Raw genomic sequence first — 57671 nt, 5'->3', positions numbered from 1 at the left:
TTTAGCAGACGGTGTTTTATTGAAAACTAAGTAGTTTGCAACGTAAAATAATTACCACCGCAGATGGCTCGAAAACCATTCAAATAGAAGATTGGAATGAGCAGTACCATTCTGTTCATGGTGCGATACAGGAAGCAAATCATGTGTATATTAAACATGGTTTGCTTTTTTTATATTCTAAAAATAAATCATTTCCTAAAACCAATATTTCAGTATTAGAAATTGGTTTTGGTACTGGTTTAAATGCACTGTTAACATTGCTTAAGGCGAATGAATTAAAACAAAGTATTAATTATGTTGGTATTGAAGCCTATCCAGTGACGTTGGATGAATTGAAACAACTTAATTATGCTTCAGAATTACAAACCGATAAGCATAACTTTGAAATCTTACATAACTGTTCATGGGAATCTCCACATAGAATTTCGGAAGTATTTACTTTGACAAAACAGCAAATGTTCTTTAAAGATATTTCAGAAGAAAACGCATTTGATGTGATTTATTTCGATGCCTTTGGAGCCCGTGTACAACCAGAACTTTGGACAGAGTCCATTTTTAAACTTATGTATCGCGCTTTAAAACCTAATGGCGTACTAACTACATATGCTGCTATTGGTCATGTAAGACGAACAATGGAGTCATTGGGATTTGAGGTAGAAAAACTTCAAGGACCACCTGGTAAGCGACATATGCTCAGAGCAGTGAAACGTTAAACCCTTACTAAAATAGCTGGGCATGGTTCTGGATTTCTGTAAATTTGCTTAGCTATGAGAAAGGTCTTAATTACAGGAGCAACAGGTTTAATTGGTAGGGAAATTGTTAAAGTTTGCCACGACCAAAATCTTGTCGTTCATTATTTAACAACCTCCAAAACTAAACTTAGCACACAAGAAAACTATAAAGGATTCTATTGGAATCCTGTTAAAAATGAAATTGATGAACGTTGTTTTGATGGGATTGATGTCATAATTAATTTAGCTGGAGCAACCATATCAAAACGATGGACAGATAGCTATAAGGCTGAAATTATTTCCAGTAGGATCATGGCGGCTAGATTACTAAAGCAGACCATTATAGAACATCAGTTTCCTGTTAAACACATTGTCTCAGCTAGTGCAATTGGAATATATCCTGATTCCATAACCAATTATTACGAAGAAGATGAATCAGATCTATCCAAATCGTTTTTAGGAGAAGTAGTTCAAAAATGGGAAACATCTTTAGATGAGTTTTCTGCCCTAGGAATTAGTGTGGCTAAGATTAGAATTGGTTTAGTTCTTTCTAAAAAAGGTGGAGCTTTGCCCGAAATTGCAAAACCAATACGTTTTGGTGCTGGAGCAGCTTTTGGTAGTGGCGACCAGTGGCAATCGTGGATTCATATTGAAGATCTCGCTCAATTATTTGTTTTCACCGTTACCAATAACTTAGAAGGTATTTATAACGCCGTAGCCCCAAACCCAGTATCAAACACAGAATTAACCAAGGCGGTCGCAAAAATATTGCACAAACCTTTGGTGCTACCAAATATTCCAAAGTTTGCGATGAAATTAGCCTTAGGTGATATGCATATACTCTTATTTGAAAGTCAGCGCGTTAGTGCTTCTAAAATTGAAAATGCAGGTTTCTTATTCACTTACCATCATCTAGAACCAGCTCTGTTGGAAATCTTTAGTTGAGGGTACAATTTTAGTTGAAAACGTTAAACCAGTCAGGATTTAAACGCAATCGGTTGTTTTATATATAAAATCAATACGTAGTTCTTCGTATATTTTTTTGAATCCTTATATTTATAAAAAATCCAACTCGTGAATAAAACAATACCTTTTTTCTTTCTTAAAAGGAGCTTTGCTTTTTTTATTTTAGTATGTACTGCATTGCTCAATGCTCAACAGTTTGAGCAGGCACAAGTTATTTCGGGATTAGGCAGCTTGGCTAATAATAATGGCGTTGCTGTAGCCGATTATGATAATGATCTCGACCTTGATATCTATGTTGTGACCCTTACCAAAGATATATTGGGAGATGAAACGACTATTTCTAAATTATTTAGAAATAATAACGATGGTACTTTTACAGATGTTACTGGTCAGGCTGGTTTAAGCAATCTATTATCTTTAGATGAAGATATTGAACCGTTTTTTGGTTTGAAAGGGTTTAAGCATGGGGCATCTTGGGGAGATTATAATAATGATGGTTATCCAGATTTACTACTTACGCATTCTGAACGATTACAACTTCTTATTAATCAGGAAGGCGATTTCACCGAGGTAACTGAAGGTGCGGGGTTGGATGCTGTTAGTGAATGTAGACATACAGGTGCAACCTGGTTTGATTATGATAATGACGGATTTTTAGATATTTATGTGAACGACTGGGATGCTTGTGGAACCAATTCATTATACCGAAATAACGGCAATGGTACATTTACCAATGTTACGGTTGAGACTAATATGGAAGATAATGGCGTTTACGCAAGTTATACAGCTGTTCCTTTTGATATTGATAAAGATGGCTGGATGGATTTGTATGTTTCTAATGATTTTAACGAGCCTAATAGCTTATTTATGAATCAAAATGGAACGACATTCGTTGAAGATGCTCAAAGTTACGGACTTGATAATACTATTGATGACATGGGAGTTGCTTTTGGAGATTTTAATCTCGATGGTGCTTTTGATGTGTTTATTACTGGAATAGATGAGAATAGTTTGTTGCAAAATGACGGAGCTAATAATTTTACAGATGTTACAGCTATTAATAATATTACAGGAACAGGATGGGCTTGGGGAACAAGATTTGCAGATTTTGATTTAGATGGTGATGAAGATTTAATTATTGTTAATGGTTACGAATTTGAAGAACGAACCACAGAGGCTAATGTCTATTATACAAATTTGGCTTCAGAAGGAATGTCTGGTTTTGAAGACGCTTCAGATAACGTCAATTTTAATGCCGCCACAGTTAGCGTGGAAGCTATCGATTTTGATTATGATAATGACGGTGATTTAGATATTTATGTTACTAATGCCGATCAGCAATCTATTTTATACGAAAACAAACTTCTTAGCTTTGATGAAGAAAGTTCCTTACATTGGTTTAAGGTCATGTTGCAAGGGACAGTATCCAACCGTGATGCCATTGGTACAATTCTAAAACTTACCACAAACTCTGGTATTTATAGCAGATATTATACAGGTGTTGGGTTTTTATCTCAAAGTTTACAAGCAGTTCATTTTGGCTTAGCAGAAGAGACTCAAATCGTAGAATTAGAAATTAAATGGCCATCTGGCCTGATAGAGGTTTTTCAAGACTTGGATGTAGATACTACAGTTAGAGTCATAGAAGGTGAAGGTTTAGAGGTTCTAGATATTGCTCCAAGTCAGAAAATTTATGGGTGTACAGATCCATTTTCCTGTACATATAATCCAGAAGCTACATTAGATGATGGTACTTGTACTTATTTGAGTCCAAACGCAATTTCAGGAAATACAACCGCTGGTTTTTTAGCAGAGGAGATTTATACATATCCTATAGAACCTAATTCTACGGCTAGTTGGACAGTTATTGGAGGAGAGCTTTTAGATGGACAGAATACTGACACAGTAATTGTAAAATGGAATCTAAATGAAACAGGAAGTTTAAGTGTTAGAGAGAATGATGGTAACTGTTTTAGTGAAGAACAACATTTAGAAGTTACGCTAAATGCAAATGATCTTCCTGAGGATGTTTCTATTGCTAGACTATGGAATGAAGTTTTACTAGAAGCAATTAGGAATGACTTTGCAAGACCAACTATTCATGCGCGTAATTTGTTTCACTCTAGCGTTGCCATGTATGATATATGGGCAATTTATGATGATGAAGCGCGACCATATCTTATAGGAAATACTGTAAATAACTTTACGACAGAATTGCTAGATTTTATTCCGTTAGAATCTATTGAAGAATCCCGTAAAAAGGCCATAAGTTATGCCATGTATCGTTTATTGAGTTATAGGTTTCAAAATGCACCAAATTCGTCACGACTACAGGAATTGTTTGATTTAGTTATGGAACAGTTGGGATATGAAACGACCTTTGCAGTGTCTACGCTTTATGAGTTTGGAAATGCAGCGGCTTTAGGAAATTATGTGGCGGAAGTGATAATTAACTACGGAAATGGAGATGGCTCTCAAGAGTTGAATTTTTTTAATAATCAGTACTATTTTTCAGTTAACCAGCCTTTGGCGCCAAATGTTCCAACAACAGAGTTCATGTTTGATCCAAATCGTTGGCAGCCTTTAAGTTTGAATACGTTTATAGATCAGAGTGGAAATTTAATAGAGGGTTCAACCGTCGAATTTTTAAGCCCGGAATGGGGAAATGTACACCCTTTTGCCATGCCTCAAGATGATAGTACAATTTTTCAGCGCGAGGGTGATTCTTATCGTGTTTATAATGATCCTAGTGATCCGCCATATCTTAATCTAACAACAAACGACGCATCTAGTGATGCTTATAAACTTGGGTTTTCTATGGTATCTATTTGGGGGGCTCACCTTGATCCAGGAGATGGCGTTCTTTGGGATATTTCTCCTGGTGCTATTGGAAACACTGATATTTCAACGTTTCCAACAAACTATGCTAATTATCCCAACTTTTACAATATTCTAGAAGGTGGTGATATAGGTACAGGCCATAATATAAATCCGGTAACTGGAGAGCCTTATGACCCACAATTGGTTCCAAGAGGTGATTACGCAAGAGTATTAGCAGAATTTTGGGCAGACGGACCAGATTCTGAGACACCGCCAGGACATTGGTTTACTATTTTAAATTATGTGAGCGAACATCCACTTCTTGAGAAAAAATTTGAAGGGGAAGGGGATGTGCTTTCCGATTTAGAATGGGATGTAAAAACCTATTTTATATTGGGAGGAGCTATGCATGATTCTGCTATTTCAGCTTGGAGTATAAAAGGATGGTATGATTATGTTAGGCCGATTTCAGCAATACGAAATATGGCGTTGCTTGGTCAAAGCTCGGACGAGACTCAGGATAATTATAATGTTGCTGGATTGCCATTGATGGAAGGCTATATTGAGGTGGTCGGACCATCAGATCCTTTGAGAGGAGAAGATAACGAGCATGTTGGTAAGATAAAGTTATTTACTTGGAAAGGACCAGATTTTATTGATGACGAAACGACAGATATAGCAGGAGTTGATTGGATTCTTGCCGAAAATTGGTGGCCTTATCAGCGTCCTACTTTTGTAACACCTCCTTTTGCAGGTTATGTATCTGGTCATTCTACGTATTCTAGAGCAGCTTCTGAAGTACTAACGAAGGTAACTGGAAGTCCATTTTTTCCAGGAGGACTTGGAGAATTTGTAGCGAGGCAAAATGATTTTTTAGTATTTGAACAAGGGCCTTCTGTTGATATAAAATTACAATGGGCCACTTATAGAGATGCGTCGGACCAAACGAGTTTGTCAAGAATTTGGGGAGGTATTCACCCTCCAGCCGATGACATCCCTGGACGATTAATTGGAGAGAAAGTTGGTAATGATGCTTTTGCTTTCGCCGTACCTTATTTTAGTGGAGAAGACGTAGTAATTGAACCTACCGAGCAAATTATATATCCTAACCCAGTAACAAATGGTGAGATTTTTATAACCAACACTGCGGTTGAGGATGTGATAACTATATTCGACATAAGAGGAAGACAAGTTAATATTCTTAAAACAGAATTTAACGAGTTTGGTAGTGTTACAAAACTTACGATTCCTAAAGGAACATCTGCGGGCTTATATTTTCTAAATATTAATGATGAGTCTAAAATGTTGATTATTAAGCGTTAATTTGGTTATGCAGCATACACTTAAAACGTATATTCCGGAGCAAGCTATTCCTAAAATCATTGCCCTTTTAGATCATGATAATTTAACTGTTAAAGTTAAATCAGAACGGAAAACAAAGCATGGTGACTATCAACGGTTACCTAACGGAAAGCATCAAATTTCTGTAAATTCTAACTTAAATTGTTATCGGTTTTTAATTACTTTAATTCATGAGATTGCTCATTTTGAAGCATATAAAACTTACGGAAAGTCTATAAAACCGCATGGAATAGAATGGAAACGAACATTTCAGCATTTAATGTTACCATTTTTAAACCCTGAGGTTTTTCCGCTAGACCTGTTACCTTTGCTAGCAAATCACTTTAAAAACCCAAAAGCAAGTAGCGATACAGATGTAAAAATGGCCTTAGCTTTAAAACAATTTGATGAACCTAACGATAAAACTTATATTTTTGAAGTACCTTTTGGAAGCACTTTTAAGTTATATAATGGCAGAGTGTTTAAAATGGGACATAAACGGGTTAAGCGGTTTGAAAGTGTTGAGTTAAACACAGGACGTACGTATTTGTTCAACCCTAATGCTGAGGTAGAATTATTAAAAGAAGTAAATGAATAAAAATTATTATGCCATTTTAATGGCTGGAGGAGTAGGTTCGAGATTTTGGCCAGTGAGTACACAAGGTTTTCCAAAGCAATTTCATGATATGTTAGGAACGGGAGATACCTTAATTCAAAAAACGTTTAATAGGCTGTCGAAGTTAATTCCGAAGGAGAATATATTCATTCTTACTAACGAACGTTACAATGATTTGGTACTTGAGCAGCTTCCTGAAGTAACGAAGCGCCAAGTGGTTTTAGAACCTGCAATGCGAAATACAGCACCTTGTATTTTATATGCAGCATTGAAGATTCAAAAAGAAAACGAAGATGCCGTAATGATTGTAGCACCAAGCGACCATTGGATTGAGGACGAGCAGGCATTTACTGAGAATGTAAAGGAGGCGTTTGATTTTTGTTCTCAAAACAATGCTTTGATGACTTTAGGTATTGAGCCAACATTTCCAAATACAGGTTATGGTTATATCGAATTCGATAAATCTAACGTTGCAAATATCAAGGCCGTTAATCAATTTAGAGAGAAGCCAAATTATGAAACGGCAAAAGCGTTCATTACTCAAGGAAATTTTCTTTGGAATGCAGGAATTTTTATGTGGAGCGTAAAAAGTGTTGTTGAAGCGTTTAAAAATAATCAGCCAACACTTTACGCGTTATTTGAATCGGGCTATGATGTTTATAATACCGATTTTGAAGATGATTTCGTACGAGATAATTATGGTAAGGCCGAAAATATTTCGGTAGATTATGCCATTATGGAGCATTCAAAAAACGTATTTGTTATACCAGCAACTTTTGATTGGAACGATCTAGGTACTTGGGGTAGTCTATACGATAAATTAGATAAAGATGAAAATGAAAATGCCGTGGTTAATGCCCAAACATTAACAGAGGATGCTTCGGGAAATATGATACGTACTAAAACCGACAAAGTGGTTGTAGTAGACGGATTGAAAGATTATATTATTGTAGATAAAGATGAAGTTTTGCTTATCTTTCCTAAGACTAAAGAACAAGATATTAAAAAAGTACTCCAAAAAGTTAAGGATAAATTTGGAGAACATTACGGATAATTATGAGTGACGAAAATAAATTTAATTTTTCTGAGGAAGATTCAAAAGCCAATAAAGAACAGGCCGTAGAAGAGTCTAAAGAAGCCGTTATAAAAGATGCCGAAGGACTATGGCAAAGCACTAAGCGATTTTTAAATGAGTTACTGGATTTTAGAGATGATACAGATCGTGATGCTACAATTGAAGCGATAAAGAATGATATTCCTTTTAAGGGAGCTACAGCATGGATTTTAGTATGTTCGATTATGGTGGCTTCGGTTGGATTGAATGCAGATTCTACAGCTGTAGTGATTGGAGCCATGTTAATTTCTCCGCTTATGGGACCTATTTTAGGAATAGGTTTTTCTATTGCAGTAAATGATATTGATACCTTAAAAAAGTCGCTTATAAATTTGGCAACGATGATCGTACTGAGTTTATTAACGGCCTATTTGTTTTTTAAATTTTTCCCCACTGCTGAAATTGAAACAAATGAGATTTTTGGTCGAACAAAACCAGATGTGAGAGATGTACTTATAGCCTTTTTTGGTGGAGCGGCTTTAATAATTGCACGAACCAAAAAAGGAACGATTGCCTCTGTGATTTTTGGTGTTGCAATTGCCACAGCCTTAATGCCGCCATTATGTACGGCAGGTTATGGTTTAGCACATAACTGGGACTTTTTCGTTGGGGCGATGTATTTATTTACAATTAACACCATCTTTATCGCATTAGCAACGTTTTTAGTGTTGAAAATTTTGCGTTTTCCGATGCTCAAATATGCCAATTCAAAAAAACGTAAACGTATTGCCCAATTAGCCTCTTTGGTTGCTTTACTAGTTATGGCCCCAGCTATTTGGACCTTTGTGAATTTTATAAAACAAAGCGGATTAGAAAGTGATTATAAGAAATTTTTAAAAGAAGAAGTGACTTCCAACAATGAACTTTGGTTGCAAAATCAAGATGATATGCCTGTTTGGAAGGATAAAGAAATTACACTTTATTTTAATGGAGAAGTTTCTGATCAAATGGTTAGAAATTTAGAAAATAAAATAAAAAACTATGATAAGATAAAGGACTTTAAATTAAACATTGAAGGAAATAAGAATAGAAGTTTTGATAAAATCGTTGATGCTTATGATAGGGCTATTGATGAGCTTGATGAGAAGAAAATCATTATCGATGGTCTTAATGAAAAAATCAAAAATTTGGAAGAGAGTATTACTAACTTAAATAGGCAAGTGGAGTCAAGCAACTCTCAGACGTCAGTATCATTTACCGATTTATCTAGAGATGCTAAGGTTCGATTTAATGATTTGGAGTATTTTGGATATTCTAAGATGTTAGAGTCTAAAGATTTTATCAATATTGATACAGTAACAATGGCCAATGTGAGATGGAAGGTTTCTCTAAATGATAGTTTAGTACTGGTTCAGGAAAAAGCGCTACAGGAGTGGTTGCAAAAAGAACTGAAAACGGATACTGTTGTGATTAAAAGAAACTAACCTAATCGTTTTCGTCTAAGTACATACGACGTACTTTTTTAAATAAATTGGACGAGTATACAAAATCTGTCACAACCTCATTGTCGGTCTTAAAAATAGTCTCTTTTGAGCCTTCCCATGCTTTAAGTCCGTCTTTTAAGAACACTATTTTTTCTCCAATTTCCATAACAGAGTTCATATCATGTGAGTTAATAACGGTTGTAATATTATACTCATCTGTAATTTCCTGAATAAGATTATCGATAACGATAGCAGTTTTTGGATCAAGACCAGAGTTAGGTTCGTCACAAAATAGATATTTTGGATTATTAACAATTGCTCTTGCAATAGCAACACGTTTTTGCATACCTCCAGAGGCCTCGCTTGGCATTTTGTGGTGTGCACCTTCTAGATTCACGCGTTTTAATACAAAATCTGCTCGATCCTCCATTTCACTTTTACTTTGTTTAGTAAACATACGTAGAGGAAACATAACATTTTCTTGAATGGTCATGGAATCAAAAAGTGCACTACCTTGAAACACCATACCCATTTTTGCTCTTAAATTTCGTTTTTCATCATCAGAAAGTTCCGAATATATTTTTTCGTCATAGGCTATGCTTCCTTGTTCCGGAGAGAATAAACCTAATAAGCATTTTAAAAATACGGTTTTACCAGATCCACTTTGTCCAATGACTAAACTTGTCTTTCCTTTTTCAAAAGTTGCTGAAATACCTTTTAATATATGAGCATCACCAAACGATTTCTGTATGTTTTTAACTTCTATCATCAGCTTAAGAGTAATTGGGTTAGTACATAATTCAACAGAATAATAACAACACTAGTCCATACAAATGAAGTTGTACTAGCCTTACCAACTTCTAAAGCACCACCTTTCATATAATAGCCATAAAATGATGGAATTGTTGCTAAAATGAAAGCAAATACAAATGTTTTAATAAAAGCGTAGATAATATGAAATGGAATAAAGTCTGTTTGAACTCCTAAAACGAAATCTTCTAATGTTCCAAATCCGCCATAAACCGCAGCTACCAGTCCTCCTAAAACACCTAAAAACATTGCAATAGAAATGACAAAAGGATATAACATTAAAGCGATAAACTTTGGAAATACTAAATAATTTAAAGAATTAATTCCCATAACCTCCAAGGCATCAATTTGTTCCGTAACCCGCATTGTACCAATGCTTGATGTAATAAAAGAGCCTACTTTACCAGCCATAATTATAGAAATGAATGTGGGAGCAAACTCTAGAATTACCGATTGTCTTGTGGCAAATCCAACCAAATACTTCGGAATTAAAGGGTTACTAATATTTAAAGCTGTTTGAATCGTAACTACGCCTCCTACGAAAAACGAAATAAAAGCCACAATTCCTAAAGAGCCAATGATTAAATCATCAATATCTTTTAAGATAAGTGTACGCATAACCGACCATTTTGTGGGTTTGCGAAACATTTCGGCAATCATTAAAAAATAAGCGCCAATATTGTGAAGGTATTGCATAGTGAAATTTGTTACCGCTAAAGTAAAAAATTACATAGACTTATTTAACCTTAAGTTTAAAAGATGATAAACTAAAATCTGTATTTTTGAAGTTCAAAACTCTATGACCATGATAAAACGCATTTTTCTTTTGTTTTTCGGATTACTTTTTATGATGTCCTGTGCAGCTCAAATGCCGAAGGAAGATTCTAATGATAGTAACGAAACCCAAGATGTTATTGACAATAATAGTAGACCTAAATTGGTTGTAGGTATTGTCGTTGATCAAATGAGATATGACTATCTAACACGATTTTATGATAAGTTTGGACAGGGCGGATTTAAACGTATGATTAATGAAGGATTTAACTGCAAGAATAATCATTTTAATTATATACCAACATATACAGGGCCAGGTCATGCTTCAGTCCATACAGGAACAACCCCTAAGTACCATGGTGTTATTAGCAACTATTGGTATGATAAAGAATTAAAGACATCTGTTTATTGTGCAGGAGATGATAATGTGGCACCAGTGGGAACAACAAATAATGCAGGTAAAATGTCTCCTCATAGAATGCAAACGACAACATTTGCAGACGAAAATAGATTATTTAGTCAGATGAGAGGAAAGACCATAGGTGTATCGTTAAAAGATAGAGGTGCAATTTTACCAGCAGGTCATACTGCTAATGCCGCATATTGGTTTCACGGAAAAGATGAAGGTGCTTGGATTACGAGTACATTTTATATGAATGCTTTGCCGCAATGGGTAACAGATTTTAATACATCTAATAAAGCCGAATCTTATTTTAAAGAATGGAATACTTTATATGATATATCGACATATGTTGAAAGCGGAAGCGATGAAAACACCTTCGAAAGAGGATTTAAAGGAAAAGATAAAGCCGTGTTTCCATATGATTTGGCTGCATTAAAAGTGGATAATAGTGGCTTCGATATTTTAAAAGAAACCCCCTACGGAAATAGTCTAACAACAGACTTCGCCATAGCAGCTATTGAAGGAGAGGGGTTAGGTAAAGATCAATTTACAGATGTATTAGCACTAAGTTTTTCAAGTACCGATTATGTTGGTCATAACTTTGGTGTAAATTCTAAAGAGGTAGAGGATACCTATATTAGATTAGATAAGGATTTAGAACGATTATTTAATTATTTAGACACACAAGTTGGTGCTGGGGAGTATACCGTTTTTTTAACTGCTGATCATGGAGCTGTAAACGTACCTTCATATTTAAGTTCGGTTAATATTCCTGCTGGTTACGTTAGCAATAGTGACAGAAAAGAAAAATTCCAAGCCTTTTTAAAAGCGACTTATGGAACTGCAGATATTTTAGAGAATATTAGTAACAATCAAATTTTTCTCAATAGAGCTAAAATAATGGAACTAGGTTTAGATTTGAGCGATGTACAACAGGCTATTGTTAATGAACAAATAACATACGATAATGTAGCTAAAGCATATTCGGCAACAACAATGAATGCTGCTAATTTTACAGAAGGGATTGAATCTTTGTTACAAAATGGATATAATCAAAAGCGCTCTGGCGATGTTATTGTTGTTAATGATGTAGCCTTTATTTCATACAGCAGAACAGGGTCTACTCATGGAAGCGGATTAAATTATGATACGCATGTGCCTTTGTTGTTCTTCGGAAAAGGAATTAAGCAAGGAAGTACTTACCAGAAAACAATAATTCCAGATATTGCGCCTACGCTATCAGCTCTTTTGGGAATTAGCTTTCCAAATGCCGCTACTGGTCAACCACTTGAATTCGTTATTGATTAAAAATGATAAAATAAAAAAGCCTTAAATATTGATGTATTTAAGGCTTTTTGTTTAGCAACTGAGAAAATTATTCAACAATGATTTTCTTAAGTTTGACACCATCTTTAGTGTCAAATTTTATGACATACATGCCTGGTGCTAAGTTTTTTAAACGTAATGTATTAGTCGACGGATTCGTTTTCGATTTAGAATTTCCGCGTAAATCTAAAACCTCTATAGAATTTATGTCGTTAAGATCAATACCTTCAAATTTAATATCAGACTTTGAATTTGTTGGATTAGGGTAAACCTTAATTCCATCTTCCGAATGATCTCTTTGCTGTCCAATGGAATCACAAGGATCAGTAATAAGTGGATTTAACGTTACATAACATTCAGCTCCAGTTACATTATCTACATATTTAACTTCCATTGGTACATAGAATCCAGATGGCCAGTTTGTTGTTTGAGTAGAAATATTCACATAAAATTGAGATGGGAATAGAAGATTTTGGGCACCAACAGCCAAGTTTCCAAAAACACCACCAGCAGCCTGTTGTCCATTTAGATAGGCGTCATTCCAGCGCACATAACCAGAAGCTGGATTTGAAAATGGATTTGTGAGTAATACTTCACTATTTATTAGTGTTGGGTAAGTTGCAGAATTTGGTCCGTTATTGACATTACACCAAATGTCATCAACTGAGGCTTCGCAACCTTCAACAGTTATATCTTCACATGCATCTCCTATACCATCATTATCGCTATCTGTTTGACTAGGATTGTAGTCATCTGGGCAATTGTCGCATTCATTTGGTATATTATCACCATCATCATCTTGTAGTGTAAATGTTGTACAAACAGTTTCTTGACAAGGCGTTCTAGACCCATTTGGGACAGAAAGTGTTAGACATACTTGATATGTTCCTCCAGCATAATTACTATAGTCGAATGACGTACTAAAGATATTATTGCCAGAACCAAATGCTAATATTTCGGTTTGATTGTTGGATAAATTCTTTACTGTAAATTGATAGTTAAGTGTATTACCAGAATCTTCTTTTACATGCCAACTAAATGTGCAGTTGAATAAACTAGGATTATTTAAGGGTTGATGAATATCAATTAAGTTGCAATCATCTATCGGTCTAATTCCTTTTTGACCGTAACTCAGGTTTAAACTTAAAAGTAAAACCAATACTGAGAATGACAGTTTTGTAATAGTTTTCATTATTTTCATTATTTTATGATACTTACTCTTACGCTTTTCAGTTTCCGCGACCCACAATTATGTGTTTGTAGATAGACACAGGATATAATGCATTGATATCTTAAACAAAATCTTGTTAAACAGTTGTTACTATTAGAAACCTATTTTTTTTAGGCTTAACCTAGCGCATATCACTATGAATGAATATGACATTGAAGTGTCATTTAATAATCAACTTTTCAATTGAAATTGTTTGTTAAGAGTTCTTGGCTTATTTGCTTTGTTACCCTCTTGAAGTATTTTTAACATTTGGGAAGCATGTTGTAGAATAGAGAAGTGAGGGCAGGAGTTTTTAACGACTTTAAAGTGAAAGAAGTATTTATTATTAAAGGGAAAGCTTTCGCTTTCCCAATAATAGAGATCAGAAAAAAATTAATAGAACCAAAATTGATCTCCAATTCCAGTACAAGCCACTAAGTAAGCGTTAATTGTACATTTACCTTTATAACTAATACGTGCGCTAGAGTGACTAACAATACTAGCACTGGCAGTACCTGTCCCAACCCATAATTGTATTGGTGTCATACCTCCATTAATTTCTTTTTTGCTCTTTCTTGTTTAGTGTTTTTTGCACCTTTTAAGCGTTTTAAATATTTCATAATTAAAAGTTTAAATTAAAATGTGCTATGGTTCATTAGAGACGTGCATAGCTCTCGTCTGTTCTTCGCGAGAATGTTATTGTTATTTAAATACGTTCTTTAGCTGATAAAAGAAGCGTTCTATTAATCTCAAATCTTCTGTTATTATTTCTGCCGAACCACGCATTTCATATCGGAAAGGAATCTCTTTTTTATACGAGGTTATTAGTTTGTCTGGAAGCGATACGGTGATAAGGTAAAATCCATTTTCATCTGGTAAAAGAGATATGGATTTGATATGACCTTGGATTGTTCCAAATTCTGTGTCGGGATAATTTTCCAGTTTAATGTTTACTGTTTGTCCAGTTTTAATTTTACCAGAGTTTTGTGCTGGTGTTTTTAGTTTTGCGATATAAGCAGAATTTTCTTCTGGAATAATTGTAAATAATAAATCGCCCTGATTAACACGTTGATTAGTAACCCATAATTTTGAAAAAGCAACTTTTCCATCCATATCTGATACCACGGCATATTTCATTTCCCAACTAATTAAAGCCCTTTTAAGCTGGTTAAAAGATTGGATAACGTTTTTTAGGAGACCTATGTCTTCCTTGGTTTGATTTATTGTGGTGTTAATGGTATTGGTGTTTGCATTTCCAATAGCCTCACGGATTTGAGATATAGAAGCATCCATATTGGCGTAATTACGCTCGGATTGCAGATATACCAGTTCTTTAGATTCAATTTCTTGTTTTGAAATCACACCTTTATTAAAGAGTTTTTGATGTCTTTCTAATTCTTTTTTCTGAAAATCTAGTTCCTGCTTCTGAATTGTTTTTTGATTTTTAAGTGTGTTAAGTCGGGCGTATAGTTGTGCCTTTGAAATCCTATTTCCGTTTTGTTCATTAGAGAAAGGTTGAAGTTCTTTATTGAGCTGATATTGTAAATAGCTGTTTTCGAAAAGCGCATATTCAGAATCAATTTCACCTAAAAATAGAATTGGAAGTTCTTCCAAAGGAAAAGAGAATTTTTTGTCATTGAGTTTTATAGTATCTATAGTAGATTTAAGACGTTTTATATGATTATAGTTAGCTGGATTTTCAATAAGTGCTAAGATATCACCTTTGTTTACCATTTGATTGTCTTTTACAAACAGCGAGTCTAATCTACCTGATAGCCGTACATATTTTTTTTGAGGAGGAAGTTTTGTGGTTACAGCAGCTTCAGAGGTAATAATATCTGGGTATTTAACAAACCACGATATAAATAGCAACATTATTATGAGTGCCAAAAGAACCATGTTACCATAGCGTATCATCCAATGAGGTACAGATTCAAGTACATCTTGAACTTCTTCACTTCGTAATTCTATATCTGTTGTATTGATTGGCATAATTATTTTCCTAATTCGAGTTGATTTTTAACGAGATTATAATAGTTTCCTTTTTGTTTTATTAAAGATTCATGATTACCTATTTCTACAACCTTTCCATTGTCTAGAACAACAATTTGATGTGCGTTTTTTACTGTACTTAATCTGTGTGCTATTACAATGGCAGTTTTATTTGCAAAAAATGTATTTAGTTTTTCCATAATGACTTTTTCATTATTGGCATCCAAAGCTGATGTGGCTTCATCAAAAAATAAAAATTTAGGATTTTTATATACAGAACGAGCAATTAAAAGGCGTTGCTTTTGACCAGTACTTAACCCAGAGCCTTCAGCACCAATTTTTGTGTTTAACCCTAACGGTAAGCCATTAATGAAGTCGGAAATGTTGGCAACATCTATAGCATGTATCAGTTTATCTTTATCTATATGGTCGTGACCAACAGCTATGTTATTGGCAATAGTGTCATTAAAAATGTAACCTTCTTGCATGACAACACCGCAATGGTCTCTCCAAACTTTTTGTGAAATATTATTTAGATTAAAATTATTGATTTGAATATCTCCTTTATCGACATGATAAAACCGCAGTAACAACTTCATTAAAGTCGTTTTTCCGCTACCACTAACACCAACAATGGCGGTTGTTTTATTTGCTGGAATCGTAAGAGAAAGGTCTTTTATAACAGGTTCTAAACCACCCGTATATCGAAAAGTAACATTATTGAGAATGATGGATGCATTTTCTGGGATATCGGTTATTTTATCATCATTAATATGTTCTTCATCTTCTTTATTATGAATTTCTCCCAGACGTTCAAGAGATATTTTGGCGTCCTGAATGTCTCTCATAAAACTTATTAATTGAGTAATAGGAGCATTTAATTGACCTACGATATAAGTAATGGCGAGCATCATACCTAAAGTGATTTCACCATCTATAACTAATTTTGCAGACAAAATGGTGATGAACATATTTTTTAGTTCATTGATAAAATTAGACCCAACACTTTGTGTTTGTTCCAGTGCTAAATTTTTTGTTGCAATTTTAAATAATCTAACTTGTGTAAATTCCCAATTCCAGCGCATGCGTTTTTCGGCATTGTGCAATTTGATTTCTTGCATACCATTGATAAGTTCAATAACCTTACTTTGCTCTTGACCAAGTTGTGAAAAGCGTTTGTAGTCTAATTTTTTTCGTTTTTTGAAGAAGAAAAGAACCCAACCTATATAGAGTAGGCTACCTAAAAGAAAAACTCCAAAGATTTGAAGGCTATAAAAACCTAAAACAAAGCTGAAAACAATAAGATTGAAAAATGAAAATAACATCGATAATGATGAGGTCGTTAATACACGTTCAATTCTACTGTGATCGTTAATACGCTGAAGGAGGTCTCCAGTCATCTTTACATCAAAAAATGAAATAGGTAATTTCATTAATTTGATAAAGAAATCTGAGATTAGTGAAATATTAATTCGAGTACTGAGATGAAGAAGAATCCAACTTCTTATAATTTCAAGTGCCGCTTTTCCAATAAATAAAAACAGTTGAGCAACTAATATGAGGTATATGAAATTAAGATCTTGATTTTTGATACCAACATCAACAATGCTTTGGGTTAAAAAAGGTAAAATAAGTTGTAGCAGACTACCAGCTAAGAGTCCAATGATGAGTTGGATAATAAATTTTTTGTATTTAAATAAATATTTTGAAATGAAACCAAAGCCAAAACTGTTTTCATCTTTATCAAACTCTTCTTCGTAAAATAGGGGTGTGGGTTCTAATAATAAGGCGATACCCTCTTCTGTGTTTTCGTTGGCGTTATTGCCAATCCAATGCTTTATAAAGTCTTCTTTGGTATATGTAATTAGACCATGACCGGGATCTGAAATGTATACAATATCTTTCTTTATTTTATAGATAACCACATAGTGGTTCTTATTCCAATGTAAAATGCAAGGTAAAGGAACTTCGTTTAGTTTGTCGTATGAAATTTTCACACCTATAGAATGAAACCCTATGCTTTCTACGGCATCACTTAAACCAAGTAAACTGCTACCTTCTCTTGTAGTTTCACTTAGTTTTCGTAGTTGCTCTGCATTAATGACTTTGCCGTAGTGTTTAGCAATAATCTTGATACAGGTTGGTCCGCAATCTTTGGATTCTATTTGTTTATATGAAGGGAATTTTCTCAATGCTTTATGCTAAAAAAGGTTCTAATAAGTCTGAATTTTTTTAAATAGTAGCCGATTCATAATTGAATCGACTACTAAAGTTTATTTGTTTTGTTGACCGTGATGATTTGGACAACTACAAGTGCAAACATAGAACCAAGGCCCTCCTTCACAAGTAAATGTGCCTCCACCACTTTCGCAATCAGCCTTGGCATCTCCACCATTAATAGATTGTAGTTGTTCTCTACTAAGTGCTTTAGCACCTTTTAAATTTTTTAACTTTTTCATTTTGTTTAAATTTTGATATTTATATTTTTTTAGAAACTAGCCCTTAATTAAAAGAGCTAGTTACTTTGTTAAATTCTATGATTAGTAACAAACGTAGCAAACGCCGTTATACCAAATGAATCCTCCAGTTCCAATAATACACCAGTGAGAAGATACTGGTGCTCCACCTGTGTCACCACATGGTCTGTTGACTGGTACGGGTGTTGGCATTCCTCCATTGATAGATTGTTGTTCCTTTTTATCAAGTGCTTTAGCACCTTTTATATTTTTTAATTTTTTCATTTTATATGAATTTTAAATATTTAAATCTGTGAACATTTAAAGACGCTCACAGCTTGCGTCCTACTGAATAATGCAACTCTTCTGCTTTATAAGCAGTAGTTAACCCAGTGCAAGCACATATTGTTAGGTAGCCAATAACCACCTATAGCCTGACATTGCGCTTGAGTTTGTGGTACAGGACATGGTCCTGCTCCTTTAACAGTTTGGAGCTCTTGCTTACTTAGCATTTTTGCTCCTTTCAAATTTTTCATTTTGTTTAAATTTTAATATTTGTATTTAAAAAATCTGAAAAAGTGTTACAGTAAGTAGTAACCACCATTTCCATCACACATGCCATCATTAGAGCCAGGGCAACCGGCATGAAGATCACACCTGTGACCATAGGCTCCATTTGGGCATACTTGACTACAAACGTTTCCTGCTTTTTGTAAGCCACCACCATTAATTGATTGTTGCTGTGTTTTACTCAGTGCTTTTGCACCTTTCATGTTTTGCAAATTTTTCATAATTAAAAAGTTTTAATAAATTATATTTGCTGTGAACATTTAGAGACACTCACAGTGTGTGTCTATTCTTCGCGAGAGAATATTGTTCAACGCTCAAAGCCCTTATTTATAAGGGCTTTGTTGTTTATGTTGTTAGTTGTAAATCTGCATGCTCAATACAACAGTTTTCATGCAATTCTTCAATAAATAAAATAAGATCGTCTCTACTGTAATCGTTAGGGTAGCTCTTACCATTTATTAAAATTGCTGGTGTGAAATTGATTTGGTTGTCTACACACCACTTATATTGTTTTTCTAGTATAGCACTATAGTACTCAGCGTTGCTACATGCACCGAATTCTTTTAACCACGAGATTTCATTTGGATTATTATAAATACTATTCATGGCAATCATGCAAGATTCTAGACCGTTAACATGATATAGCTCCAATAATCTTATAACCACTTTTGTACTTTTATGATCCTGTTCACTCGGGTTAGCATTAAACCTAATTTGGAGCATAACATTCTTGCCATATTTTCTGTAAATGTTTTCAATTGAAGCATGAACAGATTTACAGTAGCCACAAAAAGGATTAGTGACGATAATTATTTCGAGTTTAGCTTCAGGGTTGCCCATTATTATGCCTGAAAAATCATGAGTTATTGTCGTATTAATTGGTTTTGATTTCTCCAGTAGCGTATTAAAAAGGGTGAAATTTCTTTTAAACTTATGAAAGTCAACCTTTGTTCTATTTAAGGCTTTTAATTCGTTAAGTTTTGGTGATATAATGTTATATATTATAAGAGTTATTATGAAGTTGAAAGCTCCTAAGACCACAGGGATTTTTAAACTAGAATCGATCGCTACGCTTGTACTATCAACAAATATAAAAACAGATAGTATCCATAAGATACCAACAATGCTCAAACACAGAAAACACCATGTTTTTAAGACAAAAGACTGATAATAAATGGAATAGATGGTAATAGGAAGAGTTGCCACACTTATAAGGTAAGGCACTGTTAATGTTTGGTTCAATAAAATAAGACTAAACGTGGTTAATGAAAGTCCGATAAAATAAATAATACTGAGGTCACTTAATTTATAGTTCTTTGACAGAAAAGCACCTTTAGATGTTAAGACGGCATTACAATTTTTGGTTTCAGATTCATTAGAGCAAAATGCCTGTCCTAAAACTGTCTCTTGTCCGTGTTCTTGTTTTTTTATGGCAATACTTAATACCAGTCCAACTAAACTTATTACTAAAAAAGAAAGCGTTAGAATAGGAGGCTTTATCATAAAGAATATGCCTATAACCGTGATGATGCTTAATACAATTAAGATTTGATTAAACATTAAATTTGCTTGGGTGTCTTCAACTATAAATTCAGATTTTTCAACACCAACAATAATTCCTGTAAATAACTGTAAAAAATCTTTTATTGATACCGTTATTTTTTGCTTTGAAGATTTGATAAGTTGATAATGGAGACCCTCATTAACGGCAATTACGAACTCGAGCCCATCGTTTGTATTAATTTGAGCTAAAAACGTTTTAGGTAGTTGTGCTAATGTTTCTTCTGTTTTAGGAATATCGAGAGCAATATTATCAATATTAAAATGATCTAAAACTCCAGTAATAGCATGTAAACTTGGATATGATGGATGGCTTTCAATTTGAAAATAAAGCTCTTTCTTGTCAATAGAAATAGCATGACGTTTTAGTAATTCTTGAGTTAAAAATGCTAGGCTATTTTGCATAAAAAATAGAAGTTGTTTGTGTAATGTTTCAACAACTTAAATTCTGTTACCCAAAAAATTATTTTTTTAACTTAAAATATAAAAACACTAAAAGTAGAAGTGTTAAAATGACACCAATAATTAGTAACAAATGCTTAGAATTTCCTTCTAGAGAAGGCACTGCTTCTGAATCTCCAATGAGTACAAAAGATGCCCAATAGTAGGGGGAAGCATCACTAAGCTCATGAGAATTAATATAATCTAACTTTGATAAACGCAGAGCCTCAGATTTGGTTTTTCCTTGTTTTAGGTTTTTATAAAAACCAATCATAATTTCTGAACTGGATTTATCATTCACATTCCAAAGCGATGATAACACTGAGTTTGAACCAGTGTTGAAAAAACCTCGAGCTAAACTCATAACGCCTTCGCCTTTATTCAAAGTGCCTAGTGACGTTTGACAAGCACTTAATACAACTAAATCTGCAGAGTTCTCACTAAGGTAAAGTTCATTTAATGATATTTTTTTATCTGAATAAGCAATCCAAGGATTTAAACTGTCATTTGCGTTGGCATGCGATGCTAAATGAATAATGCTATGGTTGTTTATGTTATCAAAGAAGTTTTTTGAAGAGGCACTGTCATTAATATAAATGTTTGAAGAAAACAACTTCGAAATGTTTTCTATTTCCTCTTTGCTTTTTGGTAAACTCACCAAATTCTGTGTGAAATTAATTGGTGCCAATCCAAAAAACTGTGTGTCATTAATACGTTGTCTTTTGCTGTTTTCGGTTAAAAAAGAAATAGAATATGCATAAGTAATATCATTACTTTGAATGAGGTAGTTGTTATTATCCAGGGTTTTTAGGGCTTCAAAAGGTATGTTTTGAAGATAGTAATCTGGAATTATAATTAGTTTTTTTCCTTCAATACTGGCATGAATTGATTTAGGAAATAACTTAATATACATAGCCTTGGATACTTCATTGTATAGGTCGATATTGCCTTGATTAACAAAAGGTGTTTCCAATAGTTTACGATATTGAGTGGCATCTTTTAGTAATTCTGAAACCTTATCAATTTCAAAAAAAGTACTTGAGTCTTTTGTAATAAGTAAGCCATAACCATGTTGGTCATTCAAAATATAATTTAGATATACTGTATCAGCATCACTAAGGGTTTTTTGAGCCTCGTTTAATGTTAAAATTTTTGCAGGTTGTTGACCTATATAAAACTGTTTGTAATCTGTATTAATTGAATCTAGAAAACGCTCATATAAGGCTTTTGACTGGAGCATTTGTAATCGTAAAGTGTCTCTTCGATCTGCACTTTTTTCCTTTGCGAAGTCCTCGGTAAAAGCAACTATATTACGTTTTAAGCGAAGTTCTTCTTGTTGAATATCTAACGGAATATTGGCTTTTTCTTTAAGTTGCTGAAGCGTTATATCTTCCAAAAGAAGTAACGACTTGTTTTTTTCCATAAAGTAAAACGCTTCCTCTGGTTTATTTAATAAAAAACAAACCTTAGTTGCATTAGTATAAATATCAGAAGCTATGGTTCTCCAAAACAACTTCGTTTTTTGTTCATTACTATTAAAGCGAATTAAATCAACCCAATCATCTGCTTGTTTAAAATCACGTAGCGCATTAGAAAGATAGTCATGAGTTTCGGGTTTTGAAGGATCATAAAATTTCAACCATGCTTGCCCTTGCATTATGAGCGTAGTTAATAGACCTGATTTGTATGTACATAGAGATAGGGTTTCATTATTTAATTGTGCGCTATCTATGTTAGGGATAAGCGTTTCAAATGACTTTTGAAGATTCTCAAAAACACGTTGCTCATCATTTAAAAGCAAAAAATGCCGAGTTCTATTTCTATAAATAATGGCTGTAGTTTCTGTATTTGGTTGGTAGGACAAAGCATTATCTAAATAAGTTATAGCATTCGGGTCTTCATTTTGAATTAATAAAAAGCCTAAATCGTTATTTATGGAAGCAATATCTCTGGTGTTTTTAGAGGCAATAGCAATAGCTAATGCTTTATCATAATATGTTTTGACCTTTTCGTAATTGTGCTTTCCGCTTTCATTGTAAATGTTGCCTAAATGATTGTATAAAAAGAAAGATGTTTTAGCTTTTAATTTTGATACATCTATGGTGTTATTTACGATAGCTTTTTCAGCTTCTTCCAATAGATCAATACCGCGTTCGTAGCTTTTGGGCGTTGCAATAAGTTTATATATAATACTGGCATCTATTGACCTCGAAATTTTTGGATCGACTAAGGTGTCTTTTTTTGCGTAGGCAATTGAAGCCTCGTAATATTCGGCAGACTTGTACAAATCACCAGAAAGCCTAGAGAGTTCACCCAGTCTTAAATAGGCATCTGAAACTTGGTTCAAAGATTTTACTTTTTCAGTAATCGATTGATACGTAGCTAACGCATCTGGAATGTTATTTTGATACTTATAAAAATAGGCTAGATTATGCATTAAACTGCCTAAGCGACTGTCATTATAGGATGAATCTTTTGTTGTAGAATTTATGGCCTTATGACTAATACTTATGGCTTTATCTATTTGCTTCGGCTTTTGAGAATATAACCATCTGGCATAATGATAAGCATCGTTGAATAGCGCTTTGTAATTTTGTTTATCCTCATAAGATTGAAACAAACTATCTAGTTTTTGTTCAGTGTCTTTAGAAGGAAGATTTAGATTTTTTATGCTAGTGTAGCTTTCAGAAGCATCTTGAGCAGCACTGGAGAAGTGAATAAAAAAGGAAAAGAGAATTACAAGTATATATTGAATATATGAAGTGATTGTTCTCTTTCCCATTTTGTTTATTTAAGATTTAGAATTAAAGGTACAATCTCCTGTATAATCTTCTGGATTTTTTAGAACAGATTCTCCTTCAGTTGTTGAATTATTGTTGGTTTCCAAAGATGGACCACCAGCGGCGTTATACTCATCTTCAAGTACAATCCACTTTTCTACATTATCACAACTACTTCTAAGAACACGACAAATTGTGAAAAGCCTAGACATTTCATCAAAATAATCGTCTTTAATTTCCTGTTGTTGTTCAGGAGCAATAGTCAAAATTTGCCCATTAGGTAACACATGGTAAGGAAAGCCATACTCCACAATAACCTCAATGGTATCATCTACTAAACAATTGCCTCCGCCTCTCAATAAAACGGTGTCTGAAACTTCGGTGTTATTGGGGTCCTCGTTAATATTATCGCTTGTACATGCACATACAAGTAGTAAGATTAATACAGAACTAACACTCTTCATTAAATTAATTTTTTTCATAATAAAATATTTTTGATTCTTAGTATAGTTTCTAGAAAGAATATTTTGTTACCCAATCAAAGATAAAAGTTTATTTGAACTAGATTGAAAATATTAATTCCAATTTGATGATGCGATGAATAATAGTCAAATTATTATATTTTATTTATGCAGGAATGTATTGATTTAAAATAACTGAAATTGGAGTAGATTAAGTTTTGCGTCATTCAGGTAAGTATAAAAAGCGCTAACGGATAAATCTATATATTTGTGACTTTAAGAAACACTGAAATAACGTAGTATTCTATGAAAGACCCAAACTATTACTTAGAAGGGCTAATCCATAATGAAGAGCATATTGTTCAAGAAATTTATCAAAAATCCTTTAATAAAGTGCTCGTTTTTATTGGTAAAAATAATGGTCAACGCGCAGATGCCGACGATATATTTCAAAAAGCTTTGATGCAAATTATAGTAAGAGCTAAAACACGACCTTTTCAAATTACATCATCTTTTGAGGCATTTTTGTTCGTGTCATGTAGAAATCTATGGAGACGAGAATTAAATAAGAAAAGAAAAGAGGTAACAAATTATTCTATTGAAGAACAAGTTAGTGAAGAAAGAGATATTGCGTTGAGTGTTCTTGAACAGGAGCGATGGGAATTTTTTCAGGAAAAGCTTAAACTGATATCAGAAAATTGCCAAAATATATTAAAGAGCTATTTTAAAAAAATACCTTATAAAGATATTGCTCAAAATTTTGGTTATAACTCTGAAAACGTTGCGAGACAACGCGTTTTTAAATGTAAAAACAAACTGGTACAGTTAATTAAAACTGATGGTAAATACATGCAATTGAAATTATTATGAATCTATCTGAAAAGGACATAAACCGTGCTGAAGATTATCTTAGAGGCTTACTCACAAAAGAGCAAAATATAGCTTTTGAGCGTGAAATGGAGCTGAATTCAGAATTGAAATCTTATATAGAGTTGAGTAAACAACTGGATGCTAATTTAGGTGAAACAGACTGGCAATTTAATAGTAATGAAGATTCTGCAGACCTAAAGGCCATGATAGATTTTATCAAAAGTAAAGAAGGCCAGCAATCTAGAGATCTTATAGAAAAAGTTGGCAAATCTAATCAGAAGTTATCTGTAGCACCTAAGAAGAATTATTATTTTTATGCTATAGCCGCTTCGTTGGTTATTCTATTAGCAGTGTCATGGTTTGTTGATTTTGGTACCTCTAATGACGAATTGTATAGCAGTTATTCAGACTATTCAAATTTGCCTTCGTTCGTAAGTCGAGGCGAAGAAGATAAGGACGGTTTATTTAAGGCTGAGACCTTTTTTGAAAACAAACAATATGAAGAAGCATCGGAAATATTTACATCGTACTTGAAAGCGTCAAAAGACAATGGTGCAGTTTATATTTACCAAGGTCTATCTCAAATTGAATTAGAACAATATGATGCTGCCGAGCAAACATTTAATACACTTATAAAAAGCGACCTCCTTGATGCACCAAAAGGGTATTGGTATAGTGCCCTGTTATGTTTAAAACAAGATAAGATTAATGAGGCCAAAGCCCTTCTTACTGAGATTGTTGAAAAATCATACTATAATCATATTAAGGCGGAAGCACTGTTAAGTGATTTGAAGTAAAAAATTAAATACTGTTGTAAGAAAGTTAATAATCAAGAGGTTGGTAAACAACCTCTTGATTATTGTTTTTAGATTAAGCGTAAAAACACTCACCATTTCTACAAACACCTTGTACGAAGGCAGGATTACCTGGATTATGTCCTGTAGGACCTAAATCATAGTCTGGGTTTGGCATATTAGCACACATTCCTTCAATACATTCTTGTCCTTCTTCTGGTACGTGAATTAACCCTCCACCTAGTATGGTCTTTTGTTCGGCTTTGTTTAAACCTTTTCCTAAATTCAATAAATTTTTCATATTTAAAATTAAATTAGCCGTAGTCATTTAAAGACACCCAAGGCTTGTGTCTATTCCTCGCGAGAGAATATTTTTAGTTTTTGAACACATTTTTTAAGCGGTAAAAAAAGCGTTCAATTAATCGTAGGTCTTCAGTAACAATTTCTGCAGATCCACGCATTTCATGTTTAAACATAATTTCTTTATTATAGGATGTGATAAGTTGAGATGGGAGTGCTACTGTAATTAAATAATAGCCATGATCATCAGTAAGCAAGGAAATGGCTTCTACATGACCTTTTATGGTCCCAAACTCTGTATCTGGAAAGTTTTCTAGTTTAATATTCACGGTTTGTCCAACTTTTATTTTCCCTGAATTTTGAGCGGGCGTTTTTAACTTAGCTATGTATGAGGAGTTTTCTTCGGGAATAACTGTAAATAATAACTCACCTTGATTGATAGTTTGATTTTTGACCCAAAGTTTAGAAAAAGCCACTTTTCCATTGATGTCAGAAGTAACTGTGTAGGTCATTTCCCAAGTTTTAAGGGCTCTTTTTAGTTGATTGAAGGATTGAATGACATTTTTAAGTAGACTAATTTCTTCCTTAGTTTTCTTTATTAACGTTGATACCTGATTTGTGTTTGCATTGCTTATAGCTTCTTTAATTTGGGCTATAGATGCGTCCATGCTGGCATAGCTTCGTTCGGCTTGAAGATAGGCTAATTCTTGATTTTCTAATGTTTGTTTTGCAATAACACCTTTGTCAAAGAGATGTTGTTGACGCTCCAAGTCTTTTTTCTGAAATGCCAATTCGGTGGTATTAATGTTTTTTTGGGATTCTAGTATTTTTAGTCTCGAGTATAACTGGGCCTTGGAGAACCGATTTCCGTTTTGCTCATTGGAAAAAGGTTTGAGTTTTTTGTTTAGCTGATATTCTATATAGCTATTTTCGAATAAGGCATATTGAGAATCGATATCACCTAAAAATAGAACTGGTAATTTGTCTATTGGGAAAGTAAAAGACTTATGATTAGGTCTGATAGTATCAATCGTAGATTTTAAGAGCTGAATGTGTTCAAAATTTGCTGTGTTTTCAATAACAGATAAGATCATTCCTTTTTTAACTGAAGCACTATCATTAACTAATATAGAATCCAGTTTTCCTGTGACTAAGGCATATTTTTTTTGAGGTGGAAGCTTTGTTGTTATTTGCGCTTCAGATGAAATAACATCTGGATATTTTATAAACCATGAGAGCATGAGAAGCATTATAATAAGTCCTAATATCAATATGTTTCCATAACGAATCATCCAATTTGGCACTGCACTAAGGAGCTCCTGGATTTGTTCGTTTCTAAGTTCTAATGGTTTGTTTTCTATCTCCATGGATTTTATAAGTCTAATAAAAGATTAATTACCGTTGTAAGGGTTAATAAACAAGAGGTTGGTAAACAACCTCCTGTTTATTGCTTTTTGGATTAGGCAACACATCCACCATTTACACAAGTCCCTTGCACAAAAACAGATCCATTTTGATTTGGTCCTCCTAGTGGATCATAAGATCCTTGATTATGATCTGGATTTTGCATGTTTGCACATTGAGAATTTGCAAAACATGGACAACCTGGACTTACATAAGTTTCAGTATCATCACAATTTGGATCATAATGCGTAAGCATACCTCCAAAAATTTCTTTTTGTTCAATTTTGTTTAATGTTTTTCCTAAGTTTTTTAAATTTTTCATAATAAAATGTTTTAATAAATTAAATTAACCTCGGTCATTTAAAGACACCCAAGGGTTGTGTCTATTCCTCGCGAGAGAATGTTTTTAATTACCTAGTTCTAATTGATTTTTAACTAGATTATAATAGTTACTTTTATTTTGGATCAATTGTTTGTGATTGCCTATTTCTACAATTTTCCCTTGTTCTAATACTACAATTTGATGTGCGTGTTTTACAGTACTTAATCGGTGTGCTATGACTATAGCAGTTTTGTCCTTAAAAAAAGCATTGAGTTTTTCCATAATTACTTTTTCGTTATTAGCATCTAGCGCTGAGGTTGCTTCGTCAAAAAATAAAAACTTTGGGTTTTTATAGACAGATCTAGCAATGAGTAAGCGTTGCTTTTGACCAGTACTTAATCCGTTACCTTCACTTCCGATTTTGGTATTATAGCTTAATGGTAATTGATCTATATAGTCTGAAATATTAGCCACATCTATAGCATGTTTTAAGCGATTAATATCGATGTAGTCTTCTCCTACAGCAATATTATTTGCTATAGTGTCATTGAAAATATATCCCTCTTGCATAACCACACCACAATTGGCTCTCCATGTGCGTTGTGAGATACTGTTCAAATTAAAATTTCCAACGTGAATGTCACCTTTGTCAATGTCATAAAAGCGCAACAGTAGTTTCATTAATGTGGTTTTTCCGCTACCGCTGGTGCCTACAATTGCAGTTGTTTTATTTGCTGGAATAGTTAATGACAAATCTTTTATTACAGAATCTAAACCTCCTGTATATTTAAATGAAATGTTGCTGAGTTTTAAATCGGTTTGCTTCGGAATTGTAGTGATTTTACGATCTTCAGGTTTTTCTTCATCTTCCATGTTGTGAATTTCACCTAAACGCTCGATAGATATTTTGGCATCCTGTACTTCTCTCATGAAATTAATGAGTTGTACAATTGGTCCATTGAGTTGACCAACCATATAACTAATAGCCATCATCATACCCAACGTAATATTTCCTTCAACAACTAATGTCGCAGATAAAATGGTTATGAACATGTTTTTTAGTTCATTAATCAAATTAGAGCCTACACTTTGTGTTTGTTCTAAAGCAAGGTTTTTTGAGGCAATTTTGAATAATTTTGCTTGAACATATTCCCAGTTCCAACGCATTCGTCGTTCGGCATTATGCAGTTTAATTTCTTGCATGCCGTTAATGAGTTCGATCACTTTACTTTGTTCTTCACTAACTTTAGAAAAACGTTTATAGTCTAGTTCTTTTCGTTTTTTGAAGAAGAAAAGTACCCATCCTATATACAATGCGCTTCCAATGATAAATACTCCAAATATTTGAAGACTATAGTAGGCAAGAACGAAACTGAAGATAATGAGGTTGAAAAATGAAAATAGAATTGTTAGGGACGATGTCGTAAGAATACGTTCAATACGTTTATGGTCATTGATACGTTGTAATAAATCTCCAGTCATTCTCACATCAAAATAGGAGATAGGTAGCTTCATTAATTTGATGAAGAAATCTGAAATTAATGAGATGTTGATTCTAGTACTTAAATGAAGTAAAATCCAACTTCTAATTATTTCTAAAGATGCTTTCCCAACAAATAAAGCTAGTTGAGCAAAAAGGATGAGGTAAATAAAATTGAGATCTTGATTTTGAATCCCAATATCAACAATACTTTGTGTTAGAAATGGTAAAACTAATTGCAATAAACTTCCTGCAACTAACCCGATGATTAGCTGAATTATGAATTTCTTATACTTAAATAAATATTTGAAAATAAAACTGAAACCAAACGTCTCATCATCATTAAATTCGGTTTGGTAGAAAGTTGGGGTAGGTTCAATCATTAATGCAATACCTTCTTCAGTATTCTCATTTGCATTTTCACCAATCCAAGATTTTATAAATTCTTTTTTAGTATATGTAATGAGCCCGTGAGCTGGGTCGGAAATATAAACAGTATCGTTTTTAATTTTATACAATACAACATAATGGTCATTATTCCAATGTACTATACAAGGTAAAGGAGCTTCAATTAATTTTTTGAAAGCTAATTTAATACCTAAAGAACGAAATCCAATCGATTCTGAAGCATCGCTCAAGCCCATTAAACTGCTACCTTGACGCGTGGTGCTACTAAGCTGCCTGAGTTCTTGAGTGTTGATTGTTTTGCCATAGTGTTTTGCAATAATTTTTATACACGTAGGACCGCAATCTTTAGCTTCTGTTTGTTGATATGTAGGGAATTTATTTCTCAATTTTTAATAAATCATTTAGCGATGAACATTTAAAATGCAACATCAGGTATGTCATTTAATTCAAAACTTTTAATGATATTATGCTTCTTGAATTGGTAAAAACTCGACGTTTTTGTTATCGGTTGCAGATTGTTCTATTAAGTCTTCAATAAAGAACTCAAGGTCACTTCTGTTAAAAATTGTGGGATAAGCTTTGCCGTTGATTAGAATTTCAGGGGTAAAGTTTATCGCATTATCAGTGCACCAATTATATGTTCTTTCTAAGGTTGATAAATATGTTGATGGTTCTGAACAGTATTGCCATTCTTTAAACCAATCATCAGGCAAGGAATTACCATATATTTCATGCAGCGCATTCATACAGGTTTCTGGACCTTCAGTGTAATATATTTCTAAAAGACGTGTGGCAATTTGAACTGATCTATTCTCAGGGTTCTTTGTACTTACATTAAATCTTAGTGTGAGTTTAATAGTTTGAGAATAGAGGCGTATTATTTGTTCAACTAATTTATGAACTGGTTTGCAATGTCCACATAATGGATTTGTAATAATCGTTATTTGAAGGTCGCTGTTTGGATTGCCAAATGTGATTTCTTCAGTATTTTTAACTCGTGTATTTATTGTTTTAGATTTGCTTAATTGATTATTAAAAAGCTGAAAGTTTCTTTTAAATTTAAAGAATTCAAGTTTTGTATAAATTAGTGACTTATTATCTTTTTGGAACTTTGACTGAACCAGCCAAAGTGAGCTAACAACTGTAAACGAAAGTAAAACTGTTATAAGACTTTTTAATTCAAAAACAGGTTCAAAGAATATTGCTGAGATTGAAGACTGCATCCACATTAATGCTACAACGCTTAGGCATAAGAAGCACCATTTTTTTATGACAAGCGCTTGGTAGTATATAGAATAGACGGTTATTGGTAATGCTATCAGACTTACTAGCATTAGAATGGATAAGGCAGAGTTGTTTATGATTAACAATACATTGGCTAGGGTTAAACCAGTAAAGTACATAAAACTTAGATCGCTTAACTTGATTCCTTGTACTACTGTCGCTCCTTTTGATGACAAGACAGCATCGCAATTTTTCTTTTCTGAAGTGTTAGAACAAAAAGCATTGCCAAGTATTGTAGCTTCGCCTTGTTCCTGCTTTAAAATGGTCTTAGTAAGGTATGCACCTACAAGTGAAAGACATAAAAACAGTGTGCTAATGATGCTATTGGTAGAAATAAATAATAAAATACTACATAAAATTAGAGTGCTTATGGCAAGCATTTGAATTATAAGCGTTTTAGTGCGATGTGAATCTGACTTAACCTCAATTTTATCTTTCTCAACGGCTAATACGATGCCTGTAAATTGGTTTAGGAAGTTAGATGCAGACTCTGTTTTTACCTCTTTTTTAGATGAAACTAACTTGTAAGTGTTCTTAGTTTTTGACACAACGACAAACGCTTTTTCGTTGTCTTCTTCTATTTGAGCCAAAAATGTTGTAGGTAGCTGCTTAAGAGTTTCTACAGATTTAGGAATGTCTAAAGCTAGATTCTCAATATTAAAATGGTCTAAAACTCCGGTTACGGCATGCAAGCTAGGGTAGGTTGGATGACTTTTTATTTGGAAGGTTAATTCTTCAAAATCAACTCTTATCTTGTGCGTTTTTAACAAGTGCCATACGAGGTAACTTAACGTGTCTTTCACAGTATTGGATATTTAATGTTTCCTTACTGTGCAAGACTTGTAGTTTTGTTACCCCTTAATTTTTGGTTTTTTTTCGTTGTATTATTAATCCAATGATTAACAATAAGATAGCAATAGATATGTAGTAGTATATTGACGGAATTCCATTGTTGATATCAATAGCTCCGGAATCACCAATTAAAATAAATGATGCCCAATAGTATGGTAATGATTGATTGGAAGTACTCGTTTTAAGATAATCTAATTTTGCATTGTGAAGCGCTAAAGATTTATTTTGACCTAATTGAATATTTTTATAAAATGATTCTAATAGCTTTACGGTTGTTTTATCATTAACCTCCCAAAGTGTAGGCAATACACTATGAGATCCTGTGTTAAAAAAACTTCTTGATAAACTCATCACACCTTCTCCTTTATTAAGCTCACCTAACGATGTGTTACAGGCGCTTAAAACAACCAAGTCTGCCGTATTATTAAAATTATAAAGCTCTTTTAAATCTACTCTTGAATTACGAAATGCAATCCAAGGACTAATACTATCATTGGCATCTGCGTGAGAAGCGATGTGTATGATTTTTGCATTTTTACCATCGCTAAAGAAACGCTCTTTAGTTGCGCCCTCATTTAAATAGACTTTTGATGGAAATAATTTATCAATTAAGTTGAGCTCTTCTTCTGTATTTGGTAGGGACGTTAATTTATCTGAAAATTCAACAGGAGCGAACCCTATTAAATTAGTCCTATTTGATCTTTCAATTTTATTATTCTCGCTAAGAAAGGATAACGAATAGGCATAACTTATTTCATTTTGAAAAATAAGATAACTCCTATCCTCCTTAGATGTTTGAAGGGATTCAAATGGAATATTTTGCAAATAATAATCCGCTAAAATTGTTAGTTTTTTGTTTTTTATTAGTGGTTTTATTTGATTAGGAAACAGAGCTTCATAAAGTGCATTTGAAACCGTGCTGAATTGTGATGTTGATGTTTTATCTAGGAAAGGTTGTTCTATAAGTTGACGGTAGATTCGTGCGTTTTGTTTTAGTCGATCCAAATCTTTTATTTCAAACAACTGCGTTTCATCTTTGGTAATGAGAATACCAAAACCTTCTTTATCGTCTAAAATATATTCGATATAGGCATTAGTATTATCTAGTAATGTAGATTTAAATGATTTGAGGTTTATTATTTCGGCTGGTTTTTGAGTTTTGTAATAAAATCGATAACTGGGATCTAATGAGTTGATAAATTGATCATAATCGTCGTTAGCTAAAAGTAACTGACTTTGAATAGCGTCTTTGTTTTTGGACGTAATTATGTGCTCGTCTAGTTCTGCAATATCAGTTCTAAGTTGAGATTCTTGCCTTACAATACTTTCAGGGATTTTAGTATTGTTCCTCGACATCTTAAGAGATACATCCTCAAGTAAAAGAAGTGCTTTGTTTTTTTCAATAAAATAAAAAGCCTTTTCAGGGTTGTTTGATAAAAAACTCGCTTTCGCTGCATTTACATAAATTTCAGTTGCGGTCTTTCTCCAAAACAATTTCGATTTAAATTCTTTGCTTTCTAATCTTGCTTTTTCTGTTAAAAAATCGGCTAATTCAAAGGTTTTAATAGCTTGGTTGATATAGTTTTTATTATCTGGTGATTTTTTAGCTAATTCCATCCAGATAAAGGCCTTATCAATAAGACCAGAAATCAATTGAAATTTTACTTTAGACTTGCTCAAATTTGATTTAGAGGGAAGGTTTTCTATAGCAGAAAGGTCTAATTCTACTAATATTGACAATGCTGTTTGTACATGTTCAAGTGCTTTATCATAATCTTTAAAAAACAAATAATGAATACTTAAGTTTCTGTTTATGATAGATTGCATCAGCCCACTAGTTTGATAACTTAAAGCCTTTTTGAAATAATTTTCTGCCTCTTCACTTTGTTCTTTTAAATACAAGACACCAATATCATTGTTAGTTTTTCCTATAAGGTCATTTTTATCTAATTCAATGGCAATGCTAAGTGCTTTTTCTAAATTGAGTTTACCCATTGAAAAATTATGATCAGCTCTATCTATATATAGATTCCCAAGTTGATTATATAACGCATGCATATATTTTTCACGAATATTGTTATCAGGTCTATCATCTGCGTTCACAATAGTGGCAAATTCAATAGTTTTGGAAAGTGTTTTTATACCATTTCTAAGACTTTTATTAGTATTTATAAGTTTGTTGGATTGTCCAATGCCGATGGCATTTTTAGCAATGTAGTTGTTGTTTTGTAATCGTTCTGAAATCGTTAGACCAAGTTGATAATATTTTAAAGACAGATCGTATTGTTCAATATCAAAGTAGATTTCGGCCATTTGGAATACACCTTTTATTACAGTTTCGTCTGGCTCTGTATAACGTAACAATTGTTTAAAAGTACTTAAGGCATCTTCAAGTTCAATTTTTTTTCGCTGATAAAACCCTAAGCTGTAAATGTTTTTTCTATAGAATTCATGGTTTTCATAGTTTATAGAATCCATTAACAACAAGTTTCTTTTGTTTAGAGTTATTGCCTTATCTATATTATTACCTCTTTTGTATTGCCATCTAAAGACCTCGAAGGTGTCTTCTATTAAAAAATCGAGTGCATTGTTTTTTTTGTGAACATTAAGAAGGGAGTCAAATTTCTTCTCTTTTTCAGCTATGGTTAGTTGGTCATCTTCAGAGATGTTTAAATACCTTTGTGAGGGCTCTTGTGCAAAAGCCAGTAGATTTAATGTAAAGCAAATGCTAATTAATATTCTTTTAAAACTAGTTGTTGTCAAATTTATATAAGGGTATTAAATTAACAAAAGGGTAGCTGTATACAGCTACCCTTTTTTATTTAGGGAATAAATACTACAGGCGGAAAACATAAGAGATAATTGTCTCTTGGGTCTTCATCACTGTCTTCATTTGGTGGAGGTGGTTTGCTGTTACCATTAATGTCACCTAAGCCAGGTCCAGTATTACTAGTATTGCCTCCTGTAGAATCTGAACCGTTACCATGGGTAGAACTAGTGCCATCATCATCACCATTATCATTAACAGAAATACCATATAAACTATATTCGGCCAGATTAACAACCCATCGTTCAACGTTTGCGCAAATAGTACTGGTTTCAACAGAATATATAGTGAAATGCTCCATCATAGAATTTCTGTAAAATAAGTTAAAGGCTATTGTTACAGGCTCATTTCCAGGAGTATTATAGTGTTCAAACTGAAGTTTGTCCATATCCAAATAAATCTCTCCTGTTTCAACTAAAGGAGGGATCTCATTTAAGATTTCTATATTTGGATTTGCCCCTCTTTCATATGCGGTTGCATCTTCTTTTTTTGAATTCGCATCCTTTTGGGTTTCTGAATTAAATTCTGTGTCAACTTGTCTTTCTAGAGTGTTATTTTCAAAATCATCTTGAAGGTTGTCAACAGAACAACTTGTTGTTAGCATTAAAGCTAAAATGGTAAATAATTTAAACGTTTGTGTTTTCATAATATTAATTGTTTTACCCATCTGTGATAAATATATATATTTGTTACCCCAAAAAAAGCATTTTTTTTTAATTTATTAATAAATTTAATGAAAACCCCTGATTATTACTTGAATGGATTAATAAACAACAACGAAGCTGTTGTTGCTCAAATCTATCAAAAAATGTTTTCTCAAGTATTAAGCTTTGTTTCTAGTAACAAAGGGCAACGAACAGATGCCGAAGATGTTTTTCAAAAAGCCCTATTGCAATTAGCAGTTAGGTATAAGAAAGAAAAATTTGTCATTCAATCTACGTTTGAAGCATATTTCTTTACAGTTTGTAAGAATTTATGGCGTAGAGAATTAAATAAGTCAAAAATTTGGGTAACAAAACATGAAATTGTAGAACTGAGGGATGATAATGAAGACATTGCTATGGCCGTTTTGGAACAAAAGCGTTGGGAATTATACACTGAAAGTTTAGAGTTAATTTCTGAAAAATGCAAACAAATATTAAAACACTACTTTTCCAAAGTATCCTATGAGGACATGGTGATAAAATTTAGTTATAGTTCGGAAACTGTTGCCAGACAAAGTGTTTTTAAGTGTAAAAATAGATTGAAGACGTTCATAAAAAAAGATAAACGTTTTTCTTTACTAAGTAAATTATGACAGAAGAAGATCATATTTTAATTGAGAAGTATTTAAAAGGATTGTTATCAAAAGACGAGGAATCTGCGTTTTTAAAACAATTGCAGTCTGATGATGCTTTGAAGGAAGGGTTTGAATTTGAGCAACAAATTTTTGAAACCTTGGGAAAGGGTCATTGGAGTTTTGTTGATAATATGTCACAAGAAGTGCAGGAGCATCGACAATTATTGGATGGTCAGGATATGCAAGCGTTAAAGCATACCATAGATAAAGTTAGTGCTAATCAAGAGAAAACTTCTAATACATTCAATAAGACAACATTCTATTACCTGGCCGCGGCATCCATAGTTGTTTTATTAGCGTTCCAGCTCTTTTTTAATCAAAATATAGCGAACCAAGATTTATACAATGATTATATAAACTATGGTGACTTACCGTCGTTTGCAACGAGAAGTTCTGGAAATGAAGTTGAACAAAAATTAATCACAGCGCAACAACTTTTTGAAAAAGGAAATTACGAGGAATCACTCACTATTTTTGAGCCTCTATTAGAAAGTGAAAAAAACAATATTACATTATACCTTTACATAGGAATAGCGCAAACTGAACTAAAGTTATTTGATGAAGCAGCGACTACGTTTGATACCCTAATAACTAATAATGCTATTGATGGAAACGCTGGGCACTGGTATAAAGCGTTACTTCTTCTAAAACAAGATAGAGTAGACGAAGCAAAATTCATTTTAAGTATGATTGTTTCAAAATCGCTCGACAATCATGAAAAAGCCGAAGCACTACTATCTGAATTAAATAATGAATAGAAAAACCATTTATTCCCTTGTTGCTATTTTAATAGTTGTTGGGATTTATAGCTACGAACATTTTTTAAAGGAGGAAGCATCTAATGCAGTTATTGAAAAGGGAGGAGCTGTAAAAACTGATACTAACGAGTATTTTTTACCTACGAGCACAACCGGACAAATTGTGCATCATGAAGGCTATTCACTATCTTATAGTGAACCTCATGAACAAGCAGAGTGGGTGGCCTACGAGCTAAAAAAGTCGCATTTATCTACAACAAATTTTAAACGTCCTTATTTTGAAATAGACAAAGCCGTAAAAACTGGAGCAGCACATTGGAGGAATTATAAAAAATCGGGATATGATCGAGGTCATTTGTGCCCTGCAGGTGATAGGAGGTTTAGCCAAGAAGCTCATGATGAAACCTTTTTAACGAGTAATATTAGTCCACAAAACCATCAATTTAATTCTGGAATATGGAATAAGCTCGAACAAAAAGTGCGCTATTGGGCGCGTAAATATGATGGTGTTTTTGTAGTCACTGGTGGTGTTTTGAACGGAAATATGAAAACTATTGGAGATGAGGATGTAAGTGTACCTAATCAATTCTATAAGTTACTTATTGATAATAATACGGGAAAAACGAAAGTTATTGCATTTTTGATGCCTCACGAAGATTCTAACAAACCCTTATATGAGTATGTTGTATCTGTAGATACTGTAGAAAAACTAACTGGGATAGACTTTTTCCCAGAATTAGACGATGCTATTGAAGATAGGTTAGAGGCGTCAAGTAGCTATAAAGACTGGAGTTTCAATTAATTCACTTTAATTTGTTGAGCATGCCTTTCCAGCGTAGACGTCGTATAAATCGGCCTTGTTCTTTAGTCACCAAGTGATTTAGATTATGACGTTTTCCTCTAAAGTAACCAGACATATAGTTTCTAAATAGTCTAAAACTGTTCTTTTTAAAAGCCAATTTTAATGCCGAAATTAAAGTGATTACAAACCCATATCTCATTTTGTACATGGCTTCTCCTTGCAAATATTTAGATGCTTTGTTATAACTTATTCCTGTAGGTTTAAGATGTTTAACGTGAAGAGATTCGTCGGTTAGTAGTTCCCAGTTGTAATATGCTGCCAATAATTCGTCAACAGTGTCCCAACCCATGGAAGGTTTGAGCTTGCCAATATCTAAAAAACAGGCTTTTCGGTAGGCTTTGAGGGCGCCACGAATGTGATCTTTGCGAGTAAGATTTTCAAGGACCCAAGCATTGTTTTTTTCTATATAGCAAAACCCTGCAGCCATACCTAACTGCGGATTTTTATTAAAATGAATTGCTAATTGTTCTAAATAATTCTTCGGAAAAATGAGATCGGCATCAAACTTACATATAACATCATATTGGTCATCTAGTCTCTCGTAACCTTTGTAAAATGCGTTAATAATTTTAGAACCGGGTAAATGCTCATCGGAAGAACTTGCATTAACAAGTGAAATAAAATCATACTGAGACACAAAATTTTGTACAATGCTTTGTGTACTATCAGTTGAATGATCATTAACTACGACAACTGTTTTTGGCTTTAGAGATTGTGCTGCCAAAGATTCTAGAGTCTTGGCAATAGAATTTTCTTCGTTATGGGCAGGAATGACAATATAGAAGTTCATTATTTTATTCGTTCAGCATAAACAATATAGTATCGCGGTATGAACCAACGAAATAATGGTCGTATTCCAATTTTCTTTGTTGGATTTGTCCATTTATCTGTTGCAATAATTCGCCACCCAGATTTTTCTAATAACCAATCAAACTGCCAATCTTCAAATTCGTGAAAATGTCGATCTCTCATATCTGTTTTGCTTCTGTATGCCGAGGCAAACCACAGTTTTAATGGGATGCTTGCAACTAATTTATCTGCTTTAATTGATTTTAAAACGGTAAAAGGAGATAGAAGATGTTCAAAAATTTCAAAAGCCGTTACGACGTCTGCTTGAGAATTTTCTATTTCAGAAGTATCTAAATCTAAGTCGATGCCAGAGGTGTTTTTAACAGTAAATCCCTCAGATTTTAAAATATCGGATAAAGGGTTTTCTACACCTAAATCTAAGAGAGATGCAGAGGTGTCAATATGCTGTTTTAAAAACTGAATGGTATGTTTAAATCGTTTATTAGGAAACGTTTTTTCGTACATTATTAATATTTGTAAACAATGGCATTAATATTCATACCAGCACCAACGCTAGCAAAAATAATCACATCGCCTTTATTGATTTCTTGATTTTCAAGTTGCCCGTTTAAAATCATATCATATAACGTTGGAACAGTAGCTACACTTGAGTTTCCAAGTGTATTAATAGTCATAGGCATAACCCCTTCTGGCATTTCTATTCCATGAAGTTTATAAAAACGTTTTACAATAGCTTCGTCCATTTTTTCATTAGCCTGATGAATCAATATTTTTTTGACATCATTTATCGAGTAACCACTTTTTTCCAAACAAGATTTTAGTGCTATCGGAACATTAGTTAGAGCAAATTCATAGATTTTCCGACCATACATTTTAATGTATCTACGTTGATCCGTTATTTCGGGATGGTTACTTTTTCCAAAATAAATAAAATGCGCTTCATCGTAGGTATATGTTACTGTTTCATGATTTATAAAACCGCCATCTTCGTCAATATCTTCCAAAATAACTGCTCCAGCACCATCACTATAAATCATAGAATCGCGATCATGCTTGTCTATGACGCGCGATAATGTTTCTGAGCCTACAACTAAGCAACGTTTTGCAAGACCAGATGCAATAAATGCTTTAGCTTGAATCATACCTTCAATCCAGCCTGGGCAGCCAAAAAGAACGTCGTAAGCCACACATTTTGGGTTTTTAATCTGCAATAAGTGTTTCACTCTTGAAGCGATACTGGGTACGGTATCACTTTGTCCCGAATCATGTTTAACGTCACCATAATTATGAGCAACTATAATGTAATCTATTTCTTCTTTATTGATGTTTGCGTCTGCAATAGCCTTTTCAGAAGCAAAAAAAGCAATATCAGAATTTAATAAATCGTCTTTAACATAACGCCTTTCTTTAATTCCTGTTATGGCTTTAAATTTTTCAACAATAATCTCATTTGAGCTATTTATTGTTGACCCATCTGCATTTAAAAATTCGTGATTATAGAAATTTTCGTTCTTTTCAATACAGCTAGGAATAAAACTTCCTGTTCCTGTTATCTTTATCGACATATTAAGTAATTTTTGAACATTACGATTTACTAATGTAGTAATTAATAATGTCTTAATTTAATGTTAAGGAAATAAGTTAATTTTTTTTCGGAATTCTTAAAAAAACGGATATTAATTAACTAAAATTAAAAAAAAGCGCACCTTTATTGGTACGCTTTTACATATTTGCCTTTTTACTACGCCTCCATATATTCTTCAATAGGAGCACAAGTACAAATTAAGTTACGATCTCCATAAGCGTCATCTACACGACGAACACTTGGCCAGAACTTATTATCTCTTACATAATCTAAAGGAAACGCTGCTTGTTGACGCGTATATGGCAACAACCACTCATCACTCGTAATCATATCCATGGTATGCGGAGCATTCTTTAAAACATTATTGTCATCTTCTTTAGAAACGTTATCTATTTCATTTTTGATAGCAATCATGGCATCACAGAAACGATCCATTTCTTGTTTACTTTCACTTTCTGTAGGTTCAATCATCATGGTTCCTGCTACAGGAAAAGAAACGGTAGGAGCATGAAAACCATAATCCATCAATCGTTTTGCAATATCTACAACTTCAACACCATGTGCTTTAAATGGTCTACAATCAATAATCATTTCGTGCGCAGCACGTCCGCGTTCACCAGAATATAAAGTGTCATAGGCACCTTCAAGACGTTTTTTAATATAGTTGGCATTAAGAATTGCCATTTCTGTAGATTTTTTTAGTCCTGACGCTCCTAACATTTTTATATAGCCATAAGAAATAATACAAGCTAAAGACGATCCAAAAGGCGCAGCTGAAATTGCTGTAATAGCTTGATCTCCTCCAGTTTTTACTAAAGGATTTCCAGGGAGAAAAGGCACGAGCTGTTTGGCAACGCAAATTGGCCCAACGCCTGGTCCACCACCACCATGTGGAATGGCAAATGTTTTATGGAGGTTAAGATGACAAACATCTGCTCCAATATGTCCTGGATTTGTTAATCCAACTTGAGCGTTCATATTAGCACCATCCATGTAAACTTGTCCGCCATTATCATGAATGATTTGAGTAATCTCTTTAATTGCAGATTCATATACACCATGTGTTGAAGGATAAGTTACCATTAATGCCGCAAGATTGTCCTTATGTAATTCGGCTTTTTCGCGTAAATCATCAACATCTATATTTCCTTCTTCAGTAGATTTAGTAACAACAACTTTCATTCCTGCCATGACTGCACTTGCTGGATTAGTTCCATGTGCAGATGATGGGATGATACATATATTTCTATGATGATCATCTCGAGATTCGTGATAGGCTTTTATAACCATTAATCCGGCAAATTCACCTTGAGCTCCGGAGTTTGGTTGAAGTGAAGTTCCTGCAAAACCAGTAATTTCGGTTAATTGATCTTCAAGAGCCTTTAAAACTGTATGATAACCTTGTGCTTGCGCCGCAGGTACAAACGGATGAATTTTACCCCATTTAAACCAGCTTAAAGGTAGCATTTCGGCAGCAGCATTAAGTTTCATAGTACAAGATCCTAGTGATATCATAGAATGGTTTAAGGCCAAATCTTTACGTTCTAATAGTTTAATATAACGCATCAACTCGGTTTCAGAATGATGACTATTAAAAACAGGCTCTTGTAAAAAATCTGTTTGACGTTCAATGGAGGCGTCTATTTCATTTCCTTCAGAAATGTTAGAAATTACAATGGTTTCCTTATTAATACTTTTTGCGAAAACTGCAATAATGTCATTTAATTCCTCAATAGTGGTTGGTTCGTTTATAGATATTACAACCTCATTTTCATTTGGGTAATAGAAATTAATATTATTGTTTTCGGCTTCCGTTTTTATGACCTTGGCATCGGCCTTGATATGCAAGGTGTCAAAGAAGGATGTATTGTTTTGCTCGAAACCTAAACGTTTAAGTGTATTTGATAATGTAACGGCTTTGTTGTGTATATCACTAGCGATAAATGTTAAACCTTTAGGTCCATGATATACGCTATACATACCAGCCATTACAGCTAGAAGTACCTGAGCAGTACAAATATTAGACGTGGCTTTAGCACGTTTGATATGTTGCTCACGTGTTTGAAGCGCCATACGAAGAGCTCTATTTCCATTAGTATCTTTCGTAACACCAATTATACGTCCTGGAATATCACGTTTATATGCTTCTTTAGTTGCAAAGTAAGCCGCATGTGGTCCTCCATATCCCATTGGGATTCCGAAGCGTTGTGTAGTACCAACAACGACATCTGCACCAAACTTACCAGGAGCCTCAAGTTTTATAAGACTCATTATATCAGCAGCGACAGCTACTTTAATTCGGGCTACTTTAGCTTTTTCAATAAAAGACTTAATGTCTGTGATTTGTCCGTGTTTTCCTGGATACTGTAAAATAGCTCCAAAGAAATCTTCAGAAAACTCAAAACGATCTTCCTCACCAATAACTAATTCAATACCAATTGGATTTGCTCTTGTTTGTAACAGAGACAAAGTTTGAGGTAATATATTTTCAGAAACAAAAAACTTATTGATGTTAGCTTTTTTCTGATCACGTTCGCGCACGGCAAATAATAAGCTCATGGCTTCAGCTGCAGCCGTACTCTCATCAAGAAGAGAAGCGTTTGCAATTTCCATTCCTGTAAGATCTGTGACCATAGTTTGGAAATTTAAAAGCGCTTCTAGTCGTCCTTGAGCTATTTCAGCTTGATAAGGTGTATACGCTGTGTACCAACCTGGATTTTCTAAGATGTTACGTTGAATAACTGCAGGTAGAATAGTTGGATGATATCCCAAACCTATATATGTTTTGAATACCTTATTTTTTTTAGACAGATCGTATATATGTAACAAATACTCTTGTTCGCTCATTGGCGCATCAAGATTTAAATTTGACTTTAAACGAATGTCATCAGGAATAGTTTCGTAGACTAATTGTTCTATAGAATCTACACCAATGGTTTGTAACATTTGTTGTTGATCCTCATCTCTAGGACCAATGTGACGTAGTGAAAAATCTGTTGTATTCATTAAGATATTTAAGTTGTGTTTAGTTGTCGCAAAATTAAGCAAATATTAGCCTTTAATTGTTAACGAAAATGAAACTTTTCAACCATTTGAATCGGTTATTAACAGTTTGCCTATTTTTGTAATATGCGTGTTTTAAAAACGATATTTGATTTTTATATCAATAGTAGTGTTCATGTGGCTTTGGCTGTATATGCACTGTCGTGGTTAACCTTGTTGGAATTTAATATTCCATATGATGAAAATGTGCTTTACTTTGTTTTTTTTTCGACGATAACAGGATATAATTTTGTAAAGTATTTTGGACTAGCAAAATTTCATCATCGTAGTTTAGCGGGTTGGTTAAAAGCTATTCAGGTTTTTTCGCTACTTTGCTTTCTTGCATTGTGTTATTACGTTTTAAAATTAGAAAAGCAGAGCTTGATATATGTGAGTGTTTTTGGTGCGATGACCTTTCTATATGCCATTCCTTTAATTCCCAAAAAAATCTTTTTAGACAACCAGCAAAATTTAAGGAGTATAAGCGGTTTGAAAATTTATATTATTGCTTTGGTCTGGACAGGAGTTACCGTTTTTTTACCTCTAATCAACAATGGTTATTCTATTTCAGAAGATGTCATTTTTACTGGAATCCAACGTTTTTTATTGGTTTTGGTACTAATGCTTCCTTTTGAAATAAGAGATTTACATTATGATAGCTTGAAGTTAGCGACCATACCGCAAAAAATAGGTGTAAAACAAACTAAAATTGTGGGTGTTTTATTGCTCTTTGTATTTTATTTTTTGAATTATTTTAAAGATGATATTGATACTTGTAGACTAATGATCAATGGTGTGATAACTGCAATTACACTATTGTTTTTAGTGTTTGCTAATAAAAATCAAAATGAATATTATAGTTCTTTTTGGGTAGAGAGTATACCCATAGGTTGGTTAGTATTATTACTGTTGTTTTGCTAATTCCTTTTCAAAGGCAGCATTTAATTCTTCTTTAGCAGATCTATCCATAGCATCCACTTTTGGGTTGTTCACCAACTTTGTTAATTTTGTATTTCGGCTTGTATATTTTCGACAAGCGCGACAATAAATTAAGTGTACAGTTAGCTTCACTTTTTCCCAAAAGCTTGCTTCTTTGTACTGATTTTTGTCACAGATATGATTTGCTTCGTGACACTCTAATTTTATTTTAGTCATAATTTTAAAACCAATTTTTTTCCATGCAAGCAGCCATAGCAGTTCTAGCTCTATGGATGATTACCCATAGGTTAGACGCAGTAATATCTAATTCATTACAAATTGCTTCCGTTTCAAAATTTAATAAAGTTTTCATTTTAAAAACTTTGGCTTGCTTTTCTGGTAACTTACCTAGACAATCATGTATAGCCATACCTAATTCGGTGTTTTCTATAGTATCTTCGGCTGTTTTATCAAATGGATCGGCAACTCGTTCTTCAAGCCAATCACCCTCACTTTCGTCACCACTATAACTCATTCTAACTTCGGCCTTTCCTTTGTTAGAATTAATTTTACGATAATAATCGATAATTTTTCGCTTCAAGATTGAAATGAGCCAAGTTCGCTCGCTCGCTTCACCTTTAAAATTCTTCATAGATTTTAATCCAGCAACAAAAGTATCTTGTACTAAATCTTTAGCAACCTCTCTATCATTTACACGAGTAATCGTATAATTAAAAAGATAATCGGAATACAGATTAATCCACTGATTGGGATCTATGACGTGTTTTGGCATTTTTTTTCCTGAAAAATTCACCTCAAAAATAACGTAAAAAAATGATTTTATCTAAAGTTTTACTTATGTATGGTTTTTTTGTTTTTGACATGCACTTTAGAACCTTCTGCCAAGATCGTTGAAGTTGGTGTTGCTTTGTTAAGAAATTTGAAGTTTGAGCCGTAATTGGCTTCGAAATCTACATTGATTTTAAAGTCGGTTACCTTTAGTTGTCGCCATGATGGATGTACTACCTCATATTCGTATGTTGTATTCCCATGTTTAGTATATCCAAAATAGTGTTCAGTGATGAATTGCTCCTCAGAACCGTCTGCAATATCTGAAAACTCTTTGCTAGTTTTTACAGAAATAGACTGCCAATGGTCTTTAGTTTTCCATTGATATTCGAAACATTTGTTTTTATCGGTTTCGGTCCAAGCATGTGTCATTTTACACGTTTGATAATGTTCGTGATACATTGAGTTGGCAACCAATGTAATAAGTGACTTAGGCACAATCTCTTTGATAAAAACCACGCCTCTTTTACCATTATGTTTCACATAAAACCTCAGGTTGACTTCTTCAAAATTGATATGATTGGGAAATTTTAAACCAAGAACTTTTGTGTCCATAAACATAAAACCTACAAGACTTACGAAGCAAGTTCCGTTAAAAAGATCTAGTTCGGTTCCTTTTGGAACAAATGGCTTTAATATAGAGGGATCTACCTCATAGTTTATGAGTATAAGGTTTTTCCAATAAGCACTTAAGAAATTCATAGTTAGTTGTTTAAAAGGTCGTCAAGCGCAATTTCTATATCTGAATGTATGAATTTAAATCCGTTTTTTAACAATCGTTCAGGAATTACATTTCTACTTTTTAAAACCAATTCGGGTTCGGTTCCTATTAATAATGCGCCAATTTTAATAAGCCACTTGGGGTGTGAAAATCCAAATGGGACATTCATAACATGTCTAAAATTTTTCATGAGTGTCTTGTTATCTGTTGGTTTTGGGACAGATAAATTGAAGTCACCATGGAGGTGTTCGTTTTCTATTAAAAACGCGATAGCTCTTGCGAAATCAAGTTCATGAATCCAACTTACTTTTTGGTTTCCAGTACCTTGTTTTCCGCCTAGACCAAAGCGTACTAAATGTTTTAATGGTTGTGTAGCTCCGCCTTTTTTACCCATAACTATGGAGGTTCGTAATGCTATTTTTCTAGTTTTAGGTGTTATGATTGAATGAAAAGCCTTTTCCCAAGACTTTGCGATATTCATTGAAAAATCATCTCCGATTTCGCCATGAGATTCTGTCATTTCTTTATCAAGCGAATGTCTATAGATTGTAGCAGTAGAAGAATTTAACCAAATTTTAGGAGGTTGCTCACATAAATTGATGGCTAATCCTAGGACATGAGTAGAATCTATACGCGAATCAAAGATTAGTTTTTTATTGGTCTCATTATATCTACAATCTACCGATTTTCCAGTAAGGTTAATAAGAACATCTGACCCCTCTATAACAGAAGTCCATTTGTCTAAACTTTTGGCATTCCAATAGACATCATTTTCCCATTTTGGGTGCCTTGTTAAGATATATACTCGGTTTCCGTTTTTCAAAAAATAGTGCTCTAAGACTTGTCCTAAAAAACCACTACCTCCTGCTATTACTATAGTCTTCATAAGTTAAATTAATATGATTAATAAAATGAGGATGCGATATAACACCCAAGTAAATGATAAAAAGTATGGTAGTTTAAGCAGTTTGATTCTTCTATAATGTTCTAAGAACATTAAACTTGCCGTGATACCAAACCATAACAATAAAATATTATCAGAAACATAAGTTATACTCTGTAGTAAGAGTATAGGTAATAGGAGTAGTGAGCCCATTAGGGATACTGTCATTAAATTGCCTATATAATTTAGAACGGTTTTTTTATTTAACTTAACTATAAATAGACCTTGAAAAATAATCTGCCCAATGGTTATAGAGCTCTCCCTAATTATTGAGGATTCTGACAAATATGTTATTGTATTTGAAAACGAGAATAAGACAAACGCTGTCATTAAGATAGCTAATACGATATATGAAAGGCGATAATTAGTATTAAAACTAGGAATACATTGAAGTGTTTTATCACTTTTTTCTTTACTTGGTATAATCACTTTTCTGTTATACGAAATAAATGAGTACAATTGTTTTAGTACAAATTTTATAGGCTTTAAGTTTCCAATTTTTTCTACAATTGGAAACCTAACGCCAATAACACGTAATAAGCTATCAATACCATAAATTACAGTCTTTTCTTTTTTGTTTACCAAAGCAATTTCATTAGAAGCACGCTTCATATCTATAAAATCAAATTCTTCAGCAAAAAAATCGCTAAACGGAGTACGTCCATTAGTGTCGAGCATTCTGGTTTTTATAAATCCAGATGTGTAAATCTGACATAGAGGACACTCTTGATCATATAGTAATGTATGGTTTTCTAGCGTTTTCATTGTATACTAATTCACTATTATATTAGTGTTTCTGTCCAGCATCAAAAACGGGTGTTTTTGGTACTATTTTATGGCTTTGTCTTGATTTGCGTCGCCCTCTAAAGAAGAATAAATTGATAAATAACATGATGCCTAAGTAGATAGAAAAACCACCAATTTTCTTGCTTAAAATTTCAATCAGAGTTTGAGAACTCATATCTATTGAACTCCTATAACTAATTTTGAGAATTAATAGCGCCCAACCAATATTGATGAGGTAAAAGCCAATTTCAAAAAGTTTGTTGGTAGCCAGTGCAATATCTTCTTTGCCTTTAAAAATATCGAGCATAAAGTACTTGCCATTTTTGAATAGCATTTTTGATACGTAAATAGTGAGTATAATCACAATTGGTAAATAGATGAGGTATCCGATTATAATTTTTGAATTGTCCATGATTTATTGTTTTAAGGTTTTTGATTTTACGAGATAATTAAGCCATAACACATTGTTATAATGTAAAAGTGCTAAGCCCAAAATGATGACGCCAAGATGTTCACTTAATGTGTTAAGCATTTGAGGTATTGACTCAATAGTTTCCCAATACGCCAAAGTAATGATGGCATATCCAAGGTTAACGAGATAATAGCCAATGAGGAATATGTTATTTATTGGTTTTACTATTGTTGTATGCTGTTGAAATAAATGATATAAGAATACCTCACCATGTGTATAAAACATCCAGCCTACTTTAATCATAATTACAGCTATGACAGGCAGATAAATGCAATATGTTAGGATATTATAATTCATGGTTTGTGTTTTAAACTTTCAAAAAATTTTGAAAGTTTCTTTTAAATTTTTTTAGTGTGTACAAGCAAGCTTAAATGAATTAATAGGTAAGGAGGAATGATTAATAACCAATTTAAGGTGGTAATACTTCCGTCCCAAAGTGTAAAGAATACGCCTACCAGAATAAAATAGAGGTAAATCATTTTGTTTTTTGGAAACACAATTAAGAATAAAATAGCTGCAATAACTTGTAAAAAGCCAGTGAATGGTAACCCATATGGCCCTAATACTAACAAACACAGCGCTATAATGTTGATAATCTTTGATGTTTTTAATGTTGTTTTCATAGTTTAAATACGTATTAAACTTTCAGAAAAAATTGAAAGTATGGTTCAAATTTTTTTATTTAATGAGTTTAAGTAAAGACTTGGTGATCCAATTTTGTTTTTGATTAACTAATCTATTAATCATATCATCTGCTGTTTCGGTTAAATCATGCAAGGCTTTAGTTTGTTTTATAAGTTCTTTCGTTTTCGCTGTGCCATCATCTTTAATAGAAGAGACGTCCTTTAGTACTCTAATTACTGGCTGAATCTCTCTACGACTGCGCTCTTTTGCAATGATGCGCGCCAATTCTTGAACATCCTTTTCTGTTGTGAAATATTCCTTGCGCTCACCAGGAATAATCTCCTTCGTTACAATACCCCAATCCATTAATTGACGCAAATTCATGCTCGTGTTTCCTCGTGAAATTTTAAGATCTTCCATGATGTCTTCCATCGATAATGGCTTGGTTGATACAAACAATAAGGCCTGAATTTGAGCCATAGCTTTGTTGATGCCCCAAAGAGAACCTAAACTTCCCCAGGTACTTACAAACTTCATTTTAGCTTCTTCGTAATTCATTGTTCGAATTGTTTTACATGACAAATATATAAAATATTTTAAACTTTCAATAATTATTGAAAGTTTATTTTTGAATTATTTTTTTTATTACATTTAAGCATATTAAAATCTTTGCTATGACAAAACCATTACTTTTTATACTCTGCTGTTTATTTACCACACTTGGGTTTTCTCAAATAGAGTTGCAACCAAACCCAAGTAATATCAATTCAGGTACATTCACATTTAAGTATGGCGAATTTGGCGATTATTCCATTTTTGACCCTTTTAGTAATCCTAATTTATATCTCTACACGGGTTTACAAACCGATGCTGATCCTGTTACTTGGGACTATAACGATGGCGAATTTACTTTAGCCAATCTTGGACAAATGATTCCTCTAACTTATGATAATACTTTGGGGTATTATGTCGCAACTTTTAACCCAAAAACGAGGCAATATATAGAAGCGGTGTCTCAAAACTTAGTTAGCGTTCCTAACGGAATACAAGTATATGATTGGTACTTTTTAATTACAACAGACGATTTATCGAGACAGTCGGCCGATTTAAAAGGATCGGATTATGGATTTAACGCGGCCACTTTAACTGTAAATGATTTTTTGATAGGTGAGGATGTAATAGTACTTAATGGTAGTTTGAAATTCGTAAAAAGCGGTGCTTATTCTATTAAGGTATATGATATTCTTGGTAAATTAATTCAGAATGATATACTCACAATTACAGGCACTGTGACTTATGATTTAGGCTTAAAAAGAGCTGGGATTTATATTGTAAAACTTACGTTAGGGCAAACAACCAGGACAGTAAAATTACTCAAACATTGACCTATCTTATCTGTAAATGAATATGATCATCATGTCGCACTGCTTGGCAACCATGAAATCTAATCTTATCCATATGGCCTAATCCTAAGGATTGCTTTAAATGTGGTTCGATAAATAATTTTTGGGCACTTGGATATTTTAGCAGCTCTTGGATAAGAAGTTTTGTGTTCTTACTATCAAAATTTAAATCGTTAATGGTACCAAACGTCAAGTACTTACTATAATCGTATTGCCAGTAGCCATTTTCAATACATGAGTTGCTCGTGAAATTTTGCTCCGACAAAGCAAATACGCCATAACCGGAAAGCGAAGGCTTTTTGTCTGTAGGTTGATGTTTTGAATTCACATACTGAAATGAGAGGTCTATTTTTTTTCCGTCGCTATGACTTAAATGCGGAAGAAGCGGAAATCCATCCAAAAATGGAAAATTGGCGTCTAAATAAGTAATCCCAATAGATTGATATTTTAAATGCTCTGCAGATTGCTCCAGAAGGGTTTTCATTTCAGGAACAACATAATTTCTAAATAGTAGCGGATATAAATAATGTCTTGGTTTAAGATCTTTATCAAATACTGGTAATTGTTCTCTGCCAAAGTACTTGGCTACTGGCGGAACAAGTAACAGATTAAAAACCAAGTACACCATAGGAAATAGATAGCGTTTTTTTAATTTAAACTTGGATGCTAATAGCAGGACCAGAAGCCAAATTAAACCGCCAACTTGGGTTAAAGCTGTAAGGAATATAGTGATAATAAGATGCCCTATGGCTCTCAATAGTTTCATATAAAACCTAACGTAAATTCTAACCTATTATTTTTCAACTAAACCAGCACGTTTTAGTAAAGCATCGGGTTTAGGTGCTTTTCCTCTAAAACGTTTGTATAGTACCATAGGATCTTCAATGCCACCTTGCGAAAGAACATTATCCTTAAATTTTTTAGCTACATCCTTATTAAACACACCTTCTTCTAAGAAATATTCGAAGGCATCTGCATCTAAAACTTCAGCCCATTTATAGCTATAATAGCCAGAACTATATCCACCTTGAAAGATATGAGAAAATGAAGTGCTCATGCAATTTTCAGAAACATCAGGATATAATTTCGTGTTCTCAAAAGCATTAGTTTCATGCTTTTTTACAGAGGTGATTTGCGATGGGTCCTGACCATGCCAAGACATGTCTAATAGTCCAAAACTAATTTGTCTCAATGTTTGCATGCCTTCATGAAATGTTGCAGAAGCCTTAATCTTTTCGATTAATTCCATAGGAATAACTTCACCTGTTTCATAATGGGTAGCAAACAATTCTAACGCCTCTTTTTCATAGCACCAGTTTTCTAAAACTTGACTAGGTAATTCTACAAAATCCCAATACACGCTTGTACCAGATAAACTTGGATACGTCGTATTTGCCAAAATACCATGTAAGGCATGACCAAACTCATGGAATAAGGTCGTCACTTCATTAAATGTTAGTAACGAAGGCTTGCTTTTAGTAGGTTTGGTAAAATTGCATACAATTGAGATATGCGGTCTATCATTGGTCTCATTTTTAATATACTGAGGCTTATATACTGTCATCCAAGCACCATTACGTTTTCCTGCCCTCGGGAAAAAATCGGCATAAAAAATAGATACTAAATTTCCTTTTGTATCTGTGACTTTATAGGTTAATACATCTTCATGGTACCTATCAATTGTATCAATTTTCTCAAACTTTAGGTCGTACAGCCGTTCTGCAATAGTAAAAGCACCATCTATAACGTTTTCAAGTTTGAAATAGGGTTTAAGTTGCTCATCATCAAGACTAAAGAGTTTTTGTTTTAGTTTTTCCGAATAATATGAGCCATCCCATTTTTGAAGGGTATCAATGCCATCCATTTCTTTAGCAAATGCCTCTAGGTTATTGAATTCGCGAATTGCAGCTGGTTTTGCTTTACTCAAAAGTTCGTTTAAGAAGGTCTCAACCGTTTCTGGAGTTTTTGCCATACGCTCTTCCAATACGAAATGAGCATGGGTTTCATAACCTAAAAGCTTGGCACGTTCATGACGTAATTTTGCAATTTGAAGAACATTCTCCTGATTGTCTAAGTCGTCACCTTTAAAGGCTTTTGCTCCGGCAGCAATAGCTAGTTTTTGACGCAGCTCTCGGTTATCAGCATAAGTCATAAATGGAATATAGCTAGGATAATCGAGTGTAATTACCCATCCTTTTTTTCCTTTAGATTCTGCCAGTTGTTGTGCCGCTTCTTTTGCGCCTTCGGGCAACCCAGCTACTTGACTTTCATCTGTAAGATGCATTTCAAATGTGTTGGTTTCGGCTAAAACGTTCTCACCAAACTTAAGTTTTAGCTTACTTAACTGTTTGTCAATATCTCGAAGCCTTGTTTTTTTAGCTTCGGAAAGATTAGCACCATTTCTAGAAAAACTTTTATATTTCTTATCGAGCAAGGTTTGTTGTTCTGTATTTAAATCTAATGACCCTTTAGTGTCATAAATGGCTTTAACGCGTTTAAATAAATCTTCATTAAGTGTGATGTCATTACTAAATTCGGATAAGAGAGGAGAAACCTTCTGAGCAATCTTTTGAATCTCATCATTAGTCTCTGCGCTATTTAAATTAAAAAAGATACTCGATAACCTATCTAATTCCTCACCTGAAAAATCTAAGGCTTCAATCGTATTTTCAAACGATGGCGCTTCCAAATTTGACGTTATGGTATGTATTTCTTCACGTGCTTTTTCAATAGCCTTTAAAAATGCAGGATAATAGTCTTCATTCTTTATTTGTGAAAAGGGTGCTGTATGGTATGGTGTGTCGAATTTAGAATTTAGAATACTCATCTTATTTTATTTATATATGTTGTAATCAATTAGCGTACTACCTTGGTCATCTACTAAACTCAAATTTCCATTGTTGAGTATATAGGTCCAACCAAAAGGTTCATCTTCAATCTTGTAATGTTCAGTATTGTCGCTTGTTTTTACAGAAACTAACCTTTGTAAGCGATGTTTTCGTTTTATGTATAGTGTGTTATCCGACATTTTAACAATTTCAAAGAATCCTTTTTCTTCAATGTTTTTCATACGTTCTATATGCCATTTGCCAATGACGTCTTTAACTTCTAATTGAGATAATCGTCGTTGTTCACCTTGAAGTTCAAAAAGCGTAGTACTTACTTTATCATAGGTTTTGTTATTTAGTTTCGCTAATAGTCCATCATAGCGTTCATCTTGTTGGAACAGCGAAAAATCATAAAAAGTCAGACTTAAAGCTTCTAGTGGATATGCAGGAAACTTGCCTCCAAATGATTCGATAACGCCTCCTGTTTTTTTACAGGCCTGAATAATTGGCCAAAAGGCGATATTCGATTTGCCATAATAATTATGGGCAAAGTTCAAAATTGGTACAACGTTGTCTGGTGTGTAAACTTCAGGTCCATGAATTTCAAACATGAGTGCCGTTCTAATCATATTACTTATTGAAATAGAATCACCTTGTAGGTGTCCTTTAGTTTCTTTTAAGTAGGTAATTTGATCAAGATCATGAAGTTTTTGCCAATAAGCCTTAAGGTCTTCCTCTGTTTGTAAGGCAGAAATTTCGCCAGAATAAATATCAGGATTCTCATTGCTACTACAGCTTAGTATGAAAGATAATAGTATAAGTAATGCTGTTTTTTTCATGAAATTGGGTGTCTAATATTTTATTATATCATTAACGATTAGTTAAGAGCGATTTATCAAATTAATTATTACTTTTGCAGTATTATTAAAACTTATTTTTTGTAAGGTTTAGTAAGAATTGATTAATAGCTCTAAAACCTCGTGTAACAGCGAGGTTTTTTTTGTTTTATCCTATAAGTTTTTGGAAGACTCAATAACTTTGGACTTCAAACTTTCTTTATAATCAATTATAGTTTTAAGGACCTTTTCATTTCCAGCTCCAATAATTTGTGCGGCTAAGATACCTGCATTTTTTGCGCCATTTAAGGCAACAGTTGCCACTGGAACACCTCCAGGCATTTGAAGTATAGATAATACAGAATCCCATCCATCGATAGAATTACTGCTTTTTACAGGAACACCAATTACAGGTAAAGGTGATAACGATGCAACCATTCCTGGTAAATGTGCTGCACCACCAGCTCCAGCAATAATAACTTGAATACCTTTAGTATGTGCATGCTTGCTAAAATCAAATAATTTCTCAGGCGTACGATGCGCAGATACGATATCTACTTCAACATCGATATGAAATTCTTTTAAGATGTCTATGGCATCTTGCATAACAGGAAGATCACTTTTACTTCCCATAACTACTGCTACTTTTCCCATAATTATTTACTTATAACTTTAATCGTTTTTTTAACGGTTTCAGCAATACGTCTTGCTTCACCAATATCTTCATTCACAATGGTAACATGTCCCATTTTACGAAAAGGTCTGGTTTGTTTTTTTCCGTAAATATGTGGTGTGACACCATCAAGTTGCATAATATCTGCTATATTTTCATAGATCACAGGTCCTGTATGACCTTCGGCTCCTACCAAATTAACCATAATACCTCCAACTTTACTTTCGGTATTTCCTAATGGAAGATTCAAAATGGCTCGTATGTGTTGCTCAAATTGTGAGGTGTAACTGGCTTCTATTGTTTGATGCCCCGAGTTGTGAGGTCTAGGCGCTACTTCATTTACGAGAATAGCATCAGATTTAGTTTGAAACATTTCAACAGCCAACAATCCAACATGATTAAAGGCTTCCGAAACTTTAAGGGCTATATCCTGAGCTTTTCTTGCAACGGCATCGTCAATTCTAGCTGGGCAAATGACATATTCTACCTGATTAGCTTCTGGATGAAATTCCATTTCTACAACAGGATAGGTTTTGATTGCTCCAGAACTATTTCTTGCTACAATCACTGCCAATTCATTTTTAAACGGAATTAAATCTTCTGCAATACATTCGCCTTTTGGTAAACCTTCCAAATCCGATAATTGCTTTACAATTTTAACGCCATTACCATCATATCCAAACTGAGCCGCTTTCCAAACAAATGGAAGTTTTAATCCGCCATTTTCAATAGCGTCCTTAATTTCAGAAAGATAGGCGAACCTTGTAAAATCTGATGTTGGAATATCATGATCTCTGTAAAACAACTTCTGAGTTGCTTTGTTTTGAATGGTTCTTAAGGTTTGAGATGATGGATAAACGAGAACACCTTCTTTTTCTAAGGATTCTAAGGCGTCAACATTAACATTCTCAATTTCAAAAGTTAACACATCTACTTGTTTTCCGAAGTTATAAACAGCATCGTAGTCCATTAAATCACCCAAAGTAAATTGATTGCACGCTAGCTTACAAGGAGCTTCATTGCTAGCATCCATTACATGCGTTGTAATGTCAAAGGTTCTGGTGCTATACAACATCATTTTACCTAATTGCCCTCCACCGAGAATACCGAGTTTGAAATTTGAAGAAAAATAATTCATATGTATTTCCTGTACTAAGAAAATCTAAAAGTTAAACCTATTGCTTTTCTTTCACAAAAATACATTATAAAATAGAAAGGATTAACAAAAATAGAATTCAAAAATCGGTAATCGCCAATCTATTGATTATCTTTGCTTTTTTAAAATCAAAATCCAGTGATTAAACTACACGATTTATACTTTAAACCCTTTATTTCTGAGCAAGAAGTTGATGATATTGTACAACGTATGGTCGACGAAATTGCAATTGATTTACAGGACGAAGTACCAGTATTTGTTGGAATTTTAAATGGCTCGTTTATGTTTGTGAGCGACTTTGTAAAAAAGTACCCTAAACCTTGCGAAGTCACATTTATAAAGCTAGCATCTTATGAAGGTTTAAAATCGACCGAGGATATTCACCGCCTTATTGGTTTAACACAGGATTTGTCTGGAAGAAAAGTAATCATACTAGAAGATATTATCGACTCTGGTAACACCCTCGAAGAAGTACATCGCATTTTTGAAAATGAGGGTGTTGATGAGCTTAAAATAGCAACACTTTTTTATAAACCAGAAGCCTACAAAAAAGATTATAAACTGCATTATATTGGTAAAGAGATTCCAAATAAATTTATTGTCGGTTATGGTTTAGACTATAACGGATTAGGACGAGACTTACCAGAAATATATCAATTAAAAACAACACAACACATGACTAACTTAGTGCTATTTGGACCTCCAGGCGCAGGAAAAGGAACACAAGCTAATTTTTTAAAAGAAACCTATAATCTTGTACATATCTCAACAGGTGATGTGTTTAGATACAATATAAAAAATGAAACAGCTTTAGGCATGTTGGCTAAATCTTATATGGATAAGGGAGAATTGGTTCCAGATCAAGTTACTATTGATATGCTTAGCGCTGAAGTTGAAAAAAATGCAGGTGCTAATGGATTCATATTTGACGGTTTCCCAAGAACAAATGCACAGGCCAAAGCTCTGGATAACCTTATGGAGAATAAGGATTCTCAAATTAATGCAATGATCGCCTTAGAAGTGGATGACGAAGTATTGGTTGAACGTCTTTTAGAACGCGGAAAAACAAGTGGACGAAAAGACGACGCAGATGAGTCTATCATTAGAAACCGCATTACCGAATACTACAATAAAACGGCCATTCTAAAAGCGTATTACGCAACTCAAAATAAATATTATGGTGTTGATGGTGTTGGTAGCATTAGCGACATAACAGAACGTTTAAAAGTCGTTATTAATACGCTTTAATTTTTAATCGGTAAACGATTTTACTTAATACAATACTATGACTGAAGGCAATTTCGTTGACTACGTTAAAATGCATGTTTCTTCTGGAAAAGGCGGACAAGGATCTGCGCATTTACATCGCGAGAAATTTATAGAAAAAGGTGGCCCAGATGGTGGCGATGGTGGTCGTGGTGGTCATGTAATTATTAGAGGAAACTCTAATCTTTGGACCTTATTGCATTTAAAATTTAAACGTCATGCGAGAGCAGGTCATGGAGGACACGGAAGTAAGAGTAGGAGTACAGGTGCCGATGGTGAGGATGTCTACTTAGATGTACCGCTCGGAACCGTTATTAAAGATACCGAGACAGATGAAGTCTTGTTCGAAATTACCGAAGACCATGAAGAACAAATTGTGGTTCAAGGTGGGCGTGGCGGACTAGGAAACTGGCATTTTAAAAATTCTCGAAACCAAACACCGCGTTATGCACAACCTGGTGAAGAGCTTCAAGAACGAGATATTACCATCGAACTAAAAATCTTAGCCGATGTTGGATTAGTAGGTTTTCCTAATGCTGGAAAATCAACCTTGTTGTCAGTGATTACCGCTGCTAAACCTAAAATAGCAGATTATGAATTTACAACCTTAAAACCAAATTTGGGTATTGTAGAATATCGTGACTATCAAACGTTTGTGATGGCCGACATTCCTGGAATAATTGAAGGCGCTGCCGAAGGTAAAGGACTTGGTCATTATTTTTTACGACATATTGAGCGTAATTCGATATTGTTATTCCTTATTCCGGCCGATGCCGATGATATTCGTAAACAATACGATATTTTGCTAGATGAACTTAAGCGTTATAACCCAGAAATGTTAGATAAAGAACGCATGATTGCTATTTCAAAAAGTGACATGTTGGATGACGAACTTAAGGCAGAACTTAGAAGTGAGTTAGATAAAAGTCTTCCCATTGAGTATATGTTTATCTCTTCTGTAGCGCAACAAGGTATTATGCAACTAAAAGATAAACTCTGGAAAATTCTTAACGATTAACTTTTGGGCGTTACCCTTTGTCGTATTTACTACAAAGCGTCAGGCTCTCATCAGTCGCTCTCAGAGAGGAGCTCCAACAATGATTCCATCCTTAACGCATAGGGTTAAGTTAAAGTTGTAATGACATAGTACTTTTTTGATTATCTTTAAAATAAAAAAGCAATGAAAAATATATATATCATCTTCGTATTGGCTTTACTTACGTCTTGTGCGCCAATCCGAGTTAATTACGACTACGAGAAAACAACCGACTTTTCCGCTTATAAAACATATAATTATTATACCAACCTTAATACAGGTATGAACGAATTAGACGATAAGCGTCTTATTAATGCTTTAAATCAAGCCTTGCAAAGTAAGGGTTATAGTTTGTCGGAAACACCAGATTTTCTTATCGATATTAAAAGTGCCGAGTTTCAACAACAACGTAATAATAATGTTGGAGT

The 57671-nt window shown here is 33.6% G+C and carries 56 protein-coding genes (2 of these 56 running past the window's edge); 18 read left to right on the top strand and 38 right to left on the bottom strand.

What is annotated here, in order from left to right; genetic code table 11:
* From Q0893_RS16065 to Q0893_RS16035, 7 genes are all read left to right on the top strand, one after another.
* Window positions 1-34: the final stretch of a DUF4920 domain-containing protein gene (locus tag Q0893_RS16065; protein ID WP_367180681.1), read on the top strand. It extends 461 nt beyond the left edge of the window; the window shows 34 of its 495 coding nt (coding positions 462-495); the start codon falls outside the window, past its left edge; the stop codon is at window positions 32-34.
* Window position 35: 1 nt separating this feature from the next.
* Window positions 36-713, top strand: coding sequence for a tRNA (5-methylaminomethyl-2-thiouridine)(34)-methyltransferase MnmD (gene mnmD / locus Q0893_RS16060; RefSeq protein ID WP_298903717.1), 678 nt, complete (start codon window positions 36-38; stop codon window positions 711-713).
* Window positions 714-767: 54 nt separating this feature from the next.
* Window positions 768-1676, top strand: coding sequence for a TIGR01777 family oxidoreductase (locus Q0893_RS16055; protein WP_299277546.1), 909 nt, complete (start codon window positions 768-770; stop codon window positions 1674-1676).
* A gap of 129 nt (window positions 1677-1805) precedes the next feature.
* Window positions 1806-5840 carry an FG-GAP-like repeat-containing protein gene (locus Q0893_RS16050; protein WP_298903715.1) on the top strand — a complete coding sequence of 1345 codons (4035 nt, stop codon included), beginning with the start codon at window positions 1806-1808 and terminating at the stop codon, window positions 5838-5840.
* Window positions 5841-5847: 7 nt separating this feature from the next.
* The gene (locus Q0893_RS16045; RefSeq protein ID WP_299277542.1) at window positions 5848-6456 is read left to right on the top strand and encodes a SprT-like domain-containing protein; all 609 of its coding nucleotides are present in this window, start codon (window positions 5848-5850) and stop codon (window positions 6454-6456) included.
* Window positions 6449-7528, top strand: coding sequence for a mannose-1-phosphate guanylyltransferase (locus tag Q0893_RS16040; protein ID WP_299277539.1), 1080 nt, complete (start codon window positions 6449-6451; stop codon window positions 7526-7528). Before Q0893_RS16045 ends, Q0893_RS16040 begins: the two co-directional genes overlap by 8 nt.
* Window positions 7529-7530: 2 nt before the next feature.
* Complete coding sequence (locus Q0893_RS16035; protein WP_298903712.1) at window positions 7531-9012, top strand: DUF389 domain-containing protein; 1482 nt, start codon at window positions 7531-7533, stop codon at window positions 9010-9012.
* A gap of 1 nt (window position 9013) precedes the next feature.
* Here Q0893_RS16035 and Q0893_RS16030 read toward each other — a convergent pair whose 3' ends face one another.
* Both Q0893_RS16030 and Q0893_RS16025 read right to left on the bottom strand, forming a co-directional pair.
* Complete coding sequence (locus tag Q0893_RS16030) at window positions 9014-9781, bottom strand: ABC transporter ATP-binding protein (protein WP_298903711.1); 768 nt, start codon at window positions 9779-9781, stop codon at window positions 9014-9016.
* Window positions 9781-10518, bottom strand: coding sequence for an ABC transporter permease (locus tag Q0893_RS16025; RefSeq protein WP_298903710.1), 738 nt, complete (start codon window positions 10516-10518; stop codon window positions 9781-9783). The genes Q0893_RS16030 and Q0893_RS16025 overlap by 1 nt, the downstream gene beginning before the upstream one ends.
* 109 nt (window positions 10519-10627) lie before the next feature.
* Here Q0893_RS16025 and pafA point away from each other — a divergent pair, with 109 nt between their 5' ends.
* On the top strand, window positions 10628-12307 hold the full coding sequence (pafA, locus tag Q0893_RS16020) for an alkaline phosphatase PafA (protein ID WP_299277534.1): 1680 nt from the start codon (window positions 10628-10630) through the stop codon (window positions 12305-12307).
* 67 nt (window positions 12308-12374) lie between these two features.
* On the opposite strand, the gene Q0893_RS19600 is transcribed toward pafA, so the two are convergent.
* The 11 genes from Q0893_RS19600 to Q0893_RS15965 all read right to left on the bottom strand — a co-directional run bounded on the left by Q0893_RS19600 (window position 12375) and on the right by Q0893_RS15965 (window position 23816).
* Complete coding sequence (locus Q0893_RS19600; RefSeq protein WP_367180679.1) at window positions 12375-13517, bottom strand: T9SS type A sorting domain-containing protein; 1143 nt, start codon at window positions 13515-13517, stop codon at window positions 12375-12377.
* Between the two features lie 411 nt (window positions 13518-13928).
* On the bottom strand, window positions 13929-14081 hold the full coding sequence (locus Q0893_RS16010) for a hypothetical protein (protein WP_299277531.1): 153 nt from the start codon (window positions 14079-14081) through the stop codon (window positions 13929-13931).
* Window positions 14082-14237: 156 nt separating this feature from the next.
* On the bottom strand, window positions 14238-15527 hold the full coding sequence (locus Q0893_RS16005) for an HlyD family efflux transporter periplasmic adaptor subunit (RefSeq protein ID WP_298903706.1): 1290 nt from the start codon (window positions 15525-15527) through the stop codon (window positions 14238-14240).
* A gap of 2 nt (window positions 15528-15529) precedes the next feature.
* Complete coding sequence (locus Q0893_RS16000; protein ID WP_299277527.1) at window positions 15530-17719, bottom strand: peptidase domain-containing ABC transporter; 2190 nt, start codon at window positions 17717-17719, stop codon at window positions 15530-15532.
* A gap of 81 nt (window positions 17720-17800) precedes the next feature.
* Window positions 17801-17986: a hypothetical protein gene (locus Q0893_RS15995; RefSeq protein WP_298903704.1), complete on the bottom strand. Its 186-nt coding sequence runs from the start codon at window positions 17984-17986 to the stop codon at window positions 17801-17803.
* Between the two features lie 81 nt (window positions 17987-18067).
* On the bottom strand, window positions 18068-18268 hold the full coding sequence (locus Q0893_RS15990) for a hypothetical protein (RefSeq protein ID WP_298903703.1): 201 nt from the start codon (window positions 18266-18268) through the stop codon (window positions 18068-18070).
* Window positions 18269-18354: 86 nt separating this feature from the next.
* Window positions 18355-18519 carry a hypothetical protein gene (locus tag Q0893_RS15985; RefSeq protein ID WP_299277522.1) on the bottom strand — a complete coding sequence of 55 codons (165 nt, stop codon included), beginning with the start codon at window positions 18517-18519 and terminating at the stop codon, window positions 18355-18357.
* 45 nt (window positions 18520-18564) lie between these two features.
* Window positions 18565-18774, bottom strand: coding sequence for a hypothetical protein (locus Q0893_RS15980; protein ID WP_298903701.1), 210 nt, complete (start codon window positions 18772-18774; stop codon window positions 18565-18567).
* A gap of 124 nt (window positions 18775-18898) precedes the next feature.
* Window positions 18899-20518, bottom strand: a complete 1620-nt coding sequence (locus Q0893_RS15975; RefSeq protein WP_299277519.1) for a thioredoxin domain-containing protein — start codon at window positions 20516-20518, stop codon at window positions 18899-18901.
* A 58-nt stretch (window positions 20519-20576) separates the two neighbouring features.
* Window positions 20577-23336: a CHAT domain-containing protein gene (locus tag Q0893_RS15970; protein WP_299277516.1), complete on the bottom strand. Its 2760-nt coding sequence runs from the start codon at window positions 23334-23336 to the stop codon at window positions 20577-20579.
* Window positions 23337-23345: 9 nt separating this feature from the next.
* The gene (locus Q0893_RS15965; RefSeq protein ID WP_298903698.1) at window positions 23346-23816 is read right to left on the bottom strand and encodes a hypothetical protein; all 471 of its coding nucleotides are present in this window, start codon (window positions 23814-23816) and stop codon (window positions 23346-23348) included.
* Window positions 23817-24101: 285 nt separating this feature from the next.
* Here Q0893_RS15965 and Q0893_RS15960 point away from each other — a divergent pair, with 285 nt between their 5' ends.
* Window positions 24102-24665, top strand: coding sequence for a sigma-70 family RNA polymerase sigma factor (locus Q0893_RS15960; RefSeq protein WP_298903697.1), 564 nt, complete (start codon window positions 24102-24104; stop codon window positions 24663-24665).
* A complete protein-coding gene (locus Q0893_RS15955; RefSeq protein ID WP_298903696.1) occupies window positions 24662-25462 on the top strand; it encodes a tetratricopeptide repeat protein in 801 nt (266 codons plus the stop codon). The genes Q0893_RS15960 and Q0893_RS15955 overlap by 4 nt, the downstream gene beginning before the upstream one ends.
* A gap of 73 nt (window positions 25463-25535) precedes the next feature.
* On the opposite strand, the gene Q0893_RS15950 is transcribed toward Q0893_RS15955, so the two are convergent.
* From Q0893_RS15950 to Q0893_RS15920, 7 genes are all read right to left on the bottom strand, one after another.
* Entirely contained in the window at window positions 25536-25760 is a 225-nt protein-coding gene (locus tag Q0893_RS15950; protein WP_298903695.1) for a hypothetical protein, read from the bottom strand.
* 73 nt (window positions 25761-25833) lie between these two features.
* Window positions 25834-27126: an HlyD family efflux transporter periplasmic adaptor subunit gene (locus Q0893_RS15945; protein WP_299277509.1), complete on the bottom strand. Its 1293-nt coding sequence runs from the start codon at window positions 27124-27126 to the stop codon at window positions 25834-25836.
* Between the two features lie 92 nt (window positions 27127-27218).
* Window positions 27219-27485 (bottom strand): hypothetical protein, encoded by a 267-nt coding sequence (locus Q0893_RS15940; RefSeq protein ID WP_298903693.1) that lies wholly within the window; start codon window positions 27483-27485, stop codon window positions 27219-27221.
* An 84-nt stretch (window positions 27486-27569) separates the two neighbouring features.
* Complete coding sequence (locus Q0893_RS15935) at window positions 27570-29759, bottom strand: peptidase domain-containing ABC transporter (protein ID WP_298903692.1); 2190 nt, start codon at window positions 29757-29759, stop codon at window positions 27570-27572.
* A gap of 78 nt (window positions 29760-29837) precedes the next feature.
* The gene (locus Q0893_RS15930) at window positions 29838-31460 is read right to left on the bottom strand and encodes a vitamin K epoxide reductase family protein (RefSeq protein ID WP_299277503.1); all 1623 of its coding nucleotides are present in this window, start codon (window positions 31458-31460) and stop codon (window positions 29838-29840) included.
* Between the two features lie 55 nt (window positions 31461-31515).
* On the bottom strand, window positions 31516-34272 hold the full coding sequence (locus Q0893_RS15925; RefSeq protein ID WP_299277500.1) for a CHAT domain-containing protein: 2757 nt from the start codon (window positions 34270-34272) through the stop codon (window positions 31516-31518).
* Window positions 34273-34331: 59 nt separating this feature from the next.
* Window positions 34332-34982 carry a hypothetical protein gene (locus tag Q0893_RS15920; RefSeq protein WP_299277498.1) on the bottom strand — a complete coding sequence of 217 codons (651 nt, stop codon included), beginning with the start codon at window positions 34980-34982 and terminating at the stop codon, window positions 34332-34334.
* An 87-nt stretch (window positions 34983-35069) separates the two neighbouring features.
* Between Q0893_RS15920 and Q0893_RS15915 the strand changes: the two genes are divergently transcribed.
* The 3 genes from Q0893_RS15915 to Q0893_RS15905 are packed head-to-tail and all read left to right on the top strand — an operon-like array spanning window position 35070 to window position 37235.
* Window positions 35070-35633 (top strand): sigma-70 family RNA polymerase sigma factor, encoded by a 564-nt coding sequence (locus tag Q0893_RS15915; RefSeq protein WP_299277496.1) that lies wholly within the window; start codon window positions 35070-35072, stop codon window positions 35631-35633.
* A complete protein-coding gene (locus tag Q0893_RS15910) occupies window positions 35630-36433 on the top strand; it encodes a tetratricopeptide repeat protein (RefSeq protein ID WP_299277493.1) in 804 nt (267 codons plus the stop codon). The genes Q0893_RS15915 and Q0893_RS15910 overlap by 4 nt, the downstream gene beginning before the upstream one ends.
* Window positions 36426-37235, top strand: a complete 810-nt coding sequence (locus tag Q0893_RS15905) for a DNA/RNA non-specific endonuclease (RefSeq protein WP_298903686.1) — start codon at window positions 36426-36428, stop codon at window positions 37233-37235. Before Q0893_RS15910 ends, Q0893_RS15905 begins: the two co-directional genes overlap by 8 nt.
* A 1-nt stretch (window position 37236) precedes the next feature.
* Here the strand turns inward: Q0893_RS15905 and Q0893_RS15900 are convergent, their stop codons facing one another.
* The 4 genes from Q0893_RS15900 to gcvP all read right to left on the bottom strand — a co-directional run bounded on the left by Q0893_RS15900 (window position 37237) and on the right by gcvP (window position 42696).
* Window positions 37237-38085, bottom strand: a complete 849-nt coding sequence (locus Q0893_RS15900) for a glycosyltransferase family 2 protein (RefSeq protein ID WP_299277490.1) — start codon at window positions 38083-38085, stop codon at window positions 37237-37239.
* Window positions 38085-38609, bottom strand: a complete 525-nt coding sequence (locus Q0893_RS15895) for a methyltransferase (RefSeq protein ID WP_299277488.1) — start codon at window positions 38607-38609, stop codon at window positions 38085-38087. The genes Q0893_RS15900 and Q0893_RS15895 overlap by 1 nt, the downstream gene beginning before the upstream one ends.
* A 2-nt stretch (window positions 38610-38611) precedes the next feature.
* A complete protein-coding gene (locus Q0893_RS15890) occupies window positions 38612-39670 on the bottom strand; it encodes a 3-oxoacyl-ACP synthase III family protein (RefSeq protein WP_298903683.1) in 1059 nt (352 codons plus the stop codon).
* Between the two features lie 176 nt (window positions 39671-39846).
* Window positions 39847-42696 (bottom strand): aminomethyl-transferring glycine dehydrogenase, encoded by a 2850-nt coding sequence (gcvP, locus tag Q0893_RS15885; RefSeq protein ID WP_299277486.1) that lies wholly within the window; start codon window positions 42694-42696, stop codon window positions 39847-39849.
* A gap of 213 nt (window positions 42697-42909) precedes the next feature.
* On the opposite strand from gcvP, the gene Q0893_RS15880 reads away from it, so the two are divergent.
* Window positions 42910-43653 (top strand): hypothetical protein, encoded by a 744-nt coding sequence (locus Q0893_RS15880; RefSeq protein ID WP_367180678.1) that lies wholly within the window; start codon window positions 42910-42912, stop codon window positions 43651-43653.
* On the opposite strand, the gene Q0893_RS15875 is transcribed toward Q0893_RS15880, so the two are convergent.
* Genes Q0893_RS15875 through Q0893_RS15835 form a run of 9 tightly spaced genes read right to left on the bottom strand, consistent with a single transcriptional unit; the run spans window position 43636 to window position 48603 of the window.
* Window positions 43636-43887, bottom strand: coding sequence for a hypothetical protein (locus Q0893_RS15875; protein WP_299277453.1), 252 nt, complete (start codon window positions 43885-43887; stop codon window positions 43636-43638). The two genes, Q0893_RS15880 and Q0893_RS15875, sit on opposite strands and share 18 nt — an antisense overlap.
* Before the next feature lie 4 nt (window positions 43888-43891).
* Entirely contained in the window at window positions 43892-44443 is a 552-nt protein-coding gene (locus tag Q0893_RS15870; RefSeq protein ID WP_298903679.1) for a sigma-70 family RNA polymerase sigma factor, read from the bottom strand.
* A gap of 59 nt (window positions 44444-44502) precedes the next feature.
* A complete protein-coding gene (locus tag Q0893_RS15865; protein WP_299277449.1) occupies window positions 44503-45201 on the bottom strand; it encodes a DUF2071 domain-containing protein in 699 nt (232 codons plus the stop codon).
* Between the two features lie 2 nt (window positions 45202-45203).
* Entirely contained in the window at window positions 45204-46106 is a 903-nt protein-coding gene (locus Q0893_RS15860) for a TIGR01777 family oxidoreductase (protein ID WP_299277446.1), read from the bottom strand.
* Window positions 46107-46109: 3 nt separating this feature from the next.
* On the bottom strand, window positions 46110-46928 hold the full coding sequence (locus Q0893_RS15855; RefSeq protein ID WP_299277443.1) for a hypothetical protein: 819 nt from the start codon (window positions 46926-46928) through the stop codon (window positions 46110-46112).
* A gap of 22 nt (window positions 46929-46950) precedes the next feature.
* Window positions 46951-47361 (bottom strand): hypothetical protein, encoded by a 411-nt coding sequence (locus Q0893_RS15850; RefSeq protein WP_299277439.1) that lies wholly within the window; start codon window positions 47359-47361, stop codon window positions 46951-46953.
* 3 nt (window positions 47362-47364) lie between these two features.
* Complete coding sequence (locus Q0893_RS15845; RefSeq protein WP_299277436.1) at window positions 47365-47718, bottom strand: hypothetical protein; 354 nt, start codon at window positions 47716-47718, stop codon at window positions 47365-47367.
* A 41-nt stretch (window positions 47719-47759) separates the two neighbouring features.
* Window positions 47760-48044 (bottom strand): hypothetical protein, encoded by a 285-nt coding sequence (locus tag Q0893_RS15840; protein WP_298903673.1) that lies wholly within the window; start codon window positions 48042-48044, stop codon window positions 47760-47762.
* Window positions 48045-48099: 55 nt separating this feature from the next.
* Window positions 48100-48603: an ArsR family transcriptional regulator gene (locus Q0893_RS15835; protein ID WP_298903672.1), complete on the bottom strand. Its 504-nt coding sequence runs from the start codon at window positions 48601-48603 to the stop codon at window positions 48100-48102.
* A 116-nt stretch (window positions 48604-48719) separates the two neighbouring features.
* On the opposite strand from Q0893_RS15835, the gene Q0893_RS15830 reads away from it, so the two are divergent.
* Window positions 48720-49430: a T9SS type A sorting domain-containing protein gene (locus tag Q0893_RS15830; RefSeq protein ID WP_298903671.1), complete on the top strand. Its 711-nt coding sequence runs from the start codon at window positions 48720-48722 to the stop codon at window positions 49428-49430.
* A gap of 1 nt (window position 49431) precedes the next feature.
* On the opposite strand, the gene Q0893_RS15825 is transcribed toward Q0893_RS15830, so the two are convergent.
* The 5 genes from Q0893_RS15825 to Q0893_RS15805 all read right to left on the bottom strand — a co-directional run bounded on the left by Q0893_RS15825 (window position 49432) and on the right by Q0893_RS15805 (window position 54923).
* Window positions 49432-50214: a hypothetical protein gene (locus Q0893_RS15825; RefSeq protein WP_299277431.1), complete on the bottom strand. Its 783-nt coding sequence runs from the start codon at window positions 50212-50214 to the stop codon at window positions 49432-49434.
* Window positions 50215-50241: 27 nt separating this feature from the next.
* Window positions 50242-52275, bottom strand: a complete 2034-nt coding sequence (locus Q0893_RS15820) for a M3 family metallopeptidase (RefSeq protein WP_299277428.1) — start codon at window positions 52273-52275, stop codon at window positions 50242-50244.
* A gap of 6 nt (window positions 52276-52281) precedes the next feature.
* Window positions 52282-53115: a hypothetical protein gene (locus Q0893_RS15815; protein WP_299277424.1), complete on the bottom strand. Its 834-nt coding sequence runs from the start codon at window positions 53113-53115 to the stop codon at window positions 52282-52284.
* Window positions 53116-53286: 171 nt separating this feature from the next.
* On the bottom strand, window positions 53287-53766 hold the full coding sequence (gene purE / locus Q0893_RS15810) for a 5-(carboxyamino)imidazole ribonucleotide mutase (RefSeq protein ID WP_298903667.1): 480 nt from the start codon (window positions 53764-53766) through the stop codon (window positions 53287-53289).
* Between the two features lie 2 nt (window positions 53767-53768).
* The gene (locus Q0893_RS15805; RefSeq protein ID WP_298903666.1) at window positions 53769-54923 is read right to left on the bottom strand and encodes a 5-(carboxyamino)imidazole ribonucleotide synthase; all 1155 of its coding nucleotides are present in this window, start codon (window positions 54921-54923) and stop codon (window positions 53769-53771) included.
* Window positions 54924-55079: 156 nt separating this feature from the next.
* Here Q0893_RS15805 and Q0893_RS15800 point away from each other — a divergent pair, with 156 nt between their 5' ends.
* The 3 genes from Q0893_RS15800 to Q0893_RS15790 form a co-directional block, all read left to right on the top strand.
* Complete coding sequence (locus Q0893_RS15800) at window positions 55080-56189, top strand: adenylate kinase (protein WP_299277419.1); 1110 nt, start codon at window positions 55080-55082, stop codon at window positions 56187-56189.
* A gap of 37 nt (window positions 56190-56226) precedes the next feature.
* Window positions 56227-57225, top strand: coding sequence for a GTPase ObgE (obgE, locus tag Q0893_RS15795; RefSeq protein ID WP_299277416.1), 999 nt, complete (start codon window positions 56227-56229; stop codon window positions 57223-57225).
* A 162-nt stretch (window positions 57226-57387) separates the two neighbouring features.
* Window positions 57388-57671, top strand: partial view of a DUF4136 domain-containing protein gene (locus tag Q0893_RS15790; RefSeq protein WP_299277413.1) — the 5' portion only. 241 nt of this gene lie beyond the right edge of the window; 284 of the gene's 525 nt are visible here — the first part of the coding sequence; its start codon is at window positions 57388-57390; its stop codon lies off the right edge, out of view.

The organism is uncultured Psychroserpens sp. (assembly GCF_947494225.1).
In the GTDB taxonomy this organism is placed as follows: domain Bacteria; phylum Bacteroidota; class Bacteroidia; order Flavobacteriales; family Flavobacteriaceae; genus Psychroserpens.
The sequence above is the reverse complement of the archived record's forward strand: the minus strand, read 5'-3'. Positions and strand labels throughout refer to the sequence as shown.

Bases quoted from the DNA above. Each gene is read 5' to 3' on its own strand.
- Q0893_RS16055 (WP_299277546.1), top strand. From the start codon at position 768: ATGAGAAAGGTCTTAATTACAGGAGCAACAGGTTTAATTGGTAGGGAA.
- Q0893_RS16045 (WP_299277542.1), top strand. From the start codon at position 5,848: ATGCAGCATACACTTAAAACGTATATTCCGGAGCAAGCTATTCCTAAA.
- Q0893_RS16040 (WP_299277539.1), top strand. From the start codon at position 6,449: ATGAATAAAAATTATTATGCCATTTTAATGGCTGGAGGAGTAGGTTCG.
- Q0893_RS16035 (WP_298903712.1), top strand. From the start codon at position 7,531: ATGAGTGACGAAAATAAATTTAATTTTTCTGAGGAAGATTCAAAAGCC.
- Q0893_RS16030 (WP_298903711.1), bottom strand. From the start codon at position 9,781: ATGATAGAAGTTAAAAACATACAGAAATCGTTTGGTGATGCTCATATA.
- Q0893_RS16025 (WP_298903710.1), bottom strand. From the start codon at position 10,518: ATGCAATACCTTCACAATATTGGCGCTTATTTTTTAATGATTGCCGAA.
- pafA (WP_299277534.1), top strand. From the start codon at position 10,628: ATGATAAAACGCATTTTTCTTTTGTTTTTCGGATTACTTTTTATGATG.
- Q0893_RS19600 (WP_367180679.1), bottom strand. From the start codon at position 13,517: ATGAAAACTATTACAAAACTGTCATTCTCAGTATTGGTTTTACTTTTA.
- Q0893_RS16010 (WP_299277531.1), bottom strand. From the start codon at position 14,081: ATGACACCAATACAATTATGGGTTGGGACAGGTACTGCCAGTGCTAGT.
- Q0893_RS16005 (WP_298903706.1), bottom strand. From the start codon at position 15,527: ATGCCAATCAATACAACAGATATAGAATTACGAAGTGAAGAAGTTCAA.
- Q0893_RS15995 (WP_298903704.1), bottom strand. From the start codon at position 17,986: ATGAAAAAGTTAAAAAATTTAAAAGGTGCTAAAGCACTTAGTAGAGAA.
- Q0893_RS15990 (WP_298903703.1), bottom strand. From the start codon at position 18,268: ATGAAAAAATTAAAAAATATAAAAGGTGCTAAAGCACTTGATAAAAAG.
- Q0893_RS15985 (WP_299277522.1), bottom strand. From the start codon at position 18,519: ATGAAAAATTTGAAAGGAGCAAAAATGCTAAGTAAGCAAGAGCTCCAA.
- Q0893_RS15980 (WP_298903701.1), bottom strand. From the start codon at position 18,774: ATGAAAAATTTGCAAAACATGAAAGGTGCAAAAGCACTGAGTAAAACA.
- Q0893_RS15975 (WP_299277519.1), bottom strand. From the start codon at position 20,518: ATGCAAAATAGCCTAGCATTTTTAACTCAAGAATTACTAAAACGTCAT.
- Q0893_RS15970 (WP_299277516.1), bottom strand. From the start codon at position 23,336: ATGGGAAAGAGAACAATCACTTCATATATTCAATATATACTTGTAATT.
- Q0893_RS15965 (WP_298903698.1), bottom strand. From the start codon at position 23,816: ATGAAAAAAATTAATTTAATGAAGAGTGTTAGTTCTGTATTAATCTTA.
- Q0893_RS15960 (WP_298903697.1), top strand. From the start codon at position 24,102: ATGAAAGACCCAAACTATTACTTAGAAGGGCTAATCCATAATGAAGAG.
- Q0893_RS15955 (WP_298903696.1), top strand. From the start codon at position 24,662: ATGAATCTATCTGAAAAGGACATAAACCGTGCTGAAGATTATCTTAGA.
- Q0893_RS15950 (WP_298903695.1), bottom strand. From the start codon at position 25,760: ATGAAAAATTTATTGAATTTAGGAAAAGGTTTAAACAAAGCCGAACAA.
- Q0893_RS15945 (WP_299277509.1), bottom strand. From the start codon at position 27,126: ATGGAGATAGAAAACAAACCATTAGAACTTAGAAACGAACAAATCCAG.
- Q0893_RS15940 (WP_298903693.1), bottom strand. From the start codon at position 27,485: ATGAAAAATTTAAAAAACTTAGGAAAAACATTAAACAAAATTGAACAA.
- Q0893_RS15920 (WP_299277498.1), bottom strand. From the start codon at position 34,982: ATGAAAACACAAACGTTTAAATTATTTACCATTTTAGCTTTAATGCTA.
- Q0893_RS15915 (WP_299277496.1), top strand. From the start codon at position 35,070: ATGAAAACCCCTGATTATTACTTGAATGGATTAATAAACAACAACGAA.
- Q0893_RS15910 (WP_299277493.1), top strand. From the start codon at position 35,630: ATGACAGAAGAAGATCATATTTTAATTGAGAAGTATTTAAAAGGATTG.
- Q0893_RS15905 (WP_298903686.1), top strand. From the start codon at position 36,426: ATGAATAGAAAAACCATTTATTCCCTTGTTGCTATTTTAATAGTTGTT.
- Q0893_RS15900 (WP_299277490.1), bottom strand. From the start codon at position 38,085: ATGAACTTCTATATTGTCATTCCTGCCCATAACGAAGAAAATTCTATT.
- Q0893_RS15895 (WP_299277488.1), bottom strand. From the start codon at position 38,609: ATGTACGAAAAAACGTTTCCTAATAAACGATTTAAACATACCATTCAG.
- Q0893_RS15890 (WP_298903683.1), bottom strand. From the start codon at position 39,670: ATGTCGATAAAGATAACAGGAACAGGAAGTTTTATTCCTAGCTGTATT.
- gcvP (WP_299277486.1), bottom strand. From the start codon at position 42,696: ATGAATACAACAGATTTTTCACTACGTCACATTGGTCCTAGAGATGAG.
- Q0893_RS15875 (WP_299277453.1), bottom strand. From the start codon at position 43,887: ATGACTAAAATAAAATTAGAGTGTCACGAAGCAAATCATATCTGTGAC.
- Q0893_RS15870 (WP_298903679.1), bottom strand. From the start codon at position 44,443: ATGCCAAAACACGTCATAGATCCCAATCAGTGGATTAATCTGTATTCC.
- Q0893_RS15865 (WP_299277449.1), bottom strand. From the start codon at position 45,201: ATGAATTTCTTAAGTGCTTATTGGAAAAACCTTATACTCATAAACTAT.
- Q0893_RS15860 (WP_299277446.1), bottom strand. From the start codon at position 46,106: ATGAAGACTATAGTAATAGCAGGAGGTAGTGGTTTTTTAGGACAAGTC.
- Q0893_RS15855 (WP_299277443.1), bottom strand. From the start codon at position 46,928: ATGAAAACGCTAGAAAACCATACATTACTATATGATCAAGAGTGTCCT.
- Q0893_RS15850 (WP_299277439.1), bottom strand. From the start codon at position 47,361: ATGGACAATTCAAAAATTATAATCGGATACCTCATCTATTTACCAATT.
- Q0893_RS15845 (WP_299277436.1), bottom strand. From the start codon at position 47,718: ATGAATTATAATATCCTAACATATTGCATTTATCTGCCTGTCATAGCT.
- Q0893_RS15840 (WP_298903673.1), bottom strand. From the start codon at position 48,044: ATGAAAACAACATTAAAAACATCAAAGATTATCAACATTATAGCGCTG.
- Q0893_RS15835 (WP_298903672.1), bottom strand. From the start codon at position 48,603: ATGAATTACGAAGAAGCTAAAATGAAGTTTGTAAGTACCTGGGGAAGT.
- Q0893_RS15830 (WP_298903671.1), top strand. From the start codon at position 48,720: ATGACAAAACCATTACTTTTTATACTCTGCTGTTTATTTACCACACTT.
- Q0893_RS15825 (WP_299277431.1), bottom strand. From the start codon at position 50,214: ATGAAACTATTGAGAGCCATAGGGCATCTTATTATCACTATATTCCTT.
- Q0893_RS15820 (WP_299277428.1), bottom strand. From the start codon at position 52,275: ATGAGTATTCTAAATTCTAAATTCGACACACCATACCATACAGCACCC.
- Q0893_RS15815 (WP_299277424.1), bottom strand. From the start codon at position 53,115: ATGAAAAAAACAGCATTACTTATACTATTATCTTTCATACTAAGCTGT.
- purE (WP_298903667.1), bottom strand. From the start codon at position 53,766: ATGGGAAAAGTAGCAGTAGTTATGGGAAGTAAAAGTGATCTTCCTGTT.
- Q0893_RS15805 (WP_298903666.1), bottom strand. From the start codon at position 54,923: ATGAATTATTTTTCTTCAAATTTCAAACTCGGTATTCTCGGTGGAGGG.
- obgE (WP_299277416.1), top strand. From the start codon at position 56,227: ATGACTGAAGGCAATTTCGTTGACTACGTTAAAATGCATGTTTCTTCT.